The organism is Bacteroides sp. AM54-2NS (genome assembly GCF_003602935.1).
GTDB classification, from domain to species: domain Bacteria; phylum Bacteroidota; class Bacteroidia; order Bacteroidales; family Bacteroidaceae; genus Bacteroides; species Bacteroides xylanisolvens.
In genome coordinates this window covers 1-46,556 of the sequence record NZ_QTMZ01000045.1, presented here as the reverse complement: position 1 = coordinate 46,556, position 46,556 = coordinate 1, and the positions used below count along the sequence as shown (strand labels likewise).

The following is a 46,556-nucleotide window of genomic DNA, read 5'->3' as shown; positions in this document are numbered from 1 at the left end:
ATATATACAGTATAATATCTTCCGTTCCTGTGTACCCTGCGTTTCATGTAGCCATTAAATTGCGCCCACATTCCGATTTGAAGTTTATTGTCCCGTACATTATTCTTCAGGGCTTTAATTCTGATTTCATGATAGGTAAGTTCCTTCATAGTAATTAATAAGATTAGAATAGGTTTGTAGTGGTGAATCTGGGTAGGTAACAGACAATCTGAATGTTATGTCATTTGAGGTATTGCAAAGGTAATAAATGTCAGTGGCATTGCCTAACCATTATACCACAATCGGGAATGACAGACTACAGGATAAAATAAATCCCGATAATCCAAGTTGGTGATAACCGGACTATCGGGACTATGGCATATTCAACATTTTTAGAACACCCCCATATAAATAGAGTTCTTTCTAAAATGGTAGTATATCTCTTATACTCTTTCTCTAATGATTAGTCTGGCTTTGTCTTTGCCAATCCATGCATTCTCCGTATGAAAGAACTCTTCTATAGTTTTACTTGTTATGGCTTTATGAGGTGGTACTTCCATTAATTCATATATACGTTTAATTTCCTTCTTTATGTAATCCAATTTGTACTTCCGTCCGATTCTAAAAGAGTTCTTGATTAATGCGACAGTTTCCCCGCCTTTGCTTCTGGTCTGGTATTGTTTGAGTATCATGGCTTCCTGTATTTTGGACTGGGAGTAATTCAATCTTTCTATTTCTCCTTTACCTAAACAATCATAGGCTTTCACTATAAATTCATCACTTTCGATTAAGTCTCTTTTAAATTGCATATCCAGTTCCGTGTTATCCAATAGTTCAAGTTGGGAAACTATGACTTTGCGTTTCTCCTTAAGAGATATGCATCTGTTCTCTCGTTTCAAACGTTCTGTGTCTCCTAGTGGGTATGAGAAGCCGGTTGATTCAACATTGAAAGCTCCTGTATTCTTATAGGCGTTAACTAGTGATTCTCTATCATGATAATAGCCTTTTAGAATTTCCTCATTAATGTAATTATCAATAGCAAACCAATTCTTGTTCTGCCTCTTATCCAAGTATTTATTATATGGTACACTATCACGTGCCGAACGGTATGCATCCCTTGCCTCTTTGGTGGTAGCCGTATTGTAATAGCTGGTAAGAATCTTATAAACTTCCTCACTGCTATGAATATAAAGTTTTATTTCTTCCATGCTGCGTTGAGGTAAATCTTTATTGGTATTACTGATATGTACAATATTAGATACTCCGTTTCTGAATCTACCTACTATCTGTATGACATCACAGTAAGGGTCTACCATTGTCTGTTCCGCAAAGTAGACATCGGATATAATAATAATGTTGGGCTGTTCATCCAATTCTATATCCAATGCATTGTAGAATCTGAAAGTAAAGAAATTATACATCTTTATCTTATTCCTATCCCATTTGGAACAGGCGTTCTTAAACTTCAACCTTTTCAACTTGTCTACACTTTGGTCTGCACAGAATACTACAGAATCATCCTGTATATCCATTTGTTTGATGAGTGAATATATAATGTCGGTTGAGTTTATAAAGAAGCAATTGTACTGGTTGTTGCTCCCGTTGGTAGACTTAATCAATGAAAGAATATTCTTGGTGGTTTCTAAAATATTATTTGTGTGACTTACTTGGATATTCCTGGTATATTCAAATGTCGGTTGGATTTCTAATATTTGAAAGCCCTGTTGTTCAAAGCGTGGGTCTGTTACTTCTATTGGTGTGGCTGAAACGAGCGCCTTCTCTTCAAAATCGAAGAAGTCGTCCAGTGGCAGGGTTATATCATTTCTGTAATCAACATCTTTCGTGACTTTGTGGCATTCGTCGAACAATAGGAAGCAAGTAAAGCGTATATCCATATCCATTGCTTCAAAGGCATCTTTTACCTTCTTGAAACTTTCTGGCGTGGTAAGTATCTTATAGAACCTGCTTTATTCTTATTCAAATATTCAATAATGTCTTCCGTGTTTACACCCTTATATACTCCGAACAGAGCATCAGCTTTATGTTTGGAATCCTCACATTTACCAATTATTACAGGAACATTCGGTTCGATAATGATAGAATGCCTGTCTGCTTTCAGTTCTCCATAAGTAGCTCCAAGTCCTGTCAGTTTCTTATATAGTATTGTATTGGCAGGAATCTTCGGTAATACTTCCTTTAAATATTGAATCTTGTTATTCGCGTCTTTATTAATCTTTATGTACCTTGTTTCCATTGTCACTTTGTAATTAAAAGGAGGGAGAAGGCATTTATCCCTCTCCCGTTGCAAAGTTAGCTATTCTTATATTAAATAATCTTGCTCTCTTAGGTAATCTACCAACTCTTCTGTACGCTTGATTCTAAATAGTACCTTTCCATGTGCAAAGGAGGCTGTTGCATTGATATATCCACTTGTCTCTCTGAATAATGGAGTAATTTGTACCTTTCTCTTTTGATTTATGAAGATTTTAAGTACCTCGGTCTGAATATCGAAGTTCTCATCCTCTTCGGGAGTTACTTCTGTTGGTTTTATATTGCAGTCCTCATATTCTCCAGATTGCAGATATGTCGCCAACCATGCAATTGAACTTCCTGTTAATAGATATTTGAAACCTTTTAATTTATCGGATTCTACCCATGCGTAGTTGTACCCACCTTTGTCCTTACTGAATTTGACTGTTAAATATTCCCCCTTCTGCATCATGAATTTTACAGTGTTGTGTGCACCCATGTTGTCATAAGAGTTTGCAGGAATAATATAACCTCCGAAATTTAAATTTGTAATTTTCATAATCTTTAAATTTTAATTTGTTATTAATTAATTTTATTCTGCAACCTCCGGTTAAGTGTGCACCCTTAACGTTTGATTGCGGTGCAAAACTACTGCTATCCTAACTGCTGTGTTATAAAGAATAAGTTCTGATTTCAGCTCTATTCTTTAGGAACTTGTCTTGTCAGTTATTCAATGCTCTCGTTTTACATTGCAAAGGTGGGGAATAGTCAGAAGGTGTGTTATAAAGAATAGAAGGCGATTTGAAGTGTATTCTTTAGATATAAGAATATCAATGGATTAGCTGATTTAAGGACATAAAAATAACTACCACGTGATTACATGGTAGTCTGTAAGGGTTGGTGAATTATTAATTACCAGAGATGTTCTGTAGATTGATTATTGGGTGAGAAGTTGTAGTCTTCTGTTTGTTTGGGCTTCCATTGTGGTTTATAGCCTTGCTTTACCAAATAGGCTATTGCTGCATTGGTGTAGTTCTCGTCATTATTGAAACTGTCCGCTTCAAATAATAATTCCATGTAGCCTAAAGTCATGCGTATCTGTTCACTCTTGGTCTTTAATGAGGAATATCTTTGTAACAGGTGGAATGTACCATACATGATTAGATTATGGGCTGCATTATTGGCTTTCCTGCCCTTCTTCTGTGAATATACTTCCTTCAATTCCTGTTGGGCTTCTTCCAAACTGTTTACTCCTAAATAGATGTGAAGATAGTTATCCAGTAAATCTGTCAGCCAATAGCAAGAGTTATCTTTTTAACTCCGTTATCAATGGTTATAGGACTGAATACCCTTAGCTCCTTCTTCTTGGAAGGTGAGTATCTCTTGGTATTCAGCAACTCATATAGCTTTAACATCTCTGGACGGACTTGTTCCAGATAAGGCAGTGTGTTCTCTGATATGGTAACTTCTGTGTAAAGTTCACCATTCTTATACTTCTCATATATGGTAGCTACAACAAGCAAACTTATTCCAATTACTCCGTCATTGTCAGTTTCACCATACTTCTGTAATAAATCAATCAGCCTTTCCAACATATTATTACTTGGCAGGGTGACAAGTATATTGTGTTCTGAATCCATAATGAAGCTACTTGGATTAAATGCCTTATTGGTAGAAATGGATTTGGAAGCATACCGTTTATAATCAAATACTCCGTTATCTACTGCAATAGTATTTAGAAATGAATGGTCTGTCATGTAGTTCTTACAAATATCTTCACTGATTCCGCTGGGATATTCATGGTAGTAAGTTGCTAACAGCTCATTCTCAAACATGGCACGCTTATAGCCAAAGTATTCCGTGAGTATGGGTTCTATCCTTTTTAATTCTGGAATTGGTAGTATGTAATCTCTCATATCGCTTCTTATATTAGTGCTGTAAAGATAAATAATGCTGTCCCATTATGCAATAGAACAGCATTACAAACTGCTACAGAATGTAATTACATTCTTCCAATACGTACTTCACGACCTTCGCATTAGCCCTGTTCTCGTTGACGAAATCCCGCTCAATATAGATGTCCGTTACCCTCATTGTTTCATCAACGTGGTTTAACGCTGCATGGACTGTATATTTGTCAATTCCTACTTTATTGAGTGCTATGGTAGCCCATGAGTGGCGCGCTGCATAATATTCCAAGTCATCAATCTCCAATAATCTTCCAATCTCCTTTAAACCATAGTTTATGGCTTTATTAAAACCTTTCTCGTCAACGTAATATTGATAGAAATTGAAGAGGCGTTTACCTGTTTTATCCTTATACTTCTCAATGAGCGGTTGGGCTAATTTAGGTATATCAACCTTCATTTGAGCTTTATCCAGTCTGCGGTCTTTAGTCTTTGTACGATTATATGTAATTGTATTGCCTTTCATTTCAGTGGCATTGTATAAATCTGCTGAGTTCATACCCATAAGGCAGAATGAGAGAATGAAGCAATCCTTAGCCAAATTATAACGGCACGTAGCTTTGTAACCCTTCTTCATGTCCTTATATGGTAACTTCCATACCTTCTTTATAATATCTGCGGATATAGCTCTTTTACGGGTAGCTTCTTGTTTGGGTATTTCAAGTTCTATGAAGGGTGAGTTGGGAATTAAGATTAAATTCTTATCCTTCTTATTATACCTCTTCTTGGCTTCATTGAACAACTTCTTGATACTTATCAAATAAAGGGAGAGTGAACGATTAGAAGGTACACGTTTGCCTTGCTGCATTAATCTTTTAGTCCGTATCTCACGTTCTTTATTCAAGAATGATTTGAAGTCTTCTAAGAAGTCAAGAGTAATTAGATTAATATCCAACTCCTCCTTACCTATGAAACGCACTAAAGCATTAATGGCAGTTGTATAATTGGGTGCACCTTTGATTGTAGTTGAGGCTATCCATTCACGACTGAACTTTATAAAATTAATGGTCTGTTGTTTCTCCTGTTCTCCGTTCAGAAATTCAACTATCTCATCCAAAGAATAATGATTTTGGTCTAGTTGCAGTTTTAGACACTGTTCCCTGTAATAGAGAACAAGCCTATCTACCTCTCTCTTAATGGAAGTATCCTCTTTAAATTTGAGGGATTTAGTTAGGTCTTGTTGAGTTACAAACAGGTTGGTGGATAAACGTTTTACCTTGCGGTCTAATGTGAATCTAATCTTGACGTTATATGTTCCGTCAACTTTTAGTTCACTCCTTTTAATTTCAGCTTTAATAGTCAGCATATTAGCTCTATTTTAATTAGTCAACAATTAGTCAACATCTGCTTAAAATAGGAATAAATAATCAAGAGCAACAGACTTATATCTGGAGGGTTTACAAACTAAAAGAGGCTCTATTCCCTTAGGAATGAGCCTCTTAGTTTGTGGGCCATCTTGGGCTTGAACCAAGGACCTCCAGATTATGAGTCTGTTGCTCTAACCAACTGAGCTAAAAGCCCGATGTATCCATTAACTGGATGCGGTGACAAAAGTAGTATTTTCCGTCGAATTATGCAAATTCTTTCGAGAAAAAACTGTAATCCTTTGCTTCTAGAACTTATATTTGCGCTTCGGATTCTTGGGGAACCATCCTTTTTGTACCCGTTCTTCCTGTTCGAAAACCTCTTTGATCGTCCAGAAGGAAGAAAACGCAAACACGCCTAATAAAGAAGATAAGATCACATTATCGATACTTAAGGAGGCAATCACACCGGCAATGCCGAGTACCAGGAATATCCACCAGCATTTTGTGCCCCAGTAATATTCGGCCTTTACCACGACGGGGTGAAAAAGGCCGATAATCAAAAAGGTACAGATTCCGATGAATAACCCTGCAAGGTGATATTCATTTAGAAACTCCATCACAATTATTTTTCAACGCGGATGGGAATCTCTTTCTTGATACTCTGTTCCAGAGAAATCAGAGTCTCGGTAGCTACTACACCTGGTATTTCTTGCATTTTGTTATTCAGCAAATCCATCAGATGTTCGTTGTCGCATGCATAAAGTTTTGTCAGCATTGTGTACGGGCCTGTAGTGAAATGACATTCCACTATTTCGGGAATCTTTTGTAATTCCGCTACGACAGATTTGTACATGGAGCCTTTTTCCAGCTTGATACCTACGTATGTACAAGTTCTGTAGCCCAATGATTTCGGGTTCACATGGTAACCAGAGCCTACAATGACACCTAGGTCAATCAGTCTTTGCACGCGCTGATGGATAGCTGCGCGTGATACTCCACATTCGGCTGCTACGTCTTTAAAAGGGATGCGGGCATTCTGGGAGATAATCTCTAGGATCTGCCTGTCGAGGTTGTCTATTCTTTCCATAATAATAAATTGTAATTTCCTGTTGTTATCAAATAGTAAGCAAATATAGAGATTTATTTTAATTATTCTTCTTTTCGGAGAAAAAAAATAGGAAAAAGCAAAAAAAAGAGGCACAAACGTTTTGCGCCTCTTTCCTTTTTCTATTTAGAAAAGAACTTTCTTATTTCTTATCTTTTTCGATGCTCAACAGTTCAACTTCGAAAATCAAAGTAGAGAACGGTTTGATTTGGTTGCCAGATTCTCTTGCACCGTAAGCAAGTTCTTGTGGGATATAAAGTTCCCATTTAGAACCTACAGGCATCATAGTCAATGCTTCTGTCCAACCTTTGATTACTTGGTTAGCACGGAAAGTAGACGGTTCGTTACGTTTGTAAGAGCTGTCGAATTCTGTTCCGTCGATCAAAGTACCTTTGTAGTTCACTTTCACTTTGCAAGTGTCAGCAGGAATTTCACCTTTACCTTCAGTGATTACTTTGTATTGCAGACCGCTTGCAGTAGTTTTTACGCCGTCTTTAGTCTTGTTTTCAGCAAGGAATTTTTCGTTTTCAGCTTTATAGTCAGCATATTTTTCTTCCAAAGCTTTTGCTTTGATAGTTTCCATAGCTGTACGAGTATATTCTTGAGCTGCTTCCATAGTCATTACGCCGCCTTTTTCCAAAGTACCTGCGATGAAACCTGCCATGAAGTTTTCTTTGCTGATAGTTTTAGTAGAGTCTGTACCAAACAATTCTTGGTTAATACCTTTCATCATCTGGTTGCTGATTTGCTGACCGATTTGCAGACCTGCCATGTAAGCGATGTCTTTTTTGCTAGTCTTGTTTGCGCCTTCGTTCAAACCTTTGATGAATTCTGCCATGTAAGTAGTATCAACATCCAGACGACCTGTCAGATAGCCTTTCAGACCTTGAGTCTGAGCCATACCGATAGAATACGACAATGAGTCGATGTCTGTTTTCAGATTTGCTTTAGGAGCTTGAGCTGTACAAGAAGCAAGGCTTGCTGCAGCGGCGATTGCCATAAAAATACTAACTTTTTTCATTTTGCTTTGAAATTTTTTATTTATAATACTTCGAGTAATTCTACTTCAAAAATGAGTGTGCTGTGAGGAGGAATCATTTCTCCGGCACCTCTTGCACCATAAGCGAGTTCTGACGGAATATACAGTTTCCATTTGGAACCTTCCGGCATCAGCTGCAAAGCTTCCACCCATCCCGGGATTACTTGGTTGACGCCGAATACAGCCGGTTCTCCGCGTTGGATAGAGCTGTCGAACAGTGTACCGTCGATCAATGTACCTTCATAGTGGCATCTTACCTGATCGGTAGCTTTCGGCTTTTTACCTGTACCTTCTTTGATGATTTCATATTGTAGTCCGCTGGGAAGGACAACTACGCCCGGTCCTTTTTTGTTTTCTTCGAGGAATGCCTGTCCCTGCTCAATAGCAACGGCACTCATCTTAGATTCCAATTCTTCGAAATATTTGTTCACTATTTCGCGGGCTTCATTGTGGCTGATAGCCGTCTGATTACCTTCTAATACATCTTTGATTGCTTGTGCGAAATCATCTACCGCAAGGTTTTCGATTCCCATGCTTGATAAGTTTTGACCAATTCCGAGGCCAATAGAGTAACTGAATTTATCCATATAATGTTTTTTGTTGGCGATTGAAATGTATCACCTTCATGGTTTTAGCTTTCAATCAATTGCAAATTTATGAAACGCAAAAGTACGTGTTTTATTTGAATGATTTAGCATTTGCTATTTAAAAATTCTTATATCTGTGAAAGTTAATCGCTTTTCTTTAAAGAATTAGTTTTTTGTTCGTAGGATTTAATCGGCTTATTCTGATTATTTAGGTTTGTTTATGCAGATAATTAATCGTCTGACTATAGTTTACTTTTCGTCTAACTATAGTCAGATGAAAGAATAACTATAGTCAGATGCAAATATAACTATAGTCAGACGAATAAATCTTAGTATGTCTGACACTAACTATCTGTATCTTTCATCTTAAAGTTTCGTATATATCAGGTTAGATTAAGCGTAAGAAAGTCTTCTTTTATTCGATGATTCTGATTACATTTGTGTGGCTATTAAAAAAAGAAGGAGGAATAGTAATGAAAAATCTGGTAGTTTTGACGGGTGCCGGTATGAGTGCCGAGAGTGGGATCAGTACATTTCGGGATGCGGGCGGTTTGTGGGATAAATATCCTGTGGAGCAGGTGGCTACTCCTGAAGGTTATCAGCGGGACCCGGCTCTGGTGATTAATTTCTATAATGAACGCCGGAAACAGTTGTTGGAGGTGAAACCGAACCGTGGACATGAGTTGTTGGCGGAACTGGAGAAAAGTTTCCATGTAACGGTGGTGACACAGAATGTTGATAATCTGCATGAACGCGCCGGAAGTAGCCACATTATTCATCTGCATGGCGAACTGACAAAAGTATGTTCCAGCAGAGATCCATATAATCCTCAATTTATAAAAGAGCTGAAACCGGAAGAATATGAAGTGAAGATGGGAGACAAGGCCGGTGACGGCACTCAATTACGACCTTTCATTGTATGGTTTGGAGAAGCTGTGCCGGAAATTGAAACAGCTATCCGCTATGTGGAGAAAGCGGATATTTTCGTCATTATCGGTACATCGCTTAATGTATATCCTGCGGCGGGGCTGCTTCATTATGTACCGAGAGGAGCAGAGGTGTATCTGATTGATCCGAAACCGGTAGATACGCATACTTCCCGTTCGATACATGTAATTCAGAAGGGAGCTTCTGAAGGAATGGGTGAATTGAAACAATTGTTGGGAGTTTGAGACTTCTTTCCCTCCGTTTTATTCCAGTTCGCTGGCAAAAATATGATTATTCCGGAGTACTTCCGATATTTCGAGTGCAGTGATACCACTGCACTCGATTCTTAATATTTTCTCCCAGTCCTCAAAGTCCACATTCCATTTGTCTATTTGAGGGAACTCTGCCAAAAGTTTTCCTATGCGTTTGATGTCACATCTTTTGGTGATAGAAGTTCGAAAAATCAGAATCTTATTTTCTTTTTCCATATTCTTTAGCGTTTTATTTTAGTGAGCGGAACTCCCGGATCGTCATACTGAAATGCAGCCTGAAATTGCGACTTAACAGCGAAAGGCTGCTAAAGCCGCAAAGGGCGGCAATTTCGGTGGCGGAAAGTTCCTTGTTTTGTTTTAATAATAGGGCTGCTTTTTCAATCCGGGTGCGTTTGATATAATCCGTAGGCGTTTCGCCGGTCAGGATTGTAAATACGCGGTGGAAGTGGAAAGGAGAAAAGCATGCGATACCCGCCATTTTCTGTAATGATAACGGCTGGTCAATGTTTTGATGGATATAGTCGGTCACTTTGTTGATCCGTAACTGATATTCTTCCTTATTTATATCTTTCGTTTCCATATCTTCTGCAAAATAAAGGATAATAAATGCCGGAGAGTTATCCTATCTTGCTAACTTCTCCGGCAGATAGTCAATTATCTTTTTTGTCCTATATAGAATACATAGCCGTAGTATTCCTTATACTTATTATATAGGCTCTCTTCGTGTCGTTGACCGGCGATGAGGTCTGCGGCAGCTTCATTTCCTGCATATTCCTTCAGAAAGGCTTCCTGAACCGGGAATTGGGGAGCATAGAAATGCTCGGTCCAGCAATTTTCCGGTAAGATGAAATGGGCTGTCGGGATATATCCGGCTTTCTCCATTTGTGCTATTTTTCTCGGAATCGTATCGATTTCCGGGTAATTAGCCATCCAGAAGTCGTCTATTTCGGAGGGGCGTTCCGGGGTGAACTAGGATGCTTCCGTTACAGCGATGAATCCGTTCTTTTTCAGGAACTTATTCCATTCATTCATGCCGCGTTCGAATCCTATATTATAGATAGCTCCTTCGGACCAGATCAGATCGAGTTCTTCCTCTTGAAACGGCAAAGCGTCCATAGAACCGACAATGCCTTTTACTCTGTCTTCGCAATGGGCTTCTATTGCATTTCTGTTGAATATTTCGATGAAGTCGGGGAAAAGATCGATGCCTGTAATTTGCCCTTTCGTATAGTTGGCTAATGCCATTGTCTGCCCGCCTGTGCCACAGCCAATATCGGCTATTCTGGCATTGTCAGACAGTTCGTTGGTGAAACTTAAGGCTTTTTGTGTGACTTCAGGGCTTCCCGGACCTTGACGTTTTAGTCTTTGAAGTAATTACATATCAGTGTAAAATCGAATTCGTGGATTGTTTTTAATTCGTTACTCATTGTTTTTTAATGTTTTAGCAGTACGGTAAATGAAGGCATGTGACGATGCTTGTGACCATTTGACCATACAAATAGTTTAAAATTTAGATATAGAAAATAACTCTGACAAGAATATGTCAGAAAACATAAGGGATAATCTGTAATGAGAGGAAGGCTTACAGATTATTTACAGAACGGAATCCTTATGGAATGAAAATGAGTTAAACATCCAATTTTTCTTTTAGTTTGTGACAAAGATAGGATTTTAGGTGTAAAACTCAATGATAACTTTGATGAAAAAATACTGTAAACCTGCATTTTAGCAAGAATCGTCAAATAGAGACCCGTTTGTCTGTCCGGTTGTATGGATGAGATTGACTGCCCAAATTGATTGAAACTACCTATTTTTGAATTACATTTGCAGGATATTAGATACAAATCTCTCATTTAATGTATAATACCGATGAAAAGCAAATTATTACTCGCATGTACCATTCTGTTTTTCTGTTCCTCTTTTCTGTGCGGACAGAATCAAACATCTAAAGTTGCAAACTCTGCTGAAACGAATAATGGAGCTGTCCGGCATCCGTGCAAGGAAAAAGAGTGGGATATTTAGGAGACTCTATTACAGATCCCAACTGCTATGGTGACAAAATAAAGAAATACTGGGATTTCCTGCAGGAATGGCTGGGGATTACTCCTTATGTATATGGTATCAGCGGCAGACAATGGAATGATGTGCCCCGTCAGGCCGAGAAACTAAAGCAGGAACACGGTGGAGAAGTGGATGCTATCTTGATTCTGATGGGTACGAATGATTTTAATGACGGTGTGCCTATCGGAGAGTGGTTTACGGAAACAGAAGAACAGGTGATGGCAGCCCGCGGACAGGTCAAAAAGCTGGAAACCCGCAAGAAACGTACGCCTATAATGGATGGAAACACGTATAAAGGACGTATCAACATCGGAATCAACAGGCTGAAACAACTGTTTCCGGATAAGCAGATTGTACTATTAACCCCGTTGCACCGCTCACTGGCGGATTTTGGAGAGAAGAACGTGCAACCGGATGAAAACTATCAGAATAGTTGTGGTGAATATGTGGATGCCTACGTGCAGGCCGTCAAGGAAGTCGGTAATGTGTGGGGAGTGCCCGTAATTGATTTTAATGCGGTAACCGGGCTGAACCCGATGGTGGAAGAGCAACTGATTTACTTCTACGATGCAGGATATGACCGTTTACATCCTAGTACAAAGGGGCAGATACGTATGGCACGTACGCTGATGTACCAGTTGCTTGCGTTGCCTGCAACATTTTAAAGAGAACCAGCTTTACCGGTGAGTCACCGCACGGATCACAAACCATATATGATGTGCTATGGTGCCAATCAACCCGTAGTGCTTTGCCATGATGCGAAATCTCTCTTTCAGGGAGGCTTTCTGATTGCGGGTAGTCATTCCTTCATCCAGATAATCGATAATCGTCAGATGGGTATTGTGTAAGGTGCGCGCTTTCTTCATAATACGGATGCACCAGTCGAAATCGGCAGAAAAACGATATTTCAAGTTGTAGGGCTCTACCAGCGTATGACGGGGAAAGAATGCCTGATGGCAGACTAACATTCCCTGTTTGAAACTTTTCCAGGTGAGCGTTTCAGGGGCAGACAATCTGCGCATCCGCAGGAAATGCCTGTCCTGGTCTACGATAGCGGTTTCTCCGTAAAGCACATCGGGCAGTTCGCTGCCGTTGATGGTATGCACCATTTGTTGTAGTGTGTCGTCCTCGTGAAAACAGTCGCCCGCGTTCAGGAAACAGAGATAATCGCCGCTGGCAAGGGCGATGCCTTTATTCATGGCGTCATACAGTCCTTTGTCCGGTTCGCTGACAACGGTGTGTATGTGCGGGCGGTAGCGGTTGATAATAGAAATGGTTCCATCCTTGGAAGCTCCATCTACGATGATGTATTCTATATGATGATAGGTCTGTGAAATGACACTCTGAATCGTGTCTTCCAATACTTTTTCAGCATTGTACGTCACCGTAATAATAGAGAACTTGGGAGTAGGATGGACACTATGCATATTTCCCCGTTATTTTATTGTAGACATCTGTATATTTCTTTGCGATGATGCTCTCCGAATAATTACCCAAGACCTTGCGGCAGGCTTGTGCGGAGAGTTCATCGTATTCCGGTTCCGTCAATATCCAATGTATGCCGTTGGCAAAATCTTCCGAAGATTTGTATTGTGCTACGTAACCGTTGTGCAGATGGTCGATCATTTCGGGAATACCTCCTACGTTAAAGCCGACACAGGGTACTCCGCAGGCCATTGCTTCCATAATCATGTTAGGAAGATTCTCTTCCAGAGACGGGATGGCGAAGAGGTCTACGGCATTGTAGATATTTACTATCTCATGCTCATTCTTGATATAGGGGAGCGGGTAGACATGGAAAGGAAGCTGCTCCTGCAATTGCTGTGACTGGTTGCCGAATACGACTACCCCCAGTGACTCTTTCCATTCCGGATGCTTTTCTGCCAGCAGCTTGCAGGCTTCAATGAGATAGTCGACTCCTTTTCGTTTGTCGGTGATCTTTAACGAGCCGAACAGAACCAGTTTCTTACCCTCCGGCAACATGAACTTGGCACGTGCTTCTTTTTTGTTCATGGGTTTGAACAGGTTGGTATTAATAGCGTTCGGAATATTGGTGACGCTTTTTCCTTCAAACAATGCGCTGGTCTGTGCTTGTTCCTTCAGCCAGTGACTGCACGTGACGAAATGAATGGGAGCGTAGCTGTATAACTTTTGTTTTTTGCGGAAAGTGCGGTAAGATAAATCTTTCCGGCCGCCGCCTTTGTAGATGTAAGGGCAGTCGTGACACTCTTGCTGATAGTTTTTACATTCCCGTGCGTAGTGGCAGATGCCGGTACATGGCCACATATCGTGCATGGTCCATACCACAGGTTTGCCGGAAGTGAGTATTTTCCGTATATCTTTCAGCGAGAGCATTCCTTGGTTGACCCAATGCAGATGGATCACGTCGGCTTGGCGAAATTCCGGGAGTGAGGTGATGTCTGTACCTGTGTTGGCAATGTCAACGTCGAACAGATGGTATCGGCGGAAACGATTGGCACTCCAGATAACGATCCGTTCCCACATGAACTTCCACACTTGCAACCAGTTACTTTTTAAGCGGACCACACTGATTTGGTCGGTCTGCTTGTCACGCACCAGCATTTTGGCTTTGATACCGTTGTTTTTCAGTGACTCCATCAACCGGCTTGCTGCAATGGCCGCTCCTCCTATTCGTTCAGATGTATTTATTATCAGGACTCTCATGGGCAAAAGTTTATGCAAATGTACGGTTTTTAGAGGAAATGTTTGATATTTCCAACAAGCTTTCTGCTATTCGCGCGAAAAGATTTCGAGGTTGAAGCGTTCTTCTGCCAGTTTGCGTGCATTCTCTCCCATGCGTCGTGCCTCTTCGGGATGGTCGGCGATGTAGCGGATAGCGTCTATCCAGCCTTGTACATCGTTATATTCTACGGTGATGCCGATTTCTTCCTTGTCGATGTCGATTTCGAAGTTGGGGTTGCGCGAGCAGATGACGGGGATGCCGAGGGCAAATGCTTCTACGAGAGTGGTCAGTCCTACGGTGTAGGGGAAGTCCAGACAGCAGATGACGATGCAGCTTTTGCGGGCTACCAGTTTTCCTAGTTCGTAGGGAATCACTCCGTCGGTGTAGTGGATGTGGATGGAGTCGGGCACTGAATAGCGGTCGAGTATCTTTTTATAGTTGATGTTGCCGCATGAGACGGCAATGTACAGATCCAATTCCTCGTTGGTTGCGGAGAATGACTGGAGCAAGGTGTCCACGTCCCGGTTCTCTTTGCCGGTGGAGATAAATCCTTCGGGTTTCCGATCGGGCATTTCTGCCAGCAGATGGTCGTAGAAAGGAAGGTCCGGGCCCCAATGTATCAGTTTCAGTTTGTGGGACGGAGCTTTCCGGGTTTTCTGCGAGTCCTGAATCAGCTTCCGGCTGAATAGGAACATTTGGTCGATACCTTTGTAAAAAAGGCGGGAGATTTGTTCGCGCCAGGGTTTGGGGTTGGTGACGACGGCCGTGTGATGCCAGATGACAATAGGTTTGCGGTACAGTCCCAGCGCACGGAGGAAGATGACGGGTTCTATCCCCCGGAAAGAGGTGGCATAGAGCACGTCGTATTTTTCTTTGCAGAAGAGAATCTCTTTGGTGGCGTAAAACATGAGTTTCAGGCGGCCGGAGAAGTATTTGCATTTGTGCATCACGGAGCGTATTCCGTAATTTTCCAGCAGAGGAAGTCCGTATAAAATATGTCCGGGGAATTTATATTCTTTCCATTCCTCGTAACTTTCCCGTGTGAGGCGGGTATGGTAAAAATAAATAGTAAGCAACGTATTTAGTGGTGCTTGTTTCTTTTCAGCCATTTGTTTATTCGGTTTTTGACAGCTTTCGTAATGATGGAGAAATTACCGTATTTCAGGTTGAGGAACAGTTCTTCGAACGAACGCCCTATCTTGATCCATGGATGATCCCAGCCCATGATGCGGTAAACCTTCTCTTTGTAGGCTACGTTTTCAATGACGTAGCGGGGATGCCGCAGCGGAAAGTCCACCTCGTAACGCTTCATGGTGAAGATGCGGCGATAACCCTTGGGCAGGGTGTGGACCGAGCCGGCAAAATGGGTGGAATCTGCCGTTGCTCCGAGGTTGTTTATCATGTTGCGGGTAGGCACGATGCTTAGCCCGGAGTTGAACAGGATAGAGGCGTGGAAGATGGTTTCATAAAAGGCTTTCTGCTGTTCCCGGTGACGCTGGCACATATAGATAAAGTCGCTCCGGAATTTGCGTTCTTTGATGAGTTGCTCCAGTTGTTGCATGTTGAAGGAGTCGTCCAGGAAACTGTAAAACTCGTCCCATTGGTCGACTACCCGTTTCCAGCTCGCCCATCCCCAAATGGAAAAGGTGGTGGTAAAGAAATAGTCATAGGGCATATCTTGGGTGATTTCTTCGGGGTTAAATCCGGCAATCATGCTGATGCGGGTGTCATATTCGTATTTATCCAGCATCTCCTTGCAGAATTGGAAAAAGGAAACGGAGGGCACATCGTCGTCTTCCAATACGATGCACTTGTCGACTTTGGAGAAGGCCCATTTCTGCGAAAGATATTCTGAAGGGTCACAGCCGAAATTCTTTTCCTGATAAAGCTGTTCTACTTCACATTCCCAGTCTATCTGTGATACGATTTCACGGCAGGCTTCTATTCCGGGCAAATCGCGTTCGCTTCGTGCTCCGTCCTGATAGAGGAAGAGCCGGGACGGACGTGCTTTCTTCACTTGCTCGAACACTTGCGACAGTTGTTGCGGGCGGTTGAAGAACAGTATAAGTACCGGGACGTCTACTAAAGCGGATTTCATATTCATAGTTCTTGTTTTGGGGTTGTACTGAATGAGAGGGCGGCAGGATAGTGGTTATTTATTTTTTCCTGTTCCTCCTTGGTAAATCGATGCAAGGTCGGGTAGTTGTATCGCAGGAACCCTTCCAGATCATCGGGAGCGGTCACGGTGAGGGGACCGAATTTCACCGGTTGCAGGTGGCGGATACTTCCTACGGTCACGTGGTCGGCGGTTGCCATAACGTTGTTGTAGTAGCGGGTGTTTCGTGAGTTGAAACAGCTTTGCACGGATACCAGCATCTGGTAAATTGCTTTTTTAGAGAAAAGAGAGTCGACTATTCTGTTCAGGAGACAGGAGAAGGCTCCCCGGTTTGTAGGGTTCTCTATTTCGCATTTGCCGAAGTGTTTCCACATCCATATTTCTTTTCCCATCAGGCAGCATTTGAGGAAGCCGAGTATGCCGGATTGCATTTGCCGCAACAGTTTGTTGTCGGGAATCCTGTCGAACGGGAAGATATCTACAAAGATGCCCGGATGCATCGGGATGTTCTTGAACATTTCTTCTACGAAAAGGGTGTTGTTTTTCTTAACCTCGCGTAGTAATAAGGGGTGTGCGGGTCTGTCTCTATCCATGAAAGGAAGTAGGAGGGGCCCAGTTCCCCGGGTGCTACTTTTAAGAATTTGTGTAATTCTCCCGCGTCATGCCGATGTCTATATCATCATCCCAGGGGAGAATGCCCTGATCGTAGAGTGCACCGATGGCTGTGCCGCCTATCACAAAATAGGGAATATCGTGCTTCTGACACACCCGGAGGGTTTCTCCCAATATGTCGTAAAGTTCGGCATGTAATAAATCAAGCTCTTCGGCTGTATATTTCTTGTTCATCGGAAATGGTTAATGCACGTTGTCTTGCAAATGTAGTAATTATATTGCTAAGTTACTATAACTTTAAGTTTACTTGCATAAATTCGGTGGCCACTCGCCCGCGTCCCGGAATGGGGAGGACGGATGCCTGTGGGAAATCTTTGAGCAGACAGTCTGCCGGATTGATCTCCGGATAGAACTTCTTCAACAGGAACAGGCTGGGGCCGGTGGTGATGCTTCCTATAAAGACGGAAGCATCCATCAATAGCTGTATTGAGCAGAGGAAACGTGCCATTTGTTTCTGTTTCAACTCTTTGGTGGTCTGCGTGAAGGCGCTGTTGACGTATCCTTGCTCGTTGGGGCTGCAAAGGGTGTACCAGTGTATGTCCGGAGCAAGGGTTTGCACTTGCTCGAAGAGACGGTAGTCGTCGGTCAATACAAAGACGTCGCGGATGGCTGTCTTTTCTTTGATGAGGCGTATGTAGTGTTCCGGTGGCAGCAGGTTGGTTTCGGTTATCTTGTCTCCTCCGCGTATCTGGCATCCGGCGTATTGAGGCGGAAGTTGCAGGGTGGCGGCAAATTGGCGACATTCCTGTGCGGTGGTGTCGTTGAGTTTCCAGGTGATTTCCGTCAGCTTTTGGAAGGTGTGGAGGTAGTCACCGTCTATTCCCAGTTCGGGGATATGGAAGTGCTGGTTGGGGTTGAACGTCACTTGGAAGTTGAGCAACACCGGTTTACCATACGTGAAGAAAGCAAGGGCTTTTCCGATGATGTTCTTGCAGGTTACTTTCAGTTTCCATTTCAGTAACTTCGCTTTAGATAGTTTTTTGTCTTTCATCAATGCTTGCCATGAAGGCAGGCGATGAGTGTTGTAGGTGTGGTGAAACGGTTCGTGCACTTGCTCGCAGAAAGGTGCGAAACAGTCTTCCCAGCCCTTTTCCCATCCGAAGTTGGCGTCGTCGGAGTAAAGCTTGAACTGTATTTTGTGTTGCAGGCAATAGAGCATTGCATGGAGCATATAGGTGTATTCGGTAAAGAATCCGGCGTCTATACCTATGTGATAGATCATCGTCTTTTTGAAAGAACGATTCAGAAGGCGGTATTTGGTGGCAAGATCATTGGGGTTCATGTGTCTTCTTTTTGATGAAATACTGGATGCTTTCTTTAAAGGTGACCGAACGGCTGCCCCACATGGCGGCTACGTAGAGTACTGCTGCGAGCACTATCTTGCTTGCCAGGCGGAGATAGATATTCTCGATGGAGCGGGTGGAATAATAGGTGATTACCATAACGGTGGCGGCAATGACAGCATAAGGAAGTATGTCTGCCAAAGCATGGTGTAACTTTAGTCCGATTTCCTGTTGCACGAAGAAGTGCCACGTCAGTATCCACAATATATTGATGGATACGTAGACGGCAAGCATGGCATAGATTCCGTGCGAATGGGCCAAAAGGACACTCGTGAGTAGAATAATGCCGAGCACTATGGTGTTCCACATATAGATGTGGGATTTTCCTTTGCTGATGATGAGTTGCTGATAGAGTCCTGCAATAGGGATAAAAGCTCCACTAATACAGAGTATTTGCATGATAGATATACTGGAGTGCCATTTGTCGGTGATGGCAATAGTAATTAGTTCTTGCGATATAATGGACAATCCCAACATGGCAGGAAACGAGACAAAGGCGGTGAAACGCAGCATTTTGCGAAATACCCGTTTTTGTCGTTCGAGGTCGTCCGACACTTTGGTGAGTACCGGCTGTGCCACTCCGTTTATCATGCCCGATATGAAAGATTGCCCCATTGTACACCATTTGTTGGCCTGATTGTAATATCCTACTTCCTTTTCGGTGTAGAACTTACCCAGTATCACGGAAAACAGATTGTTGTTGATGTGATTGAAGATATTGGTAATTAAAAGTTTTCCACTGAATCCGAACATCTGTTTTATAGGAGCGAGATTGAATTCGAACGTAGGCCGCCAACTTGAAAAGTACCAGTTGCAAGCTGTATTGACGGCTACGTAAACTATGCCTTGTGTGGCATACCCCCAATATGAGAAGCCTAGATAGGCAAGTGTGACTCCGGCAATGCCGGATATGGTAACTCCGATAACCATGGATAAAGACCGTTGCTTAATCATCAGATTACGCTGCAAATAGGCACTGTGGGATATTCCCAAACTAGCGATGACAAAGCCTGTGAAAGCATATCGGGCTAGCGATTTCAGTTCAGGAGTTTTGTAAAAATCAGCAATGAGTGGTGCGCACAGGAATAATACTAGATACAAGCACAGACTGATTGAAATGTTGAACCAGAATACGGCATTATAATCTTTATGAGTTACTTCTTTTCTAGTGACAAGGGCGGCTGTGAAACCACTTTCTTGTATTGAGCTGGCTATGAGGGAGAAAATGGACAACATTCCTACCATACCATAGTCTGAAGGGGTAAGCAATCGTCCTAAGAAAATTCCGAAAACAAGAGTTAGCAACTGCTGTATGCCGTTGCTGAATCCTCCCCAAAATAGTCCTTTGGCTGTCTTTTCTTTTAGTGACTGATTCTCGCTCATGCTATTATTTTACTTTATCGGATAGTATCTTTGCTTGTTGCTGTTCGGAAAATTCTTTCTTCCATTCTTCTACTTTCTGTTGGATAAGTTGTATGTTAGGTAGGTGTAATCAATTGTGAACGCACTGCGTTCACAATTGGATATGTTTTGTAAAATTGTTGGCGAAAAGCTAATTAGTTATTTCCAATTGCGCCTATACTGTATGCGCAATTGGAAATCTTTATTTTACTTCGCTACCCGGCTTCACCTCACGTCCCGGCATGATAACTGCCAGACTGCCGTCGTTGTTTTCGGCACTTAAAATCATGCCTTCGCTGACGATACCTTTCAGTTTGCGCGGAGCAAGGTTGGCGATGAAGCAAACCTGTTTGCCTACCAGTTCTTCCGGTTGATAATGCTTGGCAATACCCGATACGATGGTACGTGTTTCCAGTCCGTCGTCAATCTTGAATTGCAGCAGTTTGTCCGCTTTCGGCACTTTCTGACATTCAAGAATGGTACCTACACGGATATCCAGTTTCGTGAAATCGTCGAATTCGATGTTCGGACGGATAGGATTAGCCTTGTAGTTGGCTTCTTCATTTGCTTTCTTTGTATCGAGCAATTTTTGTACTTGTGCTTCGATAGTAGCGTCTTCAATCTTTTCGAACAATAATTCCGGTTTGTTCAACTGGTGACCTACAGGCAGAAGGTTGTCACGTCCCAGTTCAGACCATTCGAAAGTATCCATGTTCAGCATTTTGCGGAGTTTTTCCGAGCTGAACGGCAGGAACGGGTCGAAAGCGATGGCAAGGTTGGCAACCAGTTGCAGGGAGATGTTGAGGATGGTACCTACACGCTCCATATCTGTTTTTGCCAGTTTCCACGGTTCGGTGTCGGCCAGGTATTTGTTGCCGATACGTGCCAGGTTCATGGCTTCTTTCTGTGCGTCGCGGAATTTGAATACGTCGAGCAGTTTTTCCACTTCTGCTTTTACGTCTGCAAATTCTTTCAGCGTTTCCTTGTCGTAGTCGGTCAATTCACCTTGTGCAGGTACGCGCCCGTCGAAGTATTTTTGAGTCAATACCATTGCACGGTTCACGAAGTTACCGTATACGGCTACCAGTTCGTTATTATTGCGTGCCTGGAAGTCTTTCCAGGTGAAGTCGTTGTCTTTCGTTTCCGGTGCGTTGGCGGTCAGTACGTAGCGGAGTACGTCCTGTTTGCCGGGGAAGTCCGCCAGGTATTCGTGCAACCATACAGCCCAGTTGCGGGAAGTGGAGATTTTGTCTCCTTCGAGATTGAGGAATTCGTTGCTCGGCACGTTGTCCGGCAGGATATAGCTGCCTTCTGCTTTCAGCATGGCGGGGAATACGATGCAGTGGAACACGATGTTGTCTTTCCCGATGAAATGGATCAGGCGGGTTTCAGGATCTTTCCACCATGTTTCCCAGCTGTCGGGGAGAAGTTCTTTGGTGTTGGAGATGTAGCCGATAGGTGCGTCAAACCATACATAAAGCACTTTTCCTTCTGCTCCTTCTACAGGAACAGGGATACCCCAGTCGAGGTCACGGCTCACGGCACGTGGTTGCAGTCCCATGTCGAGCCAGCTTTTGCATTGGCCGTATACGTTGGGACGCCATTCTTTGTGATCTTCCAGAATCCATTTGCGCAGCCATCCTTCGTGCTTGTCGAGAGGAAGATACCAGTGTTTGGTTTCTTTCATTACCGGTTTGCTGCCGCTGATAGCACTTTTCGGGTTGATAAGATCCGTAGGAGAAAGTGAGGTTCCGCATTTTTCGCATTGGTCGCCGTAAGCGCCTCGGAATGGCAGTGGGGACATTCTCCGGTGATATAACGGTCGGCAAGGAATGTTTTTGCTTCCTCGTCGTAATATTGTTCAGACGTTTTCTCGATGAATTCGCCTTTATCGTACAATGTTTTGAAGAAATCCGAAGCCAATTGGTGATGCGTCGGCGAAGTGGTGCGGCTATACACGTCGAATGAGATACCGAATTCTTCGAATGATTTTTTTATCAGCGAATGATAACGGTCTACTACACCTGCGGAGTAATTCCTTCTTTCTTGGCACGAATCGTGATAGGTACCCCGTGCTCGTCCGAACCTCCGATGAATAATACATCTTCTTTTTTCAGACGCAGATAACGCACATAAATGTCTGCCGGTACGTATACACCAGCCAAGTGACCGATATGGACAGGACCGTTCGCATACGGCAGTGCCGATGTGACGGTGGTTCTTTTGAATTTCTTTTCCATTATATAGTGTGATTTTTGTTGTTTTCAACTTTGTAATGTGCAAAGATAATGACTTTTCACCACAGATTACACGGATTAACACAGATTATTTCATTGAAAAGTGGTCACAGAATGAAACAGGAACGTTTCGTAATAAAAAAACAGGTAAAAAGAAAGTGTTTTACCCTGATATAAGTTGGCTAGAAAATAGCCAATTTGTATCGGGGTATTTTTATATTTTCTATTATGTTCTATTTTTAAGATTGAAACAGATTAGGAGTATCTAAACTGTATTCTAATAAAAGAAGTGACGTATAAAATACTGTATGAATATGCGGAATAAGTCATCTTTCTTGAATACAAATGAGTGAATATTCATGATTGTTGATAGAATCATGAATCATTTCTTTTAAAGGAAGACTTCGTTCCTTTTAAAGAAACGGTTTATTGGTCAGTGAGAAGTGCTTCCTTGCTTTTAAACGAAAGGACAAAAGGGTATTTAGAATACTTGTTTTGTGCTGGTTGCTGTCGAATAGGTAACATGTGAGTTGTTTCTATTTGAACTTATATTTGCAATAATCTGCTCCTGAAATTAGGAATTTTGCCTTTTTGATGTTGAATCGAATGATTTAAAGTCTGTTTTGTGTGAATATGGATTATGCAACTTGCTTATCCTTCAAGTTTTCCAATATACTCCGGACTCATCTTGTATATTTTTGATTCTGTATGAGTTTTATGTCTATTTTTTCTGCATAAAGTAATATTCTGTTCTAATGATAAGAATTACATGGTAAGATTATAGCTTTGCATTTCAATAAGTCAGTATAATCTATATAATTTCTTGCTCATTTCCTCTTTTATCATCTATTTCCATCTATATTTCTCCCCTTTTTCTTTCTTTTTTCTCGTAAGAAAGAATATATTTGTACCTAAGTTAAACGAAAACCAAAGCATGATATGATAACAACCCAGTTGCTTCGTCCTGAAAGCATTGTCGTAGTAGGGGCATCGAATAATGTGCATAAGCCGGGTGGCGCAATATTAAAGAATTTGATAAACGGAGGTTATCAGGGAGAACTTCGGGCGGTGAATCCGAAGGAAAAGGAAGTGCAGGGAGTTCCCGCCTTTGCGGATGTGAATGATCTGCCGGACACAGATCTGGCGGTGTTGGCTGTGCCTGCTTCGATGTGTCCTGATATGGTGGAAACATTGGCTAGCAAGAAACAAACCAGGGCATTTATTATACTCTCGGCTGGTTTTGGTGAAGAAACCCACGAAGGGGCGCTGTTGGAAGAACGTATTTTGGAAACAGTTAATAAATACGGCGCTTCACTGATTGGTCCTAATTGCATCGGATTGATGAATACATGGCATCATAGTGTATTCAGCCAGCCGATTCCTAACTTAAACCCCAAAGGGGTGGACTTGATTTCCAGCTCCGGTGCTACGGCGGTATTTATTCTCGAAAGTGCCGTAACAAAAGGTTTGCAGTTCAATTCAGTCTGGTCGGTGGGAAATGCCAAGCAGATCGGCGTGGAAGATGTATTGCAATTTATGGATGAGAACTTCGATCCCGAAAAAGATTCTCATCTGAAACTACTCTATATTGAAAGTATTCAGAATCCGGACAGGTTGTTATTCCATGCTTCGTCTTTGATTAGAAAAGGGTGCAAGATTGCGGCAATCAAAGCCGGAAGTTCGGAGAGCGGAAGCCGGGCGGCATCTTCCCATACAGGAGCAATCGCCAGTTCCGATTCGGCAGTAGAGGCTTTGTTCCGTAAAGCAGGGATTGTGCGCTGTTTCTCTCGTGAGGAATTGACTACCGTAGGTTGCGTGTTTACTTTACCCGAATTGAAAGGAAAGAATTTTGCCATTATCACTCATGCCGGAGGCCCGGGAGTGATGCTGACAGATGCCTTGAGTAAAGGCGGACTGAATGTGCCTAAGCTGGAGGGAGAAGTAGCCGAGGAACTAAAAGCCCAACTATTCCCTGGTGCTGCCGTCGGGAATCCTATTGATATTCTGGCTACCGGAACACCGGAACATCTGCGCCTTTGCATTGACTACTGCGAGGAAAAGCTTGACAATATAGACGCCATGATGGCCATCTTTGGAACTCCGGGATTGGTTACTATGTTTGAAATGTATGATGTGCTTCACGAAAAGATGCAGACTTGCAAGAAACCGATTTTTCCCATTCTTCCTTCCATTAATACAGCCGGAGCGGAGGTTTCCGCCTTTCTGGCAAAAGGGCATGTGAATTTTGCAGACGAAGTGACCCTGGGTACTGCCCTTTCACGTATCGTCAATGCTCCTAAACCGGCAGTTCCTGAAATAGAATTGTTCGGAGTGGACGTTCCGAGGATTCGTCGTATTATTGATTCGATTCCGGAGGATGGTTATATCGCTCCCAATTATGTACAGGCATTGTTGCATGCTGCCGGTATTCCGTTGGTAGATGAATTTGTTTCCGATAATAGAGAGGAGATAGTAGCTTTTGCCCGTCGGTGCGGATTTCCGGTAGTTGCCAAAGTGGTTGGTCCTGTGCACAAATCAGATGTCGGCGGTGTCGTTCTGAACATTAAAAGTGAGCAACATCTGGCACTGGAATTCGATCGTATGATGCAGATACCTGATGCAAGAGCAATTATGGTACAGCCGATGCTGAAAGGTACGGAACTGTTTGTTGGCGCAAAATATGAAGAGAAGTTCGGTCACGTGGTACTTTGTGGTTTGGGAGGTATTTTTGTGGAGGTGCTGAAAGATGTATCTTCCGGTTTGGCTCCGCTTTCTTACGAAGAAGCTTATTCAATGATTCATTCTTTGCGTGCTTATAAAATCATTCAGGGAACACGTGGGCAAAAGGGAGTCAACGAAGATAAATTTGCTGAAATTATTGTCCGTTTGTCCACTTTACTACGTTTCGCTACAGAGATCAAAGAAATGGATATAAATCCGCTCTTAGCAACAGAAAAGGCCGTTGTAGCAGTTGACGCGCGTATCAGAATAGAAAAATAGGACTATTCTTTCATTCATTGAGACATATTTACTATCTTTCCGCTGTGATTTTGCCTACATTTGGTAACTCAAACGGAAGGATAGAAAACACGTATGTTTATGAAGAAAGTTCTCATATTTTTAATCTGTTTAATTGGCTATCAGATCGGCTGCCATGCTCAAATGGCGGACGAGCATTATTATTTCAAAAATCTTAGTGTACAGAACGGATTATCTCAAAATACGGTCAATGCGATTTTGCAGGATAAGCAGGGCTTTATGTGGTTCGGCACGAAAGATGGTTTGAATAGATATGACGGTTTGTCATTCCGCAAATTCAAACACGATGACCGCACACGGCGGAGCATTGGTAATAATTTTATCACAGCTCTTTATGAGGATGCAAAAGGAAATATCTGGGTAGGTACGGATGTAGGACTTTATATCTATAATCCGGAAAAAGATTCTTTCCGGCATTTTGCTGAATTGAGCGCAGAAAACACGAAAATAGAGCATACCGTAACTGCAATCTCCGGAGACAACAAAGGATGTGTCTGGGTAGCGGTAGAGTCGCAGGGACTATTTTGTTATGATCTGGAGGAAGGAACACTCCAGAACCACACATTGAAGAACTTTTCTTTTATCTCCACCAATGTCCAGTCTTTTGTTTTCGATAATAGCGGAACCCTTTGGATTGGCTGCTATGGCGATGGACTTTTCTATTCGAAAGACCGTTTGCAAACCCTTCATCCTTATGTCTCACCTGTAGACGATCAAAAAACTTATGAGAATGATGTCGTGATAGGCCTGGTGAAAGGAGCATATAATTGTCTATATATAGGCTCTTTAAAAGGAGGAGTGAAAGAGCTGAACCTGACCTCTAACAAACTGCATGATTTACTCTCTAAAGATGAAAGTGGAGAGTCTGTTTTTTGTCGTGAACTGCTGGTTGCTTCTGACAATGAATTGTGGATTGGTGCAGAATCGGGACTCTATATTTATAATCTCCGAATGGGTAAGTATGTTCATTTGCGCAGTTCGATCAACGACCCTTATTCTTTATCCGACAATGCTATTTATTCATTGTGTAAGGATCGCGAGGGTGGTATCTGGATTGGCTCTTATTTTGGCGGTGTGAATTACTATCCTCGTTTTTATACGTATTTCGAGAAATATTATCCCAAAGGGACTGATAATGGTTTGCGTGGGAAACGAGTACGTGAGTTCTGTCAGGATAATCAAGGTATCCTGTGGATTGGTACGGAGGACGGTGGTCTGAACCGTTTCAACCCCAAGACCAAAACATTCTCCTTCTTTACGCCCAGTAGTGCTTTTACCAATGTGCATGGTTTATGTTTAATTGGAGATCATCTTTGGGTAGGAACTTTTCAAAAGGAGTGAAAGTAGTAGATACGCGTACGGGAGCTATCGTGAAAACCTATCAGAAAACGGATTCTCCCCGTTCATTGATAGATAATAGTGTTTTCTCTATTTGCTGCACAACGACCGGTGATATTTACCTGGGAACTTTATTCGGCTTGCTCCGATATAATAAACAGTCTGATGATTTCGACCGGATACCGGAACTGAACGGTCGGTTTGTGTATGACATAAAGGAGGACTCCGGAGGAAATCTATGGTTGGCAACTTATGCTAATGGAGCCTATTGCTACAATGTGAGTGAAAAGAAATGGAAGAATTATTTGCACGATGAAAATAACCCGAAGAGTCTCCCGTATGATAAGGTATTAAGTATCTTTGAAGACTCTCACCGACAAATCTGGTTGACTACTCAAGGAGGAGGTTTTTGTCGTTTTCAGCCGGATACGGAGACATTTGCCAATTATAATTTGTCGGCCGGACTGCCGAACGATGTTGTATACCAGATTGTGGAGGACAAAGAAGGATTTTTGTGGTTGACAACTAATAACGGTTTGGTCTGCTTTCAACCTACTACCGGAATGATGAAGGTATATACCACCTCCAATGGCTTGTTGGGCGACCAGTTTAATTATCGTTCAAGCTTTGAAACTGAGGATGGTACGATTTATTTGGGTAGCATCGATGGTTTTATAGCCTTTAATCCCAAGAATTTCTCCGAGAACAAGTTTCTCCCGTCTATTGTAATTACTGATTTCTTTCTGTTTGGAAAGGAAGTATATGCTGGTGAACCGGGCTCTCCGTTGGAAAAGAGTATCACTTTCTCTGACCAGCTTGTTCTCCAGTCTAATCAGAATTCTTTCTCTTTCCGTGTAGCCGCGCTGGATTTTCAGGCTCCTAAGACAAGTCGGATTATGTATAAGTTGGAAGGCTTTGATACAGACTGGTTGACAGTTGGTGAAAGCCCTATTGTTACCTACTCCAATCTTCGATATGGTGATTATACCTTCCGGGTGAAAGTTGCCAATAGTGATGGAGTATGGAGTGACGATGAAGTGGTATTGGAAGTACATATTCTTCCTCCTTTCTATCTTTCTATATGGGCGTATTGTGCGTATGCTTTGCTGATTATCGGTTGTTCTTTACAAATTGTTGTGTATTTCAAGAGACGCAGTAATAGCAAACATCGACGACAGATGGAGAAATTCGAGCAGGAGAAGGAACGTGAAGTTTACCATGCAAAGATTGATTTCTTTACGAATGTGGCCCATGAGATACGTACACCGCTAACATTGATTAAAGGTCCGTTGGAAAACATTATATTGAAGAAACAGGTCGATGCGGAAACGCGGGAAGACCTGAATGTAATGAAGCAGAATACGGAACGATTGTTGAATCTGACTAACCAGTTACTTGACTTCCGTAAAACGGAAAGTCAGGGATTCCGCTTGAATTTTGCGAAATGCAATGTAACGGAGGTACTGAAAGAGACTCATGTGCGTTTCACTTCCCTTGCCAAACAGAAAGGTTTGGAATTCACCTTGCAAGTGCCTGAAAAGGATTTTTATGCACATGTGAACCGGGAGGCGTTTACGAAGATTATCAGTAATCTGTTGAACAATGGGGTGAAGTATGCTGAAAGCTACGTACATATATTTTTGGAGGTGTCGGAAGCGGATGATAATAATTCATTCCGTATTCGTACAGAGAATGATGGAGTAATTATTCCTAATGAGATGAAAGAGGAAATTTTCAAACCTTTCGTTCGTTTTAATGAAAAAGAAGACGGAAAAGTGACTACTGGAACAGGAATCGGCTTAGCTCTTTCCCGTTCATTGGCAGAACTGCATCAAGGAACCCTGGCTATGGGAGAAGGGGAAGAAAATAATACCTTCTGTCTGACTTTGCCGATAGTTCAGGATATGACAATCACTTTAACACCGGAACCGGAAGCAGGAATGGACAAGATGAGCGAAATTCCTGCTGGAGAGGCGGAAAAGAAAGATAACCGTCCTACAGTGCTGGTTGTGGAAGATAATCCGGATATGCTTGCCTTTGTAGTGCGTCAGCTATCGAAAGAATATGCTGTATTGACTGCTACTAACGGGGAGGAAGCGTTACAAGTGTTGGATGGTAATTATGTGAATCTAGTGGTTAGTGACGTTGTGATGCCTGTGATGGATGGTTTTGAACTATGTAAGAGAATAAAGTCAGATTTGAATTATAGTCATATTCCCGTTATACTGTTGACTGCGAAGACGAATATCCAGTCTAAGATAGAGGGAATGGAATTGGGAGCAGACGCATATCTGGAGAAACCTTTCTCTGTGGAATATTTGCAGGCTTGTGCTTCCAGCCTTATTCAGAATAGAGAGAAACTACGTAAGGCTTTTGCACAGTCTCCTTTTGTGGCTGCCAATACGATGGCGTTGACAAAAGCTGACGAAGATTTTATAAAGAAGTTGAATGAGGTTATCCAAGTGAATTATAGTAATCCGGAATTTAGCATGGATGATATGGCGGATAGCCTGAATATGAGCCGTTCCAATTTCTATCGGAAGATAAAGGGCGTCTTGGATTTGAGTCCGAATGAATATCTTCGTCTGGAGCGTTTAAAGAGAGCTGCTCAATTATTGAAAGAGGGAGAAAATCGGGTAAATGAGATTTGCTATATGGTAGGGTTTAATTCTCCGTCTTATTTTGCCAAGTGTTTCCAGAAGCAATTTGGAGTGTTACCCAAAGATTTTGTAAGTTAATATTAATTTATAGCTATAAAGATAAGGTAAAAAGGAGCTTTTAAAGGAATGATTTGATGAAAAAGTATGTAAATTTGTTCGTTTTCGTATTCATGATAGGTGCTTGTCTTTCGCAGGGGAGAGCACAGACAAAGTCTGCGGTGAGTTATAAGAATCCGGTTGTAGATATTGCCATGCCCGACCCTACGGTGATTAAAGCTGCAGATGGTTATTTTTATGTGTATGCTACCGAATCTACCAGAAACGTTCCGATCATGAAGTCGAAAGATTTGGTGGAATGGACGTATTGCAACACTGCATTCACGAATAAAACTCGTCCCAGGTTTGAACCTAAAGCTGGAATTTGGGCACCTGACATTAATTATATTAACGGTAAATATGTGCTTTATTATGCAATGTCGGTGTGGGGAGGAGAACAAACGTGCGGAATTGGGGTAGCTACGGCCAACTCTCCGCAGGGACCTTTTACGGATCATGGCAAGATGTTTCGTAGCAATGAGATTGGTGTACAGAACTCGATCGATCCCAGTCTCCTGCAGTATGAGGGGAGAAACTATTTGGTATGGGGCAGCTTCCGGGGAATATATGTTATTGAACTGACTGCGGATGGGCTGTCAATCATGCCGGGAGCGAAAAAAAAGAGAATAGCGGGAACTGCTTTTGAAGCTGTTTATATCCATAAGCACGGCGATTATTATTATATGTTTGCCTCCATAGGAAGTTGTTGTCAAGGAGTGAAAAGTACATATAAAGTCGTAGTGGGACGTTCCAAGAAAGTATGGGGCCCGTACAAAGACAAGACTGGTAAACCGATGTTGAAAAATGGTTATTCTTTGGTGATAGGTGCGAATGATCATTTTGTAGGCAATGGGCACGGTTCGCAGATTATTCAGGATGATGCCGGACAAGACTGGCTTCTGTATCATGGATTTTCAAGATCAACTCCGGAGAACGGACGTATTCTGTTGTTGGACCAGATCAAGTGGGACCAAGAAGGTTGGCCTTACGTAGAGGGAGGATCTCCTTCTTACGAAACACAAAAAGCACCTGTATTTAATAACTGATTTTCAAATAAACCAATTATAATCTTAAATACCACAAGCATGAAACATACCCCTATTAGCAGGCGGGATTTTCTAAAGAATTTAGGCATAGCCGGGGCTGGCACTCTTCTTGCAGCAAGCCCTTGGCTTTCTGCTTTTTCGGAGGTGATGAACACCTCAAACGAGAAGTGTCGTCTGGCAATTATCGGGCCTGGTTCCCGGGGACGGTTTTTAATGGGATTTTTAGCTAAGAACCCCAAAGTCGATATTGTAGCATTGTGCGACATTTATAAACCGTCTATTGAGAACGCATTGAAACTTGCACCTAATGCCAAAGTGTATGGTGACTACCGGGAAGTGTTGGAAGATAAGTCGATAGATGCTATACTCGTAGCTACTCCTCTTAGCTCGCATTGTAAGATCGTATTGGATGCTTTCGACGCAGGAAAGCATGTGTTCTGTGAAAAGTCAATAGGTTTCACGATGGAAGAGTGTTACCGTATGTATCAGAAGCATCGTAGCACGGGAAAGATTTTCTTCACAGGACAACAGCGTCTGTTCGATCCTCGTTACATTAAAGCAATGGAGATGATTCATGCAGGTACCTTTGGCGAAATAAATGCCATCCGTACTTTCTGGAATCGGAATGGGGATTGGAGACGTTCGGTACCTTCACCCAATTTGGAACGCCTGATAAATTGGCGTCTTTACAAAGAATTCTCAAAAGGACTGATGACGGAACTCGCTTGCCATCAACTTCAGATCGGAAGTTGGGCTTTACGTAAGATTCCTGAAAAGGTAATGGGACACGGTGCCATCACTTATTGGAAGGACGGCAGAGATGTGTATGACAATGTGAGTTGTGTATATGTATTTGATGATGGGGTAAAGATGACATTTGACTCTGTCATTTCCAATAAGTTCTATGGATTGGAAGAACAGATCATGGGTAATCTCGGAACGGTAGAACCGGAAAAGGGAAAATATTACTTTGAGAGTGTAGCTCCTGCACCGGCCTTCCTGCAAATGGTGAATGACTGGGAGAACAAGGTATTCGATCTCTGCCTTTTGCCGGAACAAGCTGGGCACCGGAAACAGCAAACGAAAACAAAGGAGAATTTATTATCGGAGAACGTCCCAAGAGCGATGGTACATCATTGTTGTTGGAAGCTTTTGTTGAGGCCGTCATAACACAAAAACAACCTAAAAACATCGCGGAAGAAGGATATTATGCAAGTATGCTCTGTTTGTTGGGTCATCAGGCATTGGAAGAAGAACGGACACTCTATTTCCCTGATGAGTATAAAATAGACTATCTGAACCATCAATCTGTAAAAACACCCGAAGCAATATGAAAGACACGATTGTAACCGCACGACGTAAGAAAATAGAGTTAATCACTTTACTCGTTTGTTTCGTAGTATCTAATTTGCTACATCTTTATGCAATTATTGCTTATCATGCACCATTTACGGAGATGATAACGTCTATTTTTATATAATTATATTTACTTTTGTGCTTTATGCTTTCTGGGGGATTTTGCGTCTCTTGTTTTATGGAATGCAAGCACTATTTAAAAAGAAGAACAGGAGTTGATAGTTCTTCTGCATATTTAAAAATAAAGAACTTAATCAATATCAATGAAAATAAATAATTTATGGTAACACGAAGGGATTTTTTGAAAACGATGTCGATGGCTTCAGCCGGATTGGCATTGGGAACCGGTGATTTATTACATGCGCAAACTGCTTCACCTAAAAAAGGAAGAGGTGACAAAGTGAAGATTGCTTATATCGGCATTGGTAACCGCGGAGAGCAGATTATTGAAGACTTTGCACGGACAGGTATGGTGGAAGTGGTGGCTTTATGTGATGTAGACATGGGTGCCAAACATACACAAAAGATAATGGCTAAATATCCGAAAGCCAAACAGTTTAGGGATTTCCGCCAAATGTTTGATAAGGCCGGTAACGAATTTGATGCTGTAGCAATTGCTACTCCCGACCATTCGCATTTCCCGATCAGTATGCTGGCTTTGGCATCCGGAAAGCACGTATATGTAGAGAAACCGCTGGCGCGTACCTTCTATGAAGCGGAACTATTGATGCAAGCTGCACTTAAACGTCCGAACTTGGTTACTCAAGTAGGAAATCAGGGACATTCTGAAGCAAACTATTTTCAGTTTAAGGCCTGGATGGATGCAGGAATTATCAAAGACGTTACTGCTATCACTGCCCACATGAATAACCCGCGCCGTTGGCATAAATGGGACACTAATATTTATAAACTTCCTTCCGGTCAGCAATTGCCGAAAGATCTGGACTGGGACACTTGGCTCGGAGTTACTCCTTATCACGAGTATAATAAGGATTATCATTTGGGACAATGGCGTTGTTGGTATGATTTTGGTATGGGTGCATTGGGCGACTGGGGAGCACATATCCTCGACACGGCTCACGAATTCCTGGAACTGGGATTGCCATACGAAGTCACTATGCAATATGCAAAAGGGCATAATGATTATTTCTTCCCATATTCTTCCACGATTCTCTTCCGTTTCCCACAACGTAAAGGAATGCCACCGGTAGATATTACCTGGTATGATGGTCTGGATAATCTTCCTCCTATTCCTGCCGGTTATGGAGTTTCGGGACTAGATCCGAACATTCCGGTAACTAATCAGGGAGATACTCCGAAATCTAAGTTGAATCCCGGAAAGATCATTTATACTAAGGATTTGATTTTCAAGGGTGGTAGTCATGGAAGTACTTTGTCTATTATTCCGGAGGAGAAAGCAAAAGAGATGGCAGACAAGTTGCCGAAAGTTCCTAAAAGTCCTTCCAATCACTTCGAGAACTTCTTGTTGGCATGTAACGGTATTGAAAAGACGCGTTCTCCGTTCGAAATCAATGGTGTGTTGAGTCAGGTATTCTCACTGGGTGTGATGGCTCAACGACTTAATACACAGTTGTTCTTTGATCCTCGTACGAAGCAGATTACAAATAATGAATTTGCTAATGCAATGTTGGCGGGACTTCCACCGCGTAAAGGTTGGGATGAATTTTATAAATTATAAATAGAAAATAGCCTTTTCCATTCTTCTTCGAATATAAGGGAGTGGGAAAGACTAATAAATGATTATGAAGAAGAATATCGTATTAACTTTACTTTTATTCTGTGCCGCTTCTTTAGGTGCACAGAATTGGGAACCTCTTTTCAATGGGAAAAACCTGAAAGGATGGAAGAAATTGAATGGCAAAGCCGAGTATAAAATTGTAGATGGTGCCATTGTCGGTGTATCTAAAATGGGAACACCCAATACTTTTTTGGCAACGACAAAGAATTATGGTGACTTTATCCTTGAGTTTGACTTCAAGGTAGATGACGGTTTAAATTCTGGAGTACAGCTTCGCAGTGAAAGCAAGAAAGATTATAAAAAAGGTCGTGTACACGGTTATCAGTTTGAGATCGATCCTTCCAAACGCGCTTGGTCAGGTGGCATCTATGATGAGGCACGTAGAAACTGGCTTTATCCTTTAACGCTGAATCCGTCGGCAAAAACCGCTTTTAAGAATAATGCATGGAATAAAGCTCGTATTGAGGCTGTAGGTAACTCAATCCGTACCTGGATAAACGGAGTGCCTTGTGCTAATATCTGGGATGATATGACTCCTGTGGGCTTCATTGCTTTGCAGGTGCATGCCATTGGAAATGCGGCAGATGAAGGTAAAACAGTTAGTTGGAAAGATATCCGCATTTGTACGACGGATGTAGAACGCTATCAGACGCCGGAAGCACAAGCTGCACCGGAAGTGAATCTGATCGCCAACACGATTTCTCCGAGTGAGACAAAGGATGGCTGGGCTTTATTATGGGATGGCAAGACTACTGATGGATGGAGAGGAGCTAAGCTTTCTACTTTCCCTGCAAAAGGCTGGAAGATAGAAGATGGAATTCTGAAAGTAATGAAGAGTGGTGGCGCTGAATCTGCTAATGGCGGTGATATTGTGACTACCCGTAAATACAAGAATTTTATTCTGAAAGTAGATTTTAAGATTACTGAAGGTGCCAATAGCGGAATTAAATATTTCGTAAACCCGGATATGAATAAAGGTGCAGGCTCTGCTATCGGTTGTGAATTCCAGATTCTTGATGATGACAAACATCCTGATGCAAAACTGGGTGTGAAAGGTAACAGAAAGCTAGGTTCGTTGTATGATTTGATTCCGGCTCCTAAGAATAAACCTTTCAACAAGAAAGAGTTTAATACTGCTACCATTATCGTAAAAGGTAACCATGTAGAACATTGGTTGAACGGAGTTAAATTGATTGAATATGATCGTAACAATGATATGTGGAATGCATTGGTAGCATACAGTAAATATAAAAACTGGCCTAATTTCGGAAATCCGGAGGAAGGAAATATACTTCTTCAGGATCACGGAGACGAAGTATGGTTCAAGAACGTGAAAATTAAAGAACTGAAGTAAGGCGTATTCCATATTATTGTGGGAGATACGTCAAAATTCTTTATGACTTTTTATTCAGGCACGGATTGCGCGAATTTCACGGTTGTTCTAATGAAATAGCAATCGTGTAATTTGGGTAATCCGTGCCTAATTTGTCCTGCTATACGATGCAAGTCCCTATTCAACATATGTATAAGCCGTCCCATGAAGGCAGTGGACTGCTTTATGCCTGGTTTCTTTCTATGCATACACGGGTGGATATTATCCTATATAGCAAGAAAACGGAAGGAGAATTGTTGCTTGTGGTCAATCGTATTTATGATGCATTGTGCCGGTTGGAAAAGATGGCGAACTTTTATGATCCGGCCAGTGAATTGGCTTATGTCAACCGGACAGCTTTTGTTTCTCCGGTCGTTCTTAGCGAAGAACTCTATTCAATGATTGATTTATGTCTGGAATATAATGAGAAGACTCTGGGGTGTTTTGATATTACAGTCCATTCAGAAAATTACAATCAGACCACGATACAATCGGTCCATTTATCAGCTGAACATCATAGTATCTATTTTTCACGACCGGGAGTTGCTGCCAACTTATCCGGTTTTCTCAAGGGGTATGCTTTGGAAACAATTAAAAGCATATTGAATGAGTGCGTGATAGAAAATGCATTGATAAATATGGGAAACAGTTCTGTCCTTGCATTAGGTAATCATCCGGTAGGAACGGGATGGAACGTCAATAATATACTTCTTCATAATGAGTGTCTTACAACCTCCGGTAATGACTCTTCTGAACGTCGGCACATTGTTTCTCCTCAAGATGGGAAATTGGTGGAAGGTGCCCGACAGATATCTGTAGTTACAACTAATGGGGCAATAGGAGAAATATTGTCTACCGCTTTGTTTGCTGCTGACAGCGAACAAACTAAAGCTTTGATGGGTATATATGCACAATGTCGTGTATATATATATCCACCATGCTGAATATATATACTCACCGTGCTGGACATATATACCCACCATATTGGTCATATATATATCCAATGATACTTATCCAACTATATCTGACGGCCTTTTTGAACATATTCTGCTATTTATAGGTCGGTTTCTTTTATCCGTTTAATTGCTTTTTGCCTTACTTTGCGTTATTAATAGTCAATCTAATGTGTATATGAAAAATAAAATTTTATTGCTGGGCTTATTTTGTTGTAGCCTGATTTCGGCAAAAGCACAAGTTTTACTCGACAAAGGAATCGGAAAAAATAGTTTTCCTATTGTTTCTTCATCAACGAATGCAGTTATTTGCTTTGACGGAAAAGATGCAACTGTAGTACGTAAGAGTGCTTCTCTTTTTGTGGATGATGTTCGTCGTGTGACGGGGCAAGAGTTGAAAATGGAGGAAAGCAAGCCCGGAAAAGTATCTGCGCGGTATGCGATTATTGCCGGTACTATAGGAGAAAGCGGATGGATTGATGTTTTGGCATCGAAAAATAAAATAGATACAGCTGCCATTGCCGGAAGTTGGGAACGTTATATGATAGAGGTGGTCAACAATCCCGTTCCGGGCATCAAGAAAGCAATTGTCGTAGCTGGAAGTGACAGACGTGGTACTGCTTACGGACTTCTTTCCATATCAAAGGCAATAGGAGTATCTCCTTGGTATTGGTGGGCAGACGCTCCAATCAAACAGCAAAAACAAGTTAGTGTAAAAGTTGATAAGTTCATTTCTAAAACACCGTCTGTCAAGTTCAGAGGAGTATTTATCAACGATGAGGACTGGGGGCTTTATCGTTGGTCGAAACGCAATTTTGAAAAAGAACGTGGAAACTTCGGACCGAGAACGTATGCAAAAGTGTGTGAACTGCTGTTACGCCTTCAGGCTAATTATCTTTGTCCGGCTATGCATGACGCATCCATGGCATTCCACCGTATTCCTGAAAATCGCCTGGTAGCGGATAGTTTTGCTATTGTCATGGGGTCTTCCCATTGTGAACCGTTATTGTTTAATACGGCAAGTGAGTGGAAGCGTGATAAAATGGGTGAATGGGACTATATCAATAATAAGGATGGAGTCAACAAAGTGTTGAAATCACGTGTAGATGAATGTGCTCCATTTGAAAATGTATATACTTTGGCTTTGCGTGGGTTGCACGACCGGGCAATGAATGCAAGCAATAATATGAGCGATAGAAAGGAAATGCTTCAGGAAGCTTTGATGGCACAAAGGCAAATGTTGGTGGATGCAATCGGCAAGCGTGCGGAAAATATTCCTCAAGCCTTTACTCCTTATAAAGAAGTGCTCGATGTATACGATCAGGGATTGGAACTTCCGGATGATGTGACTATTATCTGGCCGGATGATAATTATGGATATATGAAACGTTTGAGCAGTCCGAAAGAGCAGAAACGTTCCGGACGTTCGGGAGTATATTATCATTCTTCTTATCTGGGTAAACCTCATGATCATCTTTGGATGAACACAACTTCACCCACATTAATGTATGAAGAACTACGTAAAGCATACGACTTGACAGCCGACCGTATCTGGCTGCTCAATGCCGGAGACATCAAATCATGTGAATTTGCTGTTGATTACTTCCTGACGATGGCTTTTGATATTGATTCATTCAACTTTGAAAGAGCGGCAGATTATCGTACCGAATGGTTGTGTGGCATGTTAGGCAACGATTATCGCAATGAATATCAGGATGTAATAAACTCTTTCTATAAACTGGCCTTTGCACGTAAACCGGAGTTTATGGGATGGGGTTACCAGTGGGCTACCGACAAACACGGAAGAGAACGGAATACAGATACTGATTTCTCACTTGCCAATTATCGTGAAGTGGATACTCGTCTGGCTGAATATCGTCGGATAGGGAATATGGCAGAGAAAATTCTGAAAGCTTTGCCGGAAGATAAGAAGGCATGTTATTATCAATCATTATATTATCCGGTCAAAGGATGTGAACTGTTGAATCGTATGATTCTCAACGGACAGAGAAATCGTTGGTACTCTATTCAGCAAAGGGCAACTACCGCAGAATTGGAGAAAATGACTAAAGCTTGTTATGACAGTCTGGAAGTAATCACAAAAGGATATAACTCATTACTTGGAGGTAAATGGGATCATGTAATGACCATGAAACAGGGATTTGCCGCAGCCTACTTTGAACTCCCGGCTCTGCGGAAGGTTAATCTGGCACCTACAGCCTCTTTGGGTATATTAGCTGAAGGAGAAGACATTTTGAAGGGGCAGAAAAGCTTCCATTCACTGCCGTCTTTCAACACATATTTCCGTCAATCATATTACGTAGACGTTTTTAATAAAGGAGCGACTCCTTTGAAATGGAAAGCATCAGTTTCAGATAACTGGATTCTGCTAAGTCAGAAAGCCGGAGAAACTGCTACAGAAAATCGTATAGAAGTCTCAATCGACTGGGCTAAGGTCCCGACTGGTGAGAATGTATTCGGAACATTAGAAATCGCATCTGATCGTGGTGAGAAGGAGAATGTCTATATTTCTGTTTTCAATCCTTCCTCTCCTTCATTAACCGAAATGGATTCTTTATTTGTAGAACACAACGGATATGTTTCCATTGATGCTGCCGGTTTCCACCGAAAAGTAGAGAACAAAGCTATTCAAATGAGAACGATTCCTAATTTAGGAATAGAAAATACAGCTATTCAGCTAGGTGATCCGACAGCCGCTCCACAGCGGACTGCAGGGCGCAGCACACCTCGCCTGGAATATGATTTCTATACATTCGAACAAGGATCAGTTGATGTTTACACATACGTACTGCCTACATTTACATTAAGTAAAGATCGTGGATATGCCGGACATGAAGCGACGAATGTGGAAACGAAATATGGAGTATGCATTGACGAAGGTCCTGTAATGAACCCTTCCACTTCTTCTTTTGAGTACGCACAAATCTGGTACGAAAGTGTGTTGAAGAACTGTAGAATAAACAAGACCACTTTGCATATCGATAAACCGGGTAAACACACAGTGAAAATTATATGTGGCGATGCTGGAACTGTCCTGCAAAAGATTGTTTTGGATTTCGGAGGAATGAAGCGTTCTTATTTAGGACCTCAACCGACGAGAAAATAGGGTTACTTTAAAGATTACTATAGTTGTTTCAACTTTGGTTGATAGAGTTAAGTATGAAAAAACACTTTTTATCTTTGTTATTCTTGTTATTAGCCATGTTTGTTGAGGCTAATCCGGTGGGACAGATGCTGGAACGTCTTCAGAAAGGTCTTTCCAGTCGATTTAAGATTGAGATCCATTCTTCTTCCGATCAGGGAGACGATTATTTTGAACTGTATGGTGGTGGGCGTAAAGTTACAGTACGTGCTAACAATTATGTGAGTGCTGCCTTTGGTATTAATTGGTATTTGAAGTATTATTGTCATGCTCAGGTTTCTTTTTGTAAAGACCAGTTACCGCAATTGCCTGCTGATCTACCACAGGTAAAAGAACGCCATGCGACTAAACTATCTGATAATTTCTATATGAATTATTGCACGTTTAGTTATACCACAGCTTTTTGGGACTGGAAGCGATGGGAACGTGAAATAGACCTGATGGCAATGAATGGTATTAATATGCCGATGGCTATGGTTGGAGCAGAGGTTGTATGGCGAAATACGCTACTGAAATTCGGATATACGCTTTCTGAAGTGAAAGAGTTCTTGTGTGGACCAGCCTATTTCGGGTGGTTGCTGATGGGGAATCTTGAAAATATCGGTGGACCGTTGCCCGATGAATGGTTTAAGGAGCAGATAGTCTTACAGAAGAAAATACTTACCCGTATGCGTAAGTATGGGATGAGACCTGTTTTTCAGGGATTCTTTGGAATGGTGCCTTCCTCATTGAAAAAAAAATATCCGGAAGCTCGTTTGTTGGAGCAAGGGGTGTGGAATTCGCTTCAACGTCCTCCGGTGCTTGATCCTGCCGATCCATTGTTTGAACAGATGGCAAAGGTCTGGTATGCTGAATATGAGAAGCTTTTTGGGAAAGGAAACCTGTTTGGCGGCGATCTTTTTCACGAAGGTGGAAAGACCGGAGGTATTGATGTAACGGATGCCGCCCGCAGGGTACAGACTGCTATGAAACAATACAATCCAGATGCGGTTTGGGTGATTCAGGCATGGTTGGGAAATCCGAAAAAGGAATTGCTGGCAGGACTCGACAGAAAGAATACGCTGATCGTTGATCTTGCTGCCGAGTTTTGGGATAACTGGCGGAAGCGCAAGGGCTTTGATGGCTTCCCGTGGTTATGGTCGCATATTTCCAATTATGGAGGTAACATTGGTCTGCACGGGCGTCTGGACGCTATAGCTACCGGTCCGGTAGATGGTCAGAAGGATTCGGCGGCATCACCGAGCATGAAAGGAACTAGCTCTACCCCGGAAGGTATCGAGGTGAATCCGGTAGTATTTGATTTGTTGAATGAAATGCGCTGGCGTTCGGAGCATTTGGATCTGGATGTCTGGTTGAAAGAGTATTCAGTGCGTCGTTATGGTGTGGAAGATGAAAATCTGAAAGAGGCGTGGACTATTTTCCACCGTACAGCTTATGGTACTTATACCGGTCATCGCCGTCCGTCAGAGTCGGTCTTTTGTGCCCCTCCCAGCTTGAAAAGAGATAAAATCACGGCTTCTGCCTGGAGTCAATGTCGGATTTTCTATGATCCGGAGCTCTTTGCCCAGGGAGTAGGATTATTCTTGCAAAGTGCAGACCGTCTGAAGCAGACGTCAACTTATCAGTATGATGCAGTCGATTTTGTCCGTCAGTATCTTGCGGATTTAGGACGGGAAGCATATTACAATCTGGTGGATGCTTATCGGTCGAAAGATACGAAACAGTTTGATTACTGGTCGGAGAGGTTTCTGCAGCTGATTAAGGATCAAAATGAGTTACTGTCCACTCACGAATGCTTCTTCGTGGGACGCTGGCTGGATATGGCCCGTTCGAAGTCAAAGCAGCCTGAATTGCAGGATTTGTACGAGCACAATGCCCGTATGCTGATCGGGACATGGACGGAGACACTTAGTCCGGTGCGCGACTATGCCCACAAGGAATGGGGCGGGCTGCTGAAAGACTATTATCTGCCTCGCTGGACTAATTACATCGCTTATCTTAAAGGTACATTGGAGGGACGTTCACTTACTGTTCCGGACTCGTTTCAAGTGGAGAAGGCGTGGGTAAATGCACATAATAAGTATGTGCTTGAGACTGGTGTTGATCCAGTGGAGACAGCCAAGAGAATGTATCGTAAATATCATATTTAATCATTACTCAAAAATAGTACTATGAAAGGATTATTGAAAACAGCTGTATTGTTGGTTATTTTCTGCGCTACAGCCATGGCCTGTGGAGGTGGTGGAGAGGATGCATTGGATCATAAGGGAGGTGATGGTGGCGGAACTGGTAATAAGGGCGATCAAGAAGAACCGGAACAACCATTTGTTGCTCATATTACTCCTGTCGACAAACTCAATCAAGGTGTCCCGGTGATTAATTCGCACGCTGATGTAACTTCGCGTTCGTCCTTGAAGATGAACTTTCGGACGTATTCACAATTAGGAGAGAGTGTACTAAAATCTGCCAAACCTAATTATGTACGGGTTAAGAAATTGGCTAATGATGGTTATATCATGTTCTATCACAACAATCAGATTGGTGCCAGTTGTTCTTATGCGACCAGTATGGACTTTAAAACATGGAGTTATAAAGGCAAGCTGTTTACCAATTACAGTATTATCGACAGTAAAGGTGAAAAGAATGACCGGCGTTATTCAAATTGTGATGGGCTGGTACTTTCCAACGGAGATATTCTGGCCGTAGCTCCTATAGGGCTAATAATGGGTATAGAGACTTGCCTAAAGATGCAGGTATTGAAATGAGGCGTAGTACCGATAATGGCGTTACGTGGAGTGAACCGGTCTCAGTGTATCAGGGTGTCAACTGGGAGCCGTATTTGCTGGAATTGTCTTCGGGAGAAATCCATTGCTATTTCACGGACAGTAGCCGTACGGGTATTGAAGGCAAAGACACCGGAACTGCAATGGTCATATCCAGAGATGGCGGTCAAACGTGGATACCTTCATTTGGTAGTATCCCTTACTATGTGATACGGATGAAGTGGGAGCAAGACGGAAAAACATACTTCAATCACCAGATGCCGTCTGTTATTCAACTTAAAGGTAGCGATGAACTGGCGGCCGCTGTAGAAACTAATAACCGTGGAACATATTATATATCACTGGCTTATTCCGGCGAAGATGGTGAATGGGATCATCTTGATGCGGATCAGGAAGGACCGGCTGATAGCGACAATCTGTCTTTTTTAGGCAGCGCTCCATATTTATCTCAGTTTCCATCGGGTGAGACTGTGCTTTCGTATAACCAATCTTCTACTTTCTATATGAAAATGGGGGATGCCAAAGCGCGTAATTTTGGAAGTGCTTATTCACCATTTTCAGGTAAGGGGTATTGGGGAACGTTGAATTTGGTAAATCCGCATCAATTGGTGGGAGCGATGCCTGATACTTCTAATGGAACAATCATGTTATCACAATTTATTCTTAATCATCGTATCAATGCAGTACGCCGTAACGTAAAGGTGGATGGCAACAATAAGGAATGGGTGAATACGGATCATGCGCTTTTTGTCGGAGAAAAATCGCAAGTGCAGGGAACTCTCCGCTGTTCGTGTGATGACAAGAATGTATATTTCCTGGTGGAAGTACTTGACCGGAGCTTGCTGAGAGGTGATTATGCTACTGTTTATCTCTCTCCGGATGATAGTAAAAGTTTGACGAACGGTGCTAAACGGATACAAGTATCAATGGATGGATTGAAAAGTACCGAAACTTATGCCGGCAAGTGGAACAATGCGGAGATGGGGGTAGAAGTGAAAACTTATGTGTGCAATGACACCAATGAAGATCGTATTGACAACTATGGTTATATTGCCGAAATCTCTGTCCCCCGTTCCAGCCTGACTATTTCTTCGGGACAGGTATTGGTCAATTTCTCTATTACCGACAATAAAGAAGAGGAAGCAGTCAGTGATGTGTCTTCTATAAGCCGCTGGATACCGGTGGCGGGATTGTAATCTGATAATAACGTGAATAATTAATTATATAGAAACAATTGTAATGATGAAAAAGAACTATTATTTAATTTGTGTATTGTTACTGGCTGCTTTCTGTACAACCAGTATTGCTACTGCTCAAAATTATTTTGGAGATTTTCCTGTAAAAGCAGATCCTAAGACTGTTGGTAATAAATTGAGCAGACGCTTGATGGAAACTAAACATCAGCTATATTTTGATAGAGGAATACATTATGCTGAAGTATGTACATGGTACGGAGCTCTCCGTTTTGCAGAATTGACGAATAACAAAGAGCTGATCAAGCTATTGAGAAATCGTTTCGAACTATTGTTCCACCTGGAAAAAGAACTCCTTCCTCCACCCATACACGTAGACCAGAATATGTTTGGTTGTCTGCCTCTCAGATTTTATAATATAACGAGGATAAACGTTATCTGGACCTCGGATTGCCTTACGCCGACACTCAATGGGAGCTTCCTGCCAATGCGAATGAAGAAGAACGCAAATGGGATAAAAAGGGATATTCCTGGCAAACTCGTCTTTGGATTGACGATATGTATATGATTACTATCGTGCAGTCTGAGGCTTATAAGGCTACCGGTGATCCTAAATACATCAATAGGGCTGCCAAAGAAATGGTTCTGTATCTGGACGAATTGCAACACCCTAACGGCCTTTTCTACCATGCACCGGATGTGCCTTACTATTGGGGACGCGGAGATGGCTGGATGGCTGTGGGTATGACAGAGCTACTGTTCAACCTGCCGAAAAATGATCCGAATAGAGACCGGATAATGAAAGGCTATCTTTTGATGATGAACAATCTGAAGAAATATGTGAACAAGGACGGACTGTGGAATCAGCTGATAGACCAGCCCGACTTTTGGACTGAAACATCCGGATCTGCAATGTTTACCTATGCTATGATCTTGGGTGTTCAGAACGGATGGTTGGATAAAGAAGAATTTGCTCCCGTTGCACGCAGAGCCTGGTTGGGCCTGTGCAATTATATAGACGATAAAAATGACCTTACCGAAGTTTGTATCGGAACGGGAAAGAAAAACAGTAAGCAATATTATATGGACCGTCCTCGCATTGCCGGAGATTATCATGGACAGGCACCTATCTTGTGGTGTGCTTATGCTTTGCTGAACAATAAGTAAAAAACAGATATATTCTGTTGTATAAGTTGTATAAAAGGAGAGGATGTCCCCACTGATTGGAGACATCCTCTTTCTCTAAATATAACAATATAAAATGATTCCTTATACTGTCGGGTCCGGTGCTTCATCACCGCCGTCATTACCGCCTTCGTTTCCTCCGCCTTCTTCACCACCACCTGAAGGAGCAGAACTGCTGTTTCTGGTTACATCCAGTTTCTGAATGCTGACAGACTTTATCATATTTTTCAGCAACTCCCCCGGAGTAAAGATGATTTTACGGTTTTTCAATGTTTCCGTAGTGACTTCCTCTGCGTTTTCTTGGCTTTTGCATCCGAAGGAAGGACGGAAAGTTCCAAATTCCCCCAAGTTGACGGATGCTCCGATTTCCATATACGTTATCAGAGAATCAATGAGTCCGTCAAGGACGGCTTTTACTGTACCGCGTGGAACGAATCCTACTTTGGTTACCTGATCGCACAGCATCTTAAAATCAACGTTGACTACATTGAACGGACGCGCTACATATTTTTCTGCTTTGGTATCGTCGAAACCAAAGGTTGTTTTTTTGACTACATATTTCAGTGCCATAATTTAATTTTAGTTTTTTAAATAGTTTATAAATCGAGTTTCTGTTTTGTGATCACGATGCAAAGATATGGCATCTGAAATTACTGTGCAAGTTATTTTTCGAAAGTGCGTTAAACAAATAATTAATAATTCGTATGTTGTTGATAATGAACGTTTTTTCGCTATAAGCTTGCCTTGTAGTGTGATAGTACTATTAGAAAAACTACTTCTTTAGATATACGACAGTTTTTCCTCCTCCATACTTCCGGATTATCTCTTCTTTCAAAAACTTATTGAGTAGTTCAATTGCTTTGTTGCGGCTGATTTCTGCCAATCTCATGAAATCGGTACGGGTGATACAGCCATGTTTGTCCAGATGTTGTATCAGGAGGGTACGGCATCTTTCTTCGTTGGAATCGTTATTAGTACGATAGGGTGACTCTATGCGTTCCAGTTGCAATGGTTCCAGACTCTCACGAAACTTTTTGTTAATGCGCAGGTTCACCTTATTTAAATGGATAGACGGAGAACGAATTTCTTTCTTCTCCATCACCGGACGATCACATGTCAGTGATAGGGAGAAATGTCCGATTTCCCCGACTTCTACGGTCCAGCCTTGCGCGAGCCAGTGTTGTAGCTCATCACTGACGGCTTGCAGGCAACCTTCTATCGTGGCTGGACTGAAGCCGTTGGATTTGGATACTAGTTCAACGAACTTATCGGCATTAATGGTGCCTGACGGAATAACACGTGCATAAAGTGCCTGTTGCTCCTCCTTTTTCTGTGGATTACCACTCGTGTATAAATCGTAATAAACGCTCATAGTTACTTTATATTTTTCTTGTTCTACAGATAACTTCTTTCTCTTCATAAATTAATTCGTCCGCCTATAGCCGGACGCAAGTTTGCCTATAGGCGACGTTGCGTTTGCCTATAGCCGGATGAAAGAATGCCTATAGCCGGACGAATTAATTTATGCACTCAAAGATATTACTTTTTTCGGAGAAGGGACTTAGTTTTTCCACAAGCACAGTTTAATAATCAGGATTCTATTTTGTAAATGAATAAATTGTTGCTTTTATTGGACTATATGTTCTATCTTTTTCTGATCAGTATGTTTATTTTTGTACACAAGGCTCATAGTCTTCCTTTTTGTATTGGATCATAGTAGAACTGGGGAGGCTGTCCGAAAAACTTATAGGCCGACAAGTCTGCAGTAGTAAGTATGAAGATTTCCCATTTTTATAGCATGGTTTAACACTATATTCTATGTAGTCTCACTACTTTTTGTACCTTGAAAGCAAATAAAGGCCATGCTTATGACATACAAAAAAGCGAAGACCGCAGACAAGAAGTATTTTTCCCGACTGCATAGATGAATATGTGGAGGTGATGCCTCTGTGCGTTTGTTTGATGTATTTGTAGATAGTTTGGACATGCCCCCCCTTGACTTTGTCCAAAGTATCCCCAAAGGTACAGGTATACCCGGTTATGATCCTCGCGATCTTTTGAAACTGTATATCTATGGTTACTTTTATCAAATCCGTTCATCAAGAAAATTAGCACGTGAATGCAAGTGTAACCTGGAGGTCATGTGGCTACTTGGTAAACTGTATCCGGATTTTCGTACCATATTCGACTGTCGTAAAGATAACAAAGACAGCATAACAAAGGTATTCAAGAAGTTCAACAAGCTCTGTATGGGACTAAAGCTTTTCTTAAAGTCTTATATCTCTATAGATGGTAGCAAGCTCAAGGCAGTCAATGCTAAGGACAACAATTTTACGCTTAACAAATTGGATGACCGCATCAGACGTTTAGACGAACATATCAACTTGTACATGGAGGAACTTGACGCGTTCGACTGGGAAGAAGAGCGAAGTTGTCTAAAGATGAACTCCAACATAAGCTTGAGGTATAATTCATGCAAAGGTCTTTTTTCAAAGATTATTATGACTTTATATAAATAAGTGTTTTATCTCATATTAATGCGAATCAGTAGTTGAAATCACTAGCTGATTCAGTTAGTTAAATTGTTATTATTCAATTAATTATCTCATTTATTTATTTCTTAATCTCCTTGAAAATCAGTATATT

The 46,556-nt window shown here is 42.0% G+C and carries 30 protein-coding genes, 1 tRNA gene and 9 pseudogenes; 16 read left to right on the top strand and 24 right to left on the bottom strand.

The window, feature by feature from the left end:
- Positions 1 to 422: 422 nt before the first annotated feature.
- The 11 genes from DXA05_RS21000 to DXA05_RS20960 all read right to left on the bottom strand — a co-directional run bounded on the left by DXA05_RS21000 (position 423) and on the right by DXA05_RS20960 (position 8,234).
- Positions 423 to 1,880 (bottom strand): hypothetical protein, encoded by a 1,458-nt coding sequence (locus DXA05_RS21000; protein ID WP_347812618.1) that lies wholly within the window; start codon positions 1,878 to 1,880, stop codon positions 423 to 425.
- 17 nt (positions 1,881 to 1,897) lie between these two features.
- Entirely contained in the window at positions 1,898 to 2,233 is a 336-nt protein-coding gene (locus DXA05_RS28450; protein WP_347812617.1) for a hypothetical protein, read from the bottom strand.
- Between the two features lie 66 nt (positions 2,234 to 2,299).
- Positions 2,300 to 2,788 carry a hypothetical protein gene (locus DXA05_RS20995; RefSeq protein ID WP_128859604.1) on the bottom strand — a complete coding sequence of 163 codons (489 nt, stop codon included), beginning with the start codon at positions 2,786 to 2,788 and terminating at the stop codon, positions 2,300 to 2,302.
- Between the two features lie 353 nt (positions 2,789 to 3,141).
- A complete protein-coding gene (locus DXA05_RS27995) occupies positions 3,142 to 3,471 on the bottom strand; it encodes a hypothetical protein (RefSeq protein ID WP_256144866.1) in 330 nt (109 codons plus the stop codon).
- A 47-nt stretch (positions 3,472 to 3,518) separates the two neighbouring features.
- Positions 3,519 to 4,145, bottom strand: a complete 627-nt coding sequence (locus DXA05_RS27990; protein WP_256144867.1) for a hypothetical protein — start codon at positions 4,143 to 4,145, stop codon at positions 3,519 to 3,521.
- Between the two features lie 73 nt (positions 4,146 to 4,218).
- Positions 4,219 to 5,502 (bottom strand): phage integrase SAM-like domain-containing protein, encoded by a 1,284-nt coding sequence (locus DXA05_RS20985; protein WP_128859603.1) that lies wholly within the window; start codon positions 5,500 to 5,502, stop codon positions 4,219 to 4,221.
- Between the two features lie 141 nt (positions 5,503 to 5,643).
- A tRNA-Ile gene (locus DXA05_RS20980) sits at positions 5,644 to 5,717 on the bottom strand.
- Positions 5,718 to 5,808: 91 nt separating this feature from the next.
- Complete coding sequence (locus DXA05_RS20975; protein ID WP_004296605.1) at positions 5,809 to 6,120, bottom strand: DUF4491 family protein; 312 nt, start codon at positions 6,118 to 6,120, stop codon at positions 5,809 to 5,811.
- Positions 6,121 to 6,125: 5 nt separating this feature from the next.
- Positions 6,126 to 6,590, bottom strand: a complete 465-nt coding sequence (locus DXA05_RS20970; protein WP_004302580.1) for an Lrp/AsnC ligand binding domain-containing protein — start codon at positions 6,588 to 6,590, stop codon at positions 6,126 to 6,128.
- Positions 6,591 to 6,750: 160 nt separating this feature from the next.
- The gene (locus DXA05_RS20965) at positions 6,751 to 7,629 is read right to left on the bottom strand and encodes an FKBP-type peptidyl-prolyl cis-trans isomerase (protein WP_004296603.1); all 879 of its coding nucleotides are present in this window, start codon (positions 7,627 to 7,629) and stop codon (positions 6,751 to 6,753) included.
- A gap of 20 nt (positions 7,630 to 7,649) precedes the next feature.
- Positions 7,650 to 8,234 (bottom strand): FKBP-type peptidyl-prolyl cis-trans isomerase, encoded by a 585-nt coding sequence (locus DXA05_RS20960; RefSeq protein ID WP_008023341.1) that lies wholly within the window; start codon positions 8,232 to 8,234, stop codon positions 7,650 to 7,652.
- Between the two features lie 473 nt (positions 8,235 to 8,707).
- On the opposite strand from DXA05_RS20960, the gene DXA05_RS20955 reads away from it, so the two are divergent.
- Positions 8,708 to 9,406, top strand: coding sequence for an NAD-dependent deacylase (locus DXA05_RS20955; protein ID WP_008023339.1), 699 nt, complete (start codon positions 8,708 to 8,710; stop codon positions 9,404 to 9,406).
- A gap of 18 nt (positions 9,407 to 9,424) precedes the next feature.
- On the opposite strand, the gene DXA05_RS20950 is transcribed toward DXA05_RS20955, so the two are convergent.
- The 3 genes and pseudogenes from DXA05_RS20950 to DXA05_RS20940 all read right to left on the bottom strand — a co-directional run bounded on the left by DXA05_RS20950 (position 9,425) and on the right by DXA05_RS20940 (position 10,860).
- Positions 9,425 to 9,649 (bottom strand): hypothetical protein, encoded by a 225-nt coding sequence (locus DXA05_RS20950; protein ID WP_004296600.1) that lies wholly within the window; start codon positions 9,647 to 9,649, stop codon positions 9,425 to 9,427.
- Between the two features lie 13 nt (positions 9,650 to 9,662).
- Positions 9,663 to 10,013, bottom strand: a complete 351-nt coding sequence (locus DXA05_RS20945) for an AraC family transcriptional regulator (RefSeq protein ID WP_004296599.1) — start codon at positions 10,011 to 10,013, stop codon at positions 9,663 to 9,665.
- A 74-nt stretch (positions 10,014 to 10,087) separates the two neighbouring features.
- A pseudogene (locus DXA05_RS20940) lies at positions 10,088 to 10,860 on the bottom strand (class I SAM-dependent methyltransferase).
- A 442-nt stretch (positions 10,861 to 11,302) separates the two neighbouring features.
- Between DXA05_RS20940 and DXA05_RS20935 the strand changes: the two are divergent.
- Positions 11,303 to 12,159: pseudogene (locus DXA05_RS20935) on the top strand (SGNH/GDSL hydrolase family protein).
- A 12-nt stretch (positions 12,160 to 12,171) separates the two neighbouring features.
- Here the strand turns inward: DXA05_RS20935 and DXA05_RS20930 are convergent.
- The 8 genes and pseudogenes from DXA05_RS20930 to metG all read right to left on the bottom strand — a co-directional run bounded on the left by DXA05_RS20930 (position 12,172) and on the right by metG (position 21,970).
- Positions 12,172 to 12,921: a glycosyltransferase family 2 protein gene (locus DXA05_RS20930; RefSeq protein ID WP_008642336.1), complete on the bottom strand. Its 750-nt coding sequence runs from the start codon at positions 12,919 to 12,921 to the stop codon at positions 12,172 to 12,174.
- The gene (locus DXA05_RS20925; RefSeq protein ID WP_032811925.1) at positions 12,914 to 14,179 is read right to left on the bottom strand and encodes a glycosyltransferase family 4 protein; all 1,266 of its coding nucleotides are present in this window, start codon (positions 14,177 to 14,179) and stop codon (positions 12,914 to 12,916) included. Before DXA05_RS20925 ends, DXA05_RS20930 begins: the two co-directional genes overlap by 8 nt.
- A 10-nt stretch (positions 14,180 to 14,189) precedes the next feature.
- Positions 14,190 to 15,307 (bottom strand): annotated as a pseudogene (locus DXA05_RS20920) (glycosyltransferase family 4 protein).
- Complete coding sequence (locus DXA05_RS20915; RefSeq protein WP_256144869.1) at positions 15,280 to 16,302, bottom strand: hemolysin activation protein; 1,023 nt, start codon at positions 16,300 to 16,302, stop codon at positions 15,280 to 15,282. The pseudogene DXA05_RS20920 and the gene DXA05_RS20915 overlap by 28 nt, the downstream one beginning before the upstream one ends.
- Positions 16,299 to 17,160, bottom strand: a pseudogene (locus DXA05_RS20910) (LicD family protein). The gene DXA05_RS20915 and the pseudogene DXA05_RS20910 overlap by 4 nt, the downstream one beginning before the upstream one ends.
- A gap of 55 nt (positions 17,161 to 17,215) precedes the next feature.
- Positions 17,216 to 18,268 (bottom strand): hypothetical protein, encoded by a 1,053-nt coding sequence (locus DXA05_RS20905; protein ID WP_117809462.1) that lies wholly within the window; start codon positions 18,266 to 18,268, stop codon positions 17,216 to 17,218.
- The gene (locus tag DXA05_RS20900; protein WP_117809461.1) at positions 18,255 to 19,712 is read right to left on the bottom strand and encodes a lipopolysaccharide biosynthesis protein; all 1,458 of its coding nucleotides are present in this window, start codon (positions 19,710 to 19,712) and stop codon (positions 18,255 to 18,257) included. The genes DXA05_RS20905 and DXA05_RS20900 overlap by 14 nt, the downstream gene beginning before the upstream one ends.
- A gap of 220 nt (positions 19,713 to 19,932) precedes the next feature.
- Positions 19,933 to 21,970 (bottom strand): annotated as a pseudogene (gene metG, locus DXA05_RS20895) (methionine--tRNA ligase).
- 936 nt (positions 21,971 to 22,906) lie between these two features.
- Here metG and DXA05_RS20885 point away from each other — a divergent pair.
- The 13 genes and pseudogenes from DXA05_RS20885 to DXA05_RS20830 all read left to right on the top strand — a co-directional run bounded on the left by DXA05_RS20885 (position 22,907) and on the right by DXA05_RS20830 (position 43,892).
- On the top strand, positions 22,907 to 24,967 hold the full coding sequence (locus tag DXA05_RS20885; protein ID WP_004302563.1) for an acetate--CoA ligase: 2,061 nt from the start codon (positions 22,907 to 22,909) through the stop codon (positions 24,965 to 24,967).
- A 99-nt stretch (positions 24,968 to 25,066) separates the two neighbouring features.
- Positions 25,067 to 29,082 (top strand): annotated as a pseudogene (locus DXA05_RS20880) (two-component regulator propeller domain-containing protein).
- Positions 29,083 to 29,138: 56 nt separating this feature from the next.
- The gene (locus tag DXA05_RS20875) at positions 29,139 to 30,146 is read left to right on the top strand and encodes a family 43 glycosylhydrolase (RefSeq protein WP_008023316.1); all 1,008 of its coding nucleotides are present in this window, start codon (positions 29,139 to 29,141) and stop codon (positions 30,144 to 30,146) included.
- 39 nt (positions 30,147 to 30,185) lie between these two features.
- Positions 30,186 to 31,480 (top strand): annotated as a pseudogene (locus DXA05_RS20870) (Gfo/Idh/MocA family oxidoreductase).
- Positions 31,477 to 31,721: pseudogene (locus DXA05_RS20865) on the top strand (hypothetical protein). The pseudogenes DXA05_RS20870 and DXA05_RS20865 overlap by 4 nt, the downstream one beginning before the upstream one ends.
- Positions 31,722 to 31,782: 61 nt before the next feature.
- Positions 31,783 to 33,201 (top strand): Gfo/Idh/MocA family oxidoreductase, encoded by a 1,419-nt coding sequence (locus tag DXA05_RS20860; protein WP_004323915.1) that lies wholly within the window; start codon positions 31,783 to 31,785, stop codon positions 33,199 to 33,201.
- Between the two features lie 64 nt (positions 33,202 to 33,265).
- The gene (locus DXA05_RS20855) at positions 33,266 to 34,615 is read left to right on the top strand and encodes a DUF1080 domain-containing protein (RefSeq protein ID WP_074908730.1); all 1,350 of its coding nucleotides are present in this window, start codon (positions 33,266 to 33,268) and stop codon (positions 34,613 to 34,615) included.
- A gap of 167 nt (positions 34,616 to 34,782) precedes the next feature.
- Positions 34,783 to 35,577 (top strand): FAD:protein FMN transferase, encoded by a 795-nt coding sequence (locus DXA05_RS20850; protein WP_074908623.1) that lies wholly within the window; start codon positions 34,783 to 34,785, stop codon positions 35,575 to 35,577.
- A 187-nt stretch (positions 35,578 to 35,764) separates the two neighbouring features.
- The gene (locus DXA05_RS20845) at positions 35,765 to 38,713 is read left to right on the top strand and encodes a glycosyl hydrolase 115 family protein (RefSeq protein ID WP_074908622.1); all 2,949 of its coding nucleotides are present in this window, start codon (positions 35,765 to 35,767) and stop codon (positions 38,711 to 38,713) included.
- 53 nt (positions 38,714 to 38,766) lie between these two features.
- Positions 38,767 to 40,899, top strand: coding sequence for an alpha-N-acetylglucosaminidase (locus tag DXA05_RS20840; protein ID WP_128859601.1), 2,133 nt, complete (start codon positions 38,767 to 38,769; stop codon positions 40,897 to 40,899).
- 21 nt (positions 40,900 to 40,920) lie between these two features.
- Positions 40,921 to 41,514, top strand: a complete 594-nt coding sequence (locus tag DXA05_RS27985) for a hypothetical protein (protein ID WP_284515648.1) — start codon at positions 40,921 to 40,923, stop codon at positions 41,512 to 41,514.
- A complete protein-coding gene (locus DXA05_RS20835) occupies positions 41,487 to 42,728 on the top strand; it encodes a hypothetical protein (protein WP_284515647.1) in 1,242 nt (413 codons plus the stop codon). Before DXA05_RS27985 ends, DXA05_RS20835 begins: the two co-directional genes overlap by 28 nt.
- 46 nt (positions 42,729 to 42,774) lie before the next feature.
- Positions 42,775 to 43,892: pseudogene (locus tag DXA05_RS20830) on the top strand (glycoside hydrolase family 88 protein).
- Positions 43,893 to 43,994: 102 nt separating this feature from the next.
- Here DXA05_RS20830 and DXA05_RS20825 read toward each other — a convergent pair.
- Both DXA05_RS20825 and DXA05_RS20820 read right to left on the bottom strand, forming a co-directional pair.
- Positions 43,995 to 44,480, bottom strand: coding sequence for an HU family DNA-binding protein (locus DXA05_RS20825; protein WP_048696085.1), 486 nt, complete (start codon positions 44,478 to 44,480; stop codon positions 43,995 to 43,997).
- 202 nt (positions 44,481 to 44,682) lie between these two features.
- The gene (locus DXA05_RS20820) at positions 44,683 to 45,282 is read right to left on the bottom strand and encodes a DsbA family protein (RefSeq protein ID WP_048696089.1); all 600 of its coding nucleotides are present in this window, start codon (positions 45,280 to 45,282) and stop codon (positions 44,683 to 44,685) included.
- Positions 45,283 to 45,895: 613 nt separating this feature from the next.
- On the opposite strand from DXA05_RS20820, the gene DXA05_RS20815 reads away from it, so the two are divergent.
- Complete coding sequence (locus tag DXA05_RS20815) at positions 45,896 to 46,429, top strand: transposase (protein ID WP_118196688.1); 534 nt, start codon at positions 45,896 to 45,898, stop codon at positions 46,427 to 46,429.
- The last annotated feature ends 127 nt before the right edge of the window (positions 46,430 to 46,556 follow it).

Bases quoted from the DNA above. Each gene is read 5' to 3' on its own strand.
- DXA05_RS20995 (WP_128859604.1), bottom strand. From the start codon at position 2,788: ATGAAAATTACAAATTTAAATTTCGGAGGTTATATTATTCCTGCAAAC.
- DXA05_RS20915 (WP_256144869.1), bottom strand. From the start codon at position 16,302: ATGAATATGAAATCCGCTTTAGTAGACGTCCCGGTACTTATACTGTTC.
- DXA05_RS27985 (WP_284515648.1), top strand. From the start codon at position 40,921: ATGAAAGGATTATTGAAAACAGCTGTATTGTTGGTTATTTTCTGCGCT.
- DXA05_RS20885 (WP_004302563.1), top strand. From the start codon at position 22,907: ATGATAACAACCCAGTTGCTTCGTCCTGAAAGCATTGTCGTAGTAGGG.
- DXA05_RS20965 (WP_004296603.1), bottom strand. From the start codon at position 7,629: ATGAAAAAAGTTAGTATTTTTATGGCAATCGCCGCTGCAGCAAGCCTT.
- DXA05_RS20855 (WP_074908730.1), top strand. From the start codon at position 33,266: ATGAAGAAGAATATCGTATTAACTTTACTTTTATTCTGTGCCGCTTCT.
- DXA05_RS20970 (WP_004302580.1), bottom strand. From the start codon at position 6,590: ATGGAAAGAATAGACAACCTCGACAGGCAGATCCTAGAGATTATCTCC.
- DXA05_RS20930 (WP_008642336.1), bottom strand. From the start codon at position 12,921: ATGCATAGTGTCCATCCTACTCCCAAGTTCTCTATTATTACGGTGACG.
- DXA05_RS20950 (WP_004296600.1), bottom strand. From the start codon at position 9,649: ATGGAAAAAGAAAATAAGATTCTGATTTTTCGAACTTCTATCACCAAA.
- DXA05_RS20860 (WP_004323915.1), top strand. From the start codon at position 31,783: ATGGTAACACGAAGGGATTTTTTGAAAACGATGTCGATGGCTTCAGCC.
- DXA05_RS20975 (WP_004296605.1), bottom strand. From the start codon at position 6,120: ATGGAGTTTCTAAATGAATATCACCTTGCAGGGTTATTCATCGGAATC.
- DXA05_RS21000 (WP_347812618.1), bottom strand. From the start codon at position 1,880: ATGGATATGGATATACGCTTTACTTGCTTCCTATTGTTCGACGAATGC.
- DXA05_RS20925 (WP_032811925.1), bottom strand. From the start codon at position 14,179: ATGAGAGTCCTGATAATAAATACATCTGAACGAATAGGAGGAGCGGCC.
- DXA05_RS20945 (WP_004296599.1), bottom strand. From the start codon at position 10,013: ATGGAAACGAAAGATATAAATAAGGAAGAATATCAGTTACGGATCAAC.
- DXA05_RS20825 (WP_048696085.1), bottom strand. From the start codon at position 44,480: ATGGCACTGAAATATGTAGTCAAAAAAACAACCTTTGGTTTCGACGAT.
- DXA05_RS20905 (WP_117809462.1), bottom strand. From the start codon at position 18,268: ATGAACCCCAATGATCTTGCCACCAAATACCGCCTTCTGAATCGTTCT.
- DXA05_RS20845 (WP_074908622.1), top strand. From the start codon at position 35,765: ATGAAAAATAAAATTTTATTGCTGGGCTTATTTTGTTGTAGCCTGATT.
- DXA05_RS20850 (WP_074908623.1), top strand. From the start codon at position 34,783: ATGTATAAGCCGTCCCATGAAGGCAGTGGACTGCTTTATGCCTGGTTT.
- DXA05_RS27990 (WP_256144867.1), bottom strand. From the start codon at position 4,145: ATGAGAGATTACATACTACCAATTCCAGAATTAAAAAGGATAGAACCC.
- DXA05_RS20955 (WP_008023339.1), top strand. From the start codon at position 8,708: ATGAAAAATCTGGTAGTTTTGACGGGTGCCGGTATGAGTGCCGAGAGT.
- DXA05_RS20960 (WP_008023341.1), bottom strand. From the start codon at position 8,234: ATGGATAAATTCAGTTACTCTATTGGCCTCGGAATTGGTCAAAACTTA.
- DXA05_RS20815 (WP_118196688.1), top strand. From the start codon at position 45,896: ATGCCCCCCCTTGACTTTGTCCAAAGTATCCCCAAAGGTACAGGTATA.
- DXA05_RS20840 (WP_128859601.1), top strand. From the start codon at position 38,767: ATGAAAAAACACTTTTTATCTTTGTTATTCTTGTTATTAGCCATGTTT.
- DXA05_RS20820 (WP_048696089.1), bottom strand. From the start codon at position 45,282: ATGAGCGTTTATTACGATTTATACACGAGTGGTAATCCACAGAAAAAG.
- DXA05_RS28450 (WP_347812617.1), bottom strand. From the start codon at position 2,233: ATGGAAACAAGGTACATAAAGATTAATAAAGACGCGAATAACAAGATT.
- DXA05_RS20900 (WP_117809461.1), bottom strand. From the start codon at position 19,712: ATGAGCGAGAATCAGTCACTAAAAGAAAAGACAGCCAAAGGACTATTT.
- DXA05_RS20985 (WP_128859603.1), bottom strand. From the start codon at position 5,502: ATGCTGACTATTAAAGCTGAAATTAAAAGGAGTGAACTAAAAGTTGAC.
- DXA05_RS20875 (WP_008023316.1), top strand. From the start codon at position 29,139: ATGAAAAAGTATGTAAATTTGTTCGTTTTCGTATTCATGATAGGTGCT.